A 57,671-nucleotide genomic window follows, 5' to 3' on the forward strand; every position below is an offset into this window, starting at 1 on the left:
GTCGCAGGCCGGCGTGGCCGACCTCACGAACGCCGAGATCCGCGCGCTCGCACCGAGTTACGGCCCGGACCTCGACGGCAGCCCCGACCCCGGCGAGCTCGTCTGGGCGGGGGTGCCGTACGCGGAGAACGACGGGAGGGGGAAGGATCGCCCGGTGCTCATCATCGCCCGCATCGATGCGCGCACCACCGCCGGCTGCGCCCTCAGCACGAAGCACCACCCCGGGTTCGTCTCCGTCGGCTCGGGCGGGTGGGACGCCGAGGGGCGCGAGAGCTTCCTGGCGACGGATCGCGTGCTGCGCGTGCCCGAGGACGCCATGCGCCGCGAGGGGCACGTGCTCCCGCGAGACCGGTTCGTCGACGCCCTCGCCGCGGTGATGCGCGCGCACGGCGTCCGCCGTCAGCCGTAGCCGGGGCGGCCCGCCGCATGGCGGAAGGCCGTTCGGGCGATCGGCGATCCCGCGCTCAGGCGACCGTGCAGAACGGGTGGCCGACGGGATCGAGGTACACGCGGAACGAGTCGTGGGTCTCGAGATGCCGCGCCCCCAGCGCGAGCACGTCGTCGTGCGCCGCAGCGAGGTCGGGGACGCGGATGTCGAGGTGCGCCTGCTGGTCGCCGTCGTCGCTCGGCCAGGTGGGCGCCGCGTAGCCCGGCGATTGCTGGAACGCCAGTTTCGCACCCTGCCCGTCGATCACGAGGTCGACCCACTCCTCGTCGTCCTCCTGGATCTCGCCGCCGAGCAGACCGCGGTAGAACTCGGCGAGCGCCCGCGGGTCCGGGCAATCGAGGACGTAGCTGTGCAGGGTGCCGATGCGTGCCATGTGCGGTTCCCATCTCGACGCTGATGCTTCGGGTTTTCTCCAGTGTGCAGCCCTGCGCCGCTCATCGCAACAGTGCGCCGGCGCGGCGGGCCTCGAGCGTGCACTGCCGTCTGGCCCCGTCGGGGGTGCGCTCGCTCACCCGTAGCACCTCGAGACCGGCGGCCTCCAGGCGCTCTGCGAGCATGCGCGGCGGCCAGCGGTAGGCGGTGACCACCGCGTGCGGGAACTCCTCCAGCGTCGCCCAGGAGAAGGCTGCGAGCAGCAGCCGACCGCCCGGAGCCAGCCAGCGCGCGAACTCGGCGAGCACGGGGTCGAGCTCGCGGGGCGGGGTGTGGATCACGGAGAACCATGAGAGGACGCCGCCGACCGACGCGGTCGGGATCCCGCTGCGCACGAGCTCGGCGACGCGGTACCGGGTGCGCGGGAAGCGTTGCTGCGCGATGGCGATGCTGGCGGGGGAGAGGTCGAAGCCGGAGATATCGAAACCGCGCCTGCGCAGATCGTCCGTCCAGTGGACGGGTCCGCAGCCGGCGTCCACGATCGCGCCGGAGCAGCGCCCCGCCCAGTCGCGGATCTCCGCGACGTCGGCTGGAGGCGCCGCTGCGACGGAGGCGAATCGATCGGCGTACTCCGCCGCTCGAGCGTCGTACGAAGTGCGAATCGCGTGCACCGGCATGCGTCCACCATAGGCGCTCATCGGCAGCGCCCGCTGCGGCCCGGCGGAGCGCGGGGACCTCGGGGCGAACGCATCGCGTTCGCGATCCTCGCGAGGTCACCCGTGCGCCGGTGGCGACAAAAAAAGACCCGGCCGAAGCCGGGTCCATCCGTGCGCGATACTGGGATCGAACCAGTGCGGGGATCTCGGGGCGAACGCCTCGCGTTCGCGATCCTCGCGAGGTCACCCCTGCGCCGGTGGCGACAAAAAAAGACCCGGCCGAAGCCGGGTCCATCCGTGCGCGATACTGGGATCGAACCAGTGACCTCTTCCGTGTCAGGGAAGCGCGCTACCGCTGCGCCAATCGCGCCTGTTCAGGCTATTCAGTTGTGAAGCGAGGTGGCGACGGGATTCGAACCCGTGTATACGGCTTTGCAGGCCGCTGCCTCGCCTCTCGGCCACGCCACCGTAGTTTTGTTACCATAAGTTACCGGGCTGACCCGGTACCAGAGCGGATGACGAGACTCGAACTCGCGACCCTCACCTTGGCAAGGTGATGCGCTACCAACTGCGCTACATCCGCATTCCGCCGCGTTGCCGCGACCTGAATAACTATAGGGAAGCCTCGGCGGGGGTGCAAATCGGGGCGTCACTCCCGGGCGCGCCGCCCGCTGCGGCCGCGTATCGATGCGGATCTTGTAACTTTTCCCCCTGGCGGGGACGGGCGCGGATACTGTTGTCCCATGGCTGAAGGGGCGGCGGCGGTCGCGAAGCGATGGATCGGCTTCACCGTGTTCCTCGCCGTGGTCGCCGTCGCTGTCGCCGCCGTAATGTTCCGGCAGGAGATCAGCGATCATCTCGCGGGAGTGAACTTCGAGATGACGCCTCGGGTGAGCGCGCTGACCGATGATCTCGACCTCACGGACGCGGGCCGGCGCATCTTCCTCGCGACGCACCCCACGGTCGACGGCAGCCAGCACTTCAATGATCAGTGCGCTGAGGTCGACCATTCGGAGCAGGGTCACGTGCTCGGCTGCTACACGGCGGATCGCATCCATCTCTTCGACGTCACGGACGAGCGGGTGAGCGGGGTCGTGCAGATCACCGCCGCGCACGAGCTGCTGCACGCCGCATTCCACCGCCTGGGGGAGGGCGATCGCTCGCTCCTCGGCTCGCGGCTGCGCGCCGTGTACGAGGATCTCGCGCCCTCGCACCCGGACCTCGAAGAGCGGATGAGCGTGTACCAGCATCTTCCGGAGACGGCGTTCGCCAATGAGCTCCACTCCGTGCTGGGCACCGAGGTGCGCGATCTCCCGCCCTGGCTGGAAGAGCACTACTCGCAGTGGTTCACCGACCGAGCAGCCGTCGTCGACGACTTCGAACGGTATGTCACCGTCTTCAACGACCTGCAGAGCCAGGTCGACGCACTGCAGGGCGAGATGGCCGAGCTGCGCGAAGACGTGGAGGAGCGGAAGTCGACGTACGTCGATGCGGTCGAGGCGTTCAACGCGGACGCCAACGCGTACAAGGCCCGCATCGACCGCGACGAGTACCGCGACGCCCCCGAGCGCCTGCAGCGCGACTCGGACAGCCTGCAGAAGCGGCGCGCGGCCATCGACGCGGAGCTCGCGGCGCTGCAGGCGGACATCGATCGGTACAACGAGCTGCGCACCGAGCTCGAAGCACTGGGCGAGTTGAGCGCAGAACTGGACGAGCATCTCGACAGCGATCTCGCGCCGATCACGACACGCCCGGACGAGTGATCGTCGATCGGCGGAAACCCGCCGCTGCTCGCTGGAGATGCGCGAGGTGGCCCGCGATCCGTGTATGATCGTTCAGGTTGGCACGGACGAGGAACTCTCGGGTTCGCGGACGCGCAGACGGGCGATTGGCGCAGTTGGTAGCGCGCTTCCTTCACACGGAAGAGGTCATCAGTTCGAGTCTGGTATCGCCCACGGAAAAGCCCTGCGACTCGAAGAGTCGCGGGGCTTCGTCGTTGCCGGGCGGGCGTCGCGCACTCGCGCTCCAGGGGCCGCGTCTCCGCGTCCCACCACTGCGATAGTCTGGCGCGCATGCACGATCCGGCCGCCATCGCACTCGCCGTCCTGCCGGGCCTTCTCGCCCTCGCCCACGCCGTGCTCGGGCTCTGCGCGATCCTCTCCCTCGCGAAGGTCGGGCCGCAGCTCAGCTGGCCGAAGATGATCGCCTGGATCTTCTTCATCGCGGCGGTTCCCCTCATCGGCTCGACGGTGTGGTTCGCAGCGGGGCGCCGCCGATTCGCCCGCGCCGCCGGCGACGCGCGCCCGGGCGCCGCGAAGCCGCACTCCGCGGGAACGCAGTAGGATCGTACGGTGGTCGGCACCCGCGCCGGCCGAGCGCGTGCGCACCCGCACCCGCCGTTTTCCGACCTCCACAGCGAAGGAGTTCACCCGTGGCCGATGGCTTCTCCCGTTTCACCGACCGTTCGATCGTCGCGATGCGCGTCAACGGAGAACTCCGCGACCTCGCAGCTGAGATCACGGATGCGGACACGGTGGAGCCGGTCGCGATCGACTCGGAGGACGGGCTCGGCATTCTGCGGCACTCCGCCGCCCACGTACTCGCCCAGGCCGTGCAGCGCATCAACCCCGAGGCCCGCCTCGGCATCGGCCCGCCCATCACCGACGGGTTCTACTACGACTTCGATCCGGCCGAGCCCTTCACCCCCGAAGACCTCAAGGCCATCTCCGCGGAGATGCAGAAGATCGTGAAGCAGGGCCAGCGCTTCGTGCGCCGCGTGGTGACCGAGGACGAGGCGCGCGCTGAGCTCGCGGACGAGCCCTACAAGCTCGAGCTCATCGGACTCAAGGGCGGGTCGGCTGGAGACGAGAACGGCGAGAGCGTCGAGGTCGGCGGCTCCGAGCTCACGATCTACGACAACATCGATCCGAAGACCGGCGAGCTCTGCTGGAAGGATCTCTGCCGCGGCCCGCACGTGCCGAGCACGCGCATGCTCGGCAACGGCTGGGCGCTGATGCGCTCGGCTGGCGCGTACTGGCGCGGCAGCGAGAAGAACCCGATGCTGCAGCGCATCTACGGCACCGCCTGGCCGTCGAAGGATGAGCTGCGGGCGTACCAGACGCGCCTCGAGGAGGCCGCGAAGCGCGACCACCGCAAGCTGGGCGTCGAACTCGACCTCTTCAGCTTCCCCGACGAGATCGGATCGGGTCTCGCGGTGTTCCACCCGAAGGGCGGCATCATCCGCCACGAGATCGAGAACTTCATGCGCTCGGAGCTGCTGAAGAACGGCTACGAGGTCGTCAACAGCCCGCACATCACGAAGGGCACGCTGTTCGAGACGAGCCAGCACCTGAACTGGTACAAGGACGGCATGTTCCCGGCCATGCACCTCGACGAGCAGACCGACGGCGACGGCAACGTGGTGAAGCCCGGCCAGGATTACTACCTGAAGCCCATGAACTGCCCCTTCCACAACCTCATCTTCCGCGCGCGGGCCCGCAGCTACCGCGAGCTGCCGCTGCGACTCGCCGAGTTCGGCACCGTCTACCGCTACGAGAAGAGCGGCACCCTCTCCGGTCTGACCCGCGTTCGCGGCCTCACGCAGGACGACGCGCACATCTACGTCACCGACGAGCAGGTGAAGGACGAGATCAAGCGGCAGCTCGAGTTCGTCTTCGCGACGCTGCGCGCGTACGGGCTCGACGACTTCTACCTGGAGCTCTCGACGCGGGATCCCGAGAAGTCAGTGGGCTCCGACGAGCAGTGGGAGATCGCGACCGAGACGCTCCGCGAGGTCGGCGAGGAATCGGGCCTCGAACTCGTCGCGGACCCCGGCGGCGCCGCGTTCTACGGGCCCAAGATCTCGGTGCAGGCCCGCGACGCGATCGGGCGCACCTGGCAGCTCTCCACCGTGCAGCTCGACTTCAACCAGCCGGAGCTCTTCGAGCTCGAGTACGCGGCCGCCGACGGCACGCGCAAGCAGCCGATCATGATCCACCGTGCGCTCCTCGGTTCGGTGGAGCGCTTCTTCGCGATCCTGCTCGAGCACTACGCCGGTGCGTTCCCGGTGTGGCTCTCGCCGATGCAGGTGGTGGGCATCCCGGTCGCCGACCAGTACGGCGAGTACCTCGACGGCGTGATCGCCCGGCTGCGGGAGCACGGCGTTCGCGCCGAGGTCGACCACAGCGACGACCGCATGCCCAAGAAGATCCGCACGCACACCAAGGCGAAGATCCCCTTCCAGCTGATCGCCGGCGAAGAGGACCGAGCCGCGGGCGCGGTGAGCTTCCGCTTCCGCGACGGCACGCAGCTGAACGGCGTTCCCGTGGATGAGGCGGTCGAGCGGATCACCGCGGCGATCCGCTCGCACGAACAGGTCGACACGGCATGGGCGGAGTAGCCGAGGGCGACGGCTCCGCCTCGTCCGCGAGCGCCGGATCCGGCGTCTCGCCGGCCGACGAGCGAGCGGAGTCGCTCGACGAGAGCGGCGCCGTGGGAGTCGCGGACGACCTGCGGCGCCTCTGGGTGCCGCATCGCATGGTCTACGTCTCGGATCATCAGCAGCCCGCGCAGCACGACTGCCCGTTCTGCGCCGCACCCGAGCGGTCGGACTCGGACGCGCTGATCGTCGCCCGCGGCGAGCACGCCTATGTGCTGCTGAACCTGTTCCCGTACAACAGCGGCCACCTGCTCGTGTGCCCCTACCGGCACATCTCCACCTATGACGAGGCCTCGGCAGCCGAGACCGCTGAGATCGCGGCGCTCACGCAGACGGCCATGCGCGTGGCGCGCGCGACGCTCGCCTGCGACGGGTTCAACATCGGTATGAACCAGGGCGAGATCGCGGGGGCGGGCATCGCGGCGCACCTGCACCAGCACGTCGTGCCCCGCTGGGCCTCGGACGCGAACTTCTTCCCGATCATCGCGAAGACGAAGGCGATGCCGCAGCTGCTCGGCGAGGTGCGGGATCTCTTCGCCGACGCCTGGCCGCGCCCGTGAGCGCCCGCCCCGGCCCATAGACTGAATCCAGACCACTCACACCACCTACCGATCGAAGAGGAGCCCCCGTGTCCGGACACTCCAAGTGGGCGACGACCAAGCACAAGAAGGCGATCATCGATTCGCGCCGTGCGAAGGCGTTCGCCAAGTACATCAAGAACATCGAGGTCGCCGCCCGCATCGGCGGAGCCGACCTCTCGGGCAATCCGACGCTCGTCGACGCCGTGCAGAAGGCGAAGAAGAACTCGGTGCCCGGCGACAACATCGATCGCGCGATCAAGCGCGGTGCGGGCCTCGATGGCGATGCGGTCGAGTACATGACGATCGTGTACGAAGGCTACGGCCCGAACGGCGTCGCGCTCATGATCGAGTGCCTGACGGACAATAAGAACCGTGCAGCGGCCGAGGTGCGCACCGCGCTCAGTCGCAACGGGGGCACGCTCGCCGACCCGGGGAGCGTCGCCTACAACTTCGGACGCAAGGGCGTCATCGTGGTGCCCGCGGAGGGCACGACGGAGGACGACGTGCTCACCGCCGTGCTCGAGGCGGGTGCGGAAGAGGTCAACGCGGCTCCCAACGGCGAGACGTTCGACGTCATCACCGACGCGTCGCAGCTCGTCGCCGCGCGCACCGCCCTCGTCGACTCCGGCATCGACTACGACTCGGCCGATGTCGAGTTCGTGCCGAACCTGAAGGTGGAGGTGGACGCCGACACCGCCCGCAAGGTGTTCCGGCTGATCGACGCGCTCGAGGACAGCGACGACGTGCAGAACGTCTTCTCGAATGTGGATCTGACGCCTGAGGTGCAGGCCGAGCTCGCCGACGACGAGTGAGTGGCCGGTCGCGGTGACGCGGATCATCGGGATCGACCCTGCGCTCCGGCGCTCCGAGCAACGCCCCGCGTTGCTCGCCGCGTGCGCCTCGGCCGCCCCCGGCCGAGGCCCCGGGCGGTGGTCGCGGTGACGCGGATCATCGGGATCGACCCCGCGCCCCGGCGCTCCGAGCAACGCCCCGCGTTGCGCGCCGCGTGCGCCTCGGCCGCCCCCGGCCGAGGCCCCGGGCGGTGGTCGCGGTGACGCGCATCATCGGGATCGACCCCGGCCTCACCCGCTGCGGCATCGGCGTGGTGACCGCCGGGGCGGGTCGGCGGGTGACGTTCGAGCACGTCGAGGTGCTGGGATCGCCGGCGACGGCGGAGCTTCCCGCCCGCCTGCATCAGCTGGGTTCGGCGATCGAGCGCCTGCTCGACGGCGAGCAGCCGGCGGCGATCGCGCTCGAGCGCGTGTTCGCGCAGCAGAACCTCCCGAGCGTGATGGGCGTCGCCCAGATCAGCGGGGTCGTCATGTTCCTCGCCGAGCGGCGGGGGATCCCGGTCGCGCTCTACACGCCCAACGAGGTGAAGGCGCAGGTGACGGGGTACGGCAGCGCCGACAAGACGCAGGTGACCACGATGGTGACCCGCCTGCTGCGGCTCGGCGCGCCTCCGAAGCCGGCGGACGCCGCGGACGCCCTCGCGCTCGCCATCACCCACGCGTGGCACCTGTCGCGCGGCGGATCCGCGGACCGCTCCACCCGCGGCCGGGCTCCCACCGGCGAGACGCCGGCGCAGCGGGCGTGGCGCGAGGCCGAGGCGCGCGCTGGTCGACGCCGCAGCGGCCCGCGCGCCTGATGGCGGGCGGATCGGCGCCCGATGTTCAGCGCCCATTGCGGGGCGGCTCGGGATCGGCGCCGCAATCCGGCGCGTCGGGGCCGCGATGCGGCCCGTCCCCGTCCCCGTCCTCGGCACCGGGAATCGTCGTCGGGAGCGTGATCGCGCCCGTGTGCAGCGCCTCCTCGATGGCCTGCTCCACCTGACGCTGGCGCCGCAGTCGGATGCGGCTGAGGGCGCGCTGCTCGGGCAGGCTCCAGCCGAAGCGCACCGCGAGGAGCCGCACCAGGGCGGTGACGACGACGCAGACGATGCTCGCGGGGATCACGGCCATGCCGAGCGCGAGCAGTCCGAGCAGCACGGTCACGCCGACCAGGCTCGCCACCGCGTACAGCGAGCCGACGTGCATCAGCGCGATCGGGATGTTGAGCATGAGGTCGCGGAGCACGCCGCCGCCCACGGCCGAGACGGTGCCGATGAAGAGGGCGGGTACGACCGGCATGCCGAAGGCGAGCGCCTTCGTCGCGCCGATGGCGCCGAACATGCCGATGCTGATGGCGTCGAGCACGGTGATCACCGGGTCGACCTTCTCGAGGAGCCGCTGCAGCAGCATGCCGATGAACGCGGCGCCGGTCGCGACCACCAGGTACCAGTTGTCCGCGAAGGCGGCGGGCGTGGTGCCGAGGAAGACGTCGCGGAGGAAGCCGCCGCCGACGCCCGAGAAGATGCCGATGATCGCGACGCCGAGCAGGTCGAGTCGTTTGAAGCCTGCCGCGAAGAGCGCTCCCTGCAGGCTGCCGACGCCGACCGCGGCGAGGTCGGCGTAGAGCGGGATGCGGAAGGTCTCGTCGAGCACGGGTCCATTGTCGCGCACCTGTCGGCATCGACCCGAGCCCGGCCGGGGGCGTTGCGCCGCGGGCGGAATCCTGGCAGGGCGGCCGCCCGGGTGGAGGATACTGGAGTGGTGCCCCTGTACCGCGAACAAGGCGTCGTGCTCCGCACCCACAAGCTGGGGGAGGCCGACCGCATCGTCACGATGCTCGCTCGCGAGCGCGGGCTGCTGCGGGCGGTCGCGAAGGGGGTGCGCCGCACGTCGTCGAAGTTCGGCGCACGGCTCGAGCCGTTCATGGTGGCCGACGTGCAGTGCTTCGAGGGCCGGTCGCTCGACACGATCACCCAGGCGGAGACGCTCGGCGCGTACGGGCCGTCGATCAGCGCCGACTACGACCGGTATCGGGCGGGCAGCGTGATCGTGGAGACGGCGGAGCGCCTCGCCGAAGGGGATCCCTCGCGCCGGTTGTACGAGCTGCTCGTCGGAGCGCTCCGCACGCTCGCGGCGGCGCGCATCCCACCGGATCTCGTCAGGGACGGCTACCTGCTGCGCGCGCTCTCCATCGCGGGCTGGACGCCCGGGTTCGTCGACTGCGTGCGGTGCGGTGCACCGGGGCCGCACACCGCGGTCGTGGTGCAGCTCGGGGGAGTGGTGTGCGAGGACTGCCGCACACCCGGATCGCCGCGCCTCGATCCGGGCAGCATCGGACTGCTCGGATCGCTGCTCTCGGGAGACTGGGAGGCGGCGCTCGCCGCGTCGGATCGCGAGCGCGGGCAGGCGGCCGGGATCGCCGCCGCGTACACGCAGTGGCACCTGGAGCGCGGACTGCGGTCGTTCAGCGCGCCGCGCCGCTGACCCCGGCTGCAGCCGGGGCGTCGGCGCCGGCTCTACACTGGCAGGCATGCATCGCGCCCCGTCCTCGCTCGTGCCGGTCGACTGGACCGGCGAGCAGCCTCCGGTGTTCGCCGGCCCGCCACCGCAGCACGTCGCGATCGTGATGGACGGCAATGGGCGCTGGGCGAACCGGCGGGGGCTGCCGCGCGTGGAGGGGCACCGCATGGGCGAGCAGGCGCTGCTCGATGTCGTGGCGGGCGCGATCCAGGCCGGCGTCTCGCACCTGAGCGTGTACGCCTTCTCGACCGAGAACTGGCGCCGATCGCCCGACGAGGTGCGGTTCCTCATGGGGTTCAATCGCGACGTGCTGCGCCGCCGCCGCGCGCAGCTCGACGCGTGGAACGTGCGGATGCGCTGGGCGGGCCGGCGGCCGAAGCTCTGGGGGTCGGTGATCACCGAGCTGCAGGCGTCCGAGCGCGCGACCCGGGACAACACGGGGCTCACGCTCACCATGTGCGTGAACTACGGCGGCCGCAACGAGATCACCGACGCGGTGCGCGCCATCGCGTCCGAGGTGCGCACGGGCCGCCTCTCGCCGAACGGCATCACGGAGCGCACGATCGAGCGCCACCTGTACGTTCCCGAGCTGCCGAACGTCGACCTCTTCCTGCGCAGCTCCGGCGAGCAGCGCACGAGCAACTTCATGCTCTGGCAGTCGGCCTACGCGGAGATGGTCTTCCTCGACACGCTGTGGCCCGACTTCGGCCGGCAGCAGCTGTGGGAGGCGATCAGCATCTATCACGATCGGGATCGGCGCTTCGGCGGTGCGGTCGACACGCCCACGCGATCCTGATCTGCGAGAATGGACGCGATATGACTTCCCAGACTCTCGACGACACCCGCCTGCGCATCGGGCCGCTCGCGCTCGACGTGCCGGTCGTGCTCGCCCCCATGGCCGGCATCACGAACACCGCGTTCCGGCGTCTCTGCCGCGAGTACGGCGCAGGGCTCTACGTGAGCGAGATGATCACGAGTCGCGCCCTCGTCGAGCGCACCCCGGCATCGCTGCGCCTCATCAAGCACCACGAGAGCGAGACCCCGCGCTCGATCCAGCTCTACGGCGTCGATCCGAAGACCGTGTCCGAGGCCGTGCGGTTCCTGGTGGATCAAGATCTCGCCGATCACATCGACTTGAACTTCGGCTGCCCCGTGCCGAAGGTCACCCGAAAGGGCGGCGGCTCGGCGCTGCCGTGGAAGAGCGACCTCTTCCGCGCGATCGTCGAGGGCGCGGTGCGCGCGGCCGGCGACATTCCGCTGACGGTGAAGATGCGCAAGGGCATCGATGAGGATCACCTGACGTACCTCGACGCGGCGCGTGCCGCGGAGGGCGCCGGGGTGGCGGCGATCGCGCTGCACGGTCGCACGGCGAACCAGTTCTACTCGGGGCATGCCGACTGGAGCTCGATCGCGACGCTCAAGGAGACGGTCACCAGTGTGCCGGTGCTGGGCAACGGCGACATCTGGTCCGCGGAGGACGCGATCCGCATGGTGCACGAGACGGGCTGCGACGGCGTCGTCGTCGGGCGCGGCTGCCTGGGCCGACCGTGGCTCTTCGGCGATCTCGCCGCCGCGTTCCGCGCGGAGGCCGGCGAGATCTCGGCGGAGGAGGCCGCTGCGGCGATCGCGAAGCCCGCGCTCGGCTTCGTCATGGAGGCGATGCGGCGTCACACCGAGCTGCTGGTCGAGTTCTACGACGACGACGAGGCGCACGCCTGCCGCGACATCAGAAAGCACGTGGCCTGGTACTTCAAGGGCTACGGCGTCGGCGGCGACACGCGTCGCGCGCTGGCGGCGGTCGAGTCGATCGAGCAGATGGACGAGATCTTCGCGACGATGGATGCGTCGCTGCCGTACCCGGGCGAGGGCGCCGAGGGGCAGCGCGGCCGCGCGGGCAGCCCGAAGCGCGTGGTGCTCCCGGATCGGTGGCTCGAGAGCCGCACGAGCGAGAGCATCGACTACGCCGATCTGGCGCAGGCCGAGCGAGACGACTCGGGTGGCTGAGTCCGGGCTCCCCGTCGGGTACGGACCGGAGGACGCCGAGCGCTTTGTCACCGAGTCGCACTCCGGATCGCGGAGCGACTTCGCGCGCGATCGCGCGCGCGTGCTGCACTCGAGCGGCTGGCGACGGCTCGCCGCGAAGACCCAGGTGCTGAGCCCCACGGCGGGCATCGACTTCGCGCGCAATCGTCTGACGCACTCTCTCGAGGTGGCGCAGATCGGCCGCGAGCTCGCGGTCTCGCTGCGGCTCGCGCAGGATGTGGTGGATACGGCGTGCTTGGCGCACGACCTCGGGCACCCGCCGTTCGGGCACAACGGGGAGAAGGCGCTCAACGAGTGGGCGGCTGATGCCGGCGGCTTCGAGGGGAACGCCCAGACCCTGCGGGTGCTCGCCCGGCTCGAGCCCAAGCGCTTCACCCCTGACGGCGCGAGCGTCGGCCTGAACCTTACGCGCGCCACGCTCGACGCCAGCTGCAAGTACCCGTGGAGCCTGTCGGAGGCCGAGCCGGGCAGCATGAAGTTCGGCTACTTCGCCGACGACGCGCCCGTGTTCGCCTGGTTGCGGGCGGGGGCGCCAGAGCGCCGGAAGTGCGCGGAGGCGCAGGTGATGGATCTCTCCGACGACATCGCGTACTCGGTGCACGACTTCGAGGACGCGGTGGTCAGCGGCTTCATCGACCCCGAGATCCTGACGTCGCGCTCGGGGCACGACTCCCTCATCCGCGCGGTGTCGGAGTGGGCGGGGGGCTCGTTCTCGAGCGACGAACTCGGCGCCGCGTACGATCGCATCTCCGAGTCGGAGACCTGGATGACGCGCTGGGACGAGAGCCGCGCGCACCAGGCGCAGCTCAAGAACTTCACGAGCGAGATGATCGGCCGCTTCGCACGCGCGTCGATCGGCGCGACGCTGGAGGCCGCGGATGGCGCGCCGCTGGCTCGGTACGGGGCGTCGATCATCGTGCCGCGCGGTATTCGCGCCGAGATCGCCGTGCTGAAGGGGATCGTGGCCGCGTTCGTCATGGCGAGCGGCCGGCGGCAGCCCACCTACCGGAGGCAGCGCGAGCTGCTCGCCGAACTGCTCGAAGCGCTCTGGGATTCGGGCGAGCGCGAGCTCGAGCCGGCGTTCGCCGCCGACTTCCGGGCAGCGGGCAGCGACGCCGACCGTCGTCGGGCCGTCGTCGATCAGGTTGCCTCGCTCACCGATCAGTCGGCGATCGCGTGGCACAAGCGGCTCTGCGATGTGCCGCTGGTGTAGGCGAAACGCGTCGCGTTTCGCGCCAGCGGCAGCGACGCCACCGCGTCGCCTGGTGTAGGCGAAACGCGTCGCGTTTCGCGCCAGCGGCAGCGACGCCGCCGCGTCGCCTGGTGTAGGCGAAACGCGTCGCGTTTCGCGCCGGCGGCAACGACGCCACCGCGTCGCTCGGCCGGCGCGGGTCGGTAGACTGTGCAGCTATGGCAGGTCGAATTCGTGCGAGCGACATCGAGGAGGTGAAGCGTCGCACGAGCCTCGCCGATCTCGTGGGCGATTACGTCACGCTCAAGAACGCGGGAATCGACTCGATGAAGGGCTTGTGCCCGTTCCACGACGAGCGGAGCCCGAGCTTCCACGTGCGGCCGGCGCTCGGCTACTACCACTGCTTCGGGTGCGGGGAGTCGGGTGACGCGTTCACCTTCCTGCAGCGCATGGATCATCTCACCTTCGCGGAGTCGGTGGAGCGCCTCGCAGCGCGGATCCATTACGCACTCACCTATGAGGAGGGCGGCTTCTCGCGGGAGGAGGGGCCGAACCGGGCGCGCCTGCTCGCGGCGAACACCGCGGCGGCCGAGTTCTTCGTCGCGCAGCTCGCAGGAGCGGAGGCGGCGCCCGCCCGCGAGTTCCTCACGCAGCGCGGCTTCGATGAGGCCGCCTGCGAGCGCTTCGGCGTCGGCTACGCTCCGCGCGGCTGGGACGGGATGACGGGCCACCTGCGCGGCCTGGGGTATACGCCGCAGGAGCTGGTGCAGTCCGGGCTCGCGTCCGAGGGACAGCGGGGCGCTTACGATCGCTTCCGCGGTCGCATCGTCTGGCCCATCCGCGACACGAGCGGGCAGACGCTCGGGTTCGGCGCGCGCAAGCTCTACGACGACGACAACGGCCCGAAGTACCTGAACACTCCGGAGACCCCGGTCTACCACAAGTCGCAGGTGCTCTACGGCCTCGATCTCGCGAAGCGCGCGATCTCGCGCGGCAAGCGCGCCGTGGTGGTCGAGGGGTACACCGATGTGATGGCCTGCCATCTGGCGGGGGTGGAAGCGGCGGTCGCGACGTGCGGCACCGCGTTCGGCAAGGATCACATCGCCGTGCTGCGGCGCGTGATGGGCGACGACTCGGCGGCGGAGGTCGTCTTCACGTTCGATCCCGACGAGGCCGGGCAGAAGGCGGCGCTGCGGGCGTTCAGCGAGGAGAAGCGCTTCACCGCGCAGACGTACGTCGCAATCGCGCCCGAGGGGTTCGACCCCTCCGACCTCCGGCAGCATCGCGGCGATGAGGCGGTGCGCGAGCTCTTCACGCGCAAGGTGCCGCTATTCGAGTTCGCGCTGCGGCAGGCGATCGCCCGATTCGACCTCAACAGCGTGGAGGGCCGGGTCGCGGCGCTGCGCGAGGCGGCGCCGATCATCGCCGAGATCAAGGACCCCTCGCTGCGTCCGGGGTACACGCGCGAGTTGGCGCGCATGCTCGGGTCGGAGCTCGCGGAGGTGCAGCAGGCGGTGCGGGCGGCTGAACGCGCTCCCCGCGGCGAGCAGCGCGGAGCGGGCGGGGCAGCGGGTCGGCCGACCGAGCCGATGCGCGCCCCCGAGGACGGCCGGGGGCGGCAGGGGCATCCGGGCGATCCGGGGCCGGCGCGACGCATCGGCTTGGCGACGCTGCGCAACACGCCGACGACGTGGTTGGAGCGCGACGCACTCATGGCGATGCTGCAGCAGGGAGCGGCGGTCGGCGCGGAGTTGCTGGAGCAGGCCGTCACGGCGCAGGTCATGGATCCCGACCTTCGCGTCGTGCGCGATGCGATCGGCGCGGCGCTGCCGGCGCTCGGCCAGCCGACCTGGTGGGACGCGGTGCTGGGGGCGGCGCCGGAGACGCACCACGGCCTCATCCGCGAACTCGGGATGGCCCCCATGCCGCAGCGCAACCCCGATCACCTCGCCGCATACGCGCGCGATGTGGTGGTCTCGCTGCTGGATCGCGATCTCGTCGAGCTCAAGCGCGAGCTGCTCGCGCGGCATCAGCGCATCGGCGATTCCGCAGACCCCCGAGCGCGTCAGATCCAGCAGCAGCTGGTCGCGCTCGAGTCGGCCCGACGCAGTCTGCGCGCCGAATGAACGGCGTGCCGGGCGCGCTCCGGCGACGGGGTCGCCGATGCCCTAGGCTGCTTCTCAGTCGGAGCGCCCCACGATCCACCGAGGAGTTTTCAGGATGCCCCACCCCGTAGTCGACGCCGATCCCATGATCCGCGTCTCCGATCTCTCGCTCTCGTATCCGGCGCACGCCGGCGGGCGGGAGTTCGAAGCGGTGGAGGGGCTCTCCTTCGAGGTGGCCCGTGGCGACGTGTTCGCGCTGCTGGGCGAGAGCGGTTCGGGCAAGTCGACTCTGGCGAAGTTCCTCGCCGGGCGCGGCCCGGACGCGACGGAGAAGTCGAGCCGGATCCGTCTCACCGGAGGCGAGGCGACGGTGATGGATGTGCCGATGCGACGCCTGTGGCGGCGCAGTCGCGCCCGGCTGACCGCGTACGTCGGGCACCTCGCGCAGGACGCCGGGGCGACGCTCACCCCCGAGCTCAATGTCGGCGACATCCTGTTCGAGCCGATCGTGGAGCGGAGCAAGCACTTCGATCGCGACGAGCTCGGCGAGCGCATCGCCGAGATGATGGACATCGTCGCCCTGCCGCTCGCGAAGCTGCAGGAGTATCCGTACGAGCTGTCGAAGGGACAGCGCCAGCGGGTCGCGGTGATGCGCTCGTTGATGCTCGATCCCCGGCTGCTCATCGCCGATGAGCCCACGCTGGGCGTCGACGCGAACAATCGGCCGAAGATCGTCGAGCTGCTGCGCTGGTACCGGGAGCGCAGCGGCGCGACGATGCTGCTCATCAGCCACGACATCGGCATGCTCGAGGCGCTCGTCGAGGAGGTGCTCGTCATGCAGCAGGGTCGGCTCGTCGGACGGGGCGATATCAACGAGATCTTCCGCAACGCGGACCACGGCTATGTGCAGCGCTTGGCGCAGGCGCTGCGGGCCACTGCGTACGATGAGATCGCGGAGGAATAGTCCCGTGCATGTGGAGAATCACCGGAATCGCGCCGATTTGCACACGCCCTTCGGAGCTTGCTAACCTAAGTGCGTTGCAATCGCAATGATCCCCTGTAGCTCAGTTGGCAGAGCGCTTGACTGTTAATCAGGATGTCGCTGGTTCGAGCCCAGCCGGGGGAGCGACTGAAGCCCTTACCCTTGCGGTAGGGGCTTTTTCGTTTTCCCCGCACACGATCGCAGGAGGCGCCATGACGACGAATGAGGCACCGCACTTCCCGGGAGCGCGCGTGATCGCAGTGCCGCCCTACGGCGACCCGCAGATCGATCCGAGCGCATGGCTCGCACCGGGCGCGGTCGTGGCGGGCGATGTGCGCATCGGGGCGCAGTCGAGCGTCTGGTACAACGCGGTGCTGCGCGGCGACTCCGACGCCGTGCGGGTGGGGGAGCGCACCAACATTCAGGACGGTGCGGTCGTGCACACCCAGCGAGACGATGCGGCGGTGATCGGGGACGACGTCTCGGTGGGCCATCTCGCGATGATCCATGGCGCGACCATCGAGGACGGCTGCCTGATCGGCATGCACGCCACCGTGCTCACCGGCGCGATCGTGGGGGCGGGGAGCCTGGTCGCCGCGGGAGCCGTGGTTCCGCAGGGAATGGTCGTGCCCCCGCATTCGCTCGTCGTCGGCGTACCGGGGCGTGTGGTCCGGGAACTGCGCGACGAGGATCGGGAGGCCGTGCGCATGAACTCGGCGCGCTACCTCGACACCACCGCGCACCACCGCGACGCGACACGCGACGAATGATCGCCGGTTCGTCCCGCTGCGACTGATGCAGTATGATCGGTCAGGTGCTTCGGCACCGCGCGCTGCACGCAGCTCGGGGATGTAGCTCAATGGTAGAGCCTCAGTCTTCCAAACTGATTACGCGGGTTCGATTCCCGTCATCCCCTCCGCACACAGGCCCCGCTTCGGCGGGGCCTGTTTCTGTGTTCGCCTCCGCACCGGCCCCGACATCTCCGTCACGCGCCTCCCTCGAGTCTGCAGCACAGCGGTGCGCACATCGGCTAGACTTGCTCGGGTTGTGCGCGTGCTCGCGCCACCGTGACGGAACTCCCGGTCTTCCGGGGCGTAGCTCAGCTTGGCTAGAGCGCCCGCTTTGGGAGCGGGAGGTCGCAGGTTCGAATCCTGTCGCCCCGACCAGGGTCCGCCGGCCCGAAACCGGCATCCGAACGACATCCAGATGATGAGAGGCCAAATTGCCGAAGACGACAGCTGAGAAGCTCACTCCGACCCGCGCCAAGCTGAGCGTGGAAGTCACGCTCGACGAGCTGGAGCCCTACCTCAAGCGGGCGTACCAGACCATCTCCGAGCAGGTGTCGGTGCCCGGCTTCCGCAAGGGCAAGGTTCCGGCGCCGATCATCGATCAGCGCGTCGGCCGCGAGGCCGTCATCCAGGAAGCGGTCAACAGCTCGCTCGACGACTTCTACCAGGCGGCTCTCGCCGAGGCCGACGAGCGCCCGATGGGCCGGCCCACCGCCGACGTCGAGCAGTGGCCCGAGGCGAAGGATCCGAAGAGCACGCTCGTGCTCGCGTTCGAGGTCGAGGTGCGCCCCGACTTCACGCTGCCGAAGTACGCGGGGCTCAAGCTGACCGTCGACAACGTCGACGTCGACGACGACGCCGTCGAGGCGGAGCTGACGAAGCTGCGCGAGCGCTTCGGCACCCTCGTGACCGTCGACCGACCCGCGAAGACCGGCGACTTCGTCGAGCTCGACCTGACCGCGACCATCGACGGGACCGAGGTCGATCAGGCGAGCGGCGTCTCGTACGAGGTCGGCGCGGGCAACCTGCTCGCGGGCACCGATGAGGCGGTCGAGACCCTCACCGCTGGCGAGACGACGACCTTCACGTCGCAGCTGCTCGGCGGCGAGCACGAGGGCCGGGACGCCGAGGTCGAGCTGACGCTCACCGCGGTCAAGGAGCGCGAGCTGCCCGAGGCGGATGACGAGTTCGCCCAGCTCGCCAGCGAGTTCGACACCATCGCCGAGCTCCGTGAGAGCCTCAAGGATCAGGCGGCGAAGGCCGCGGTCTTCGCTCAGGGCCAGCAGGCGCGCGATCTCTTCACCGCCACGCTCATCGAGCAGGCCGGCATCCCCGTCTCGGAGGAGCTCGTGGAGGAGGAGGTGCACCGTCACCTGGAGAGCGAGGGCCGTCTCGAGGACGACGAGCACCGCGCAGAGGTGCGCAAGTCGTCGGAGGAGCAGATCCAGCTGCAGCTGCTGCTCGACGCGATCGTCGAGGCCGAGGGCGTCACTCCCACGCAGAACGAGCTCTCGCAGTACATCTTCCAGTCGGCGCAGCAGTACGGCATGGAGCCCACTCAGTTCCTCCAGGCGATCAGCCAGGGCAACCAGATGGGCATCATCCTCGGCGAGGTCACGCGCAACAAGGCGCTCGCGGTCGCGCTCTCGCAGGCCGAGGTCGTCGATCAGGACGGGAACGCCGTCGATCTCAGCGAGTTCACCGCCGTCGACTCCGATGAGGATGCCGAGACCGAGGGCGCCGACGAGGCCGCGGGCGAGGACGCGGCGTCTGCGCAGCCCGCCGAGGCCGAGGCACCCGCCGCGAAGAAGGCTGCGGCGAAGAAGTCGTCCGCGAAGCAGACCGAGGCGTCGAGCGACTCGGCCGCAGCCGACGATGCGGACGCCAAGAAGGCCGCGCGCTCGGCAGCGGCGAAGAAGGCTGCCGCGACGCGCGCCGCGAAGAAGGCCGCCGCTGAAGCAGAGGAGGCGGGCAAGTAAGTCCGCTCCTCCCTCTCAGATCCCCCGTCTCGGTTTCGAGGCGGGGGATCTGCGTTTTCGGCGCCCATGCGCCCACGGCGAACACGGCTCCCGACCCGGCGACGACTCGGTACGCTCGAACCAAGCAACAACGAATGGAGCGCCGCATGGCTGAACAGACGCCACCGAACAGCGTGTTCGAACGACTGCTGAAGGACCGTATCATCTGGCTCGGTTCCGAGGTCCGTGACGATAACGCGAATGAGATCTGCGCCAAGATCCTGCTGCTCGCCGCAGAGGATCCCGAGGCCGACATCTACCTGTACATCAACTCGCCCGGCGGTTCGATCACCGCGGGCATGGCGATCTACGACACGATGTCGTTCGTGCCCAACGACATCGTCACGGTGGGCATCGGCATGGCCGCCTCGATGGGTCAGTTCCTCCTCACGGCCGGCACCAAGGGCAAGCGCTACATCACCCCGAACGCGCGCGTGCTGCTCCACCAGCCGCACGGCGGCTTCGGCGGCACGGCGAGCGACATCCAGACCCAGGCGCAGCTGATCACATCGATGAAGAACCGCCTCGCCGAGATCACCGCGGCGCAGACGGGGAAGACGGTGGAGCAGATCAACGAAGACGGCGACCGCGACCGCTGGTTCACCGCAGATGAGGCGCTCGAGTACGGCTTCATCGACTTCATCCGCGATTCGGCCGCCGATGTCGTCGGCGGCGGCGGCACCAGCAACTAATCCCACGAACAGGAAGCAACTGATTCGATGAATACTCCTCTCATGCCTCAGGCCGGCGGGTCGGGCCTCCAGATGCCCGACGCCCGTTACGTGCTGCCCTCGTTCGAGGAGCGCACCGCATACGGCTACAAGCGACAGGACCCCTACGCGAAGCTCTTCGAGGATCGCATCATCTTCCTCGGCGTGCAGGTCGACGACGCCTCGGCTGACGACGTCATGGCGCAGCTGCTCGTGCTCGAGAGCCAGGACCCCGAGCGCGACATCACGATGTACATCAACTCGCCCGGTGGCTCGTTCACGGCGATGACGGCGATCTACGACACGATGCAGTACATCCGCCCGCACGTGCAGACGGTGTGCCTCGGTCAGGCGGCATCCGCCGCCGCCGTGCTGCTCGCGGGCGGTACGCCGGGCAAGCGTCTCGCCCTGCCGAACGCCCGCGTGCTGATCCACCAGCCGTCGAGCGGCCAGGGCGGCCACGGGCAGGCCTCGGACATCGAGATCCAGGCGCGCGAGATCCTCCGCATGCGCGAGTGGCTCGAGGAGACGCTGTCGAAGCATTCGAAGCGCAGCATCGAGGAGGTGAATCGCGACATCGATCGCGATAAGATTCTCAGCGCGCAAGAGGCCTTCGAGTACGGCCTCGTCGACCAGGTGCTGACGAGTCGCAAGAATCCTCAGCCGGTCATCGCGAAGTAGTCGCGAGGGGCCTCGGGGGCGACCCCGGGGCCCCGGCGCGCCGTCCATCGATGTCGGAGGCTCCCGCTAGTCTCGAAGACACGGATCAGACCGAGTTAGGTGAAGGAGCTCCGCATGGCGAAGATCGGCGAAAGCAGCGAGCTGCTCAAGTGCTCCTTCTGCGGGAAGTCGCAGAAGCAGGTGCAGCAGCTCATCGCCGGCCCGCAGATCTACATCTGCGACGAGTGCGTGGCGCTGTGCAACGAGATCATCGAGGAGCGCCTCGCGGAGCATCAGACGGGCGAGTCGTCCGACTTCACGCTGCATAAGCCGCGCGAGATCGCCGACTTCCTGGACCAGTACGTCATCGGGCAGGATCGCGCGAAGCAGTCGCTCGCGGTCGCGGTCTACAACCATTACAAGCGCGTGCGCGCGCTTTCATCGCTCGCGAGCGCGGAGGTGGCCTCGGAGCAGGTCGAGATCGCGAAGTCGAACATCCTGCTCATCGGCCCCACCGGGTGCGGCAAGACGTATCTGGCGCAGTCATTGGCACGACAGCTGGGCGTGCCGTTCGCGGTCGCGGACGCCACGGCCCTGACGGAGGCGGGGTACGTCGGTGAAGACGTCGAGAACATTCTGCTGAAGCTGCTGCAGGCCGCCGACTTCGATGTTCCGCGCGCCGAGACGGGCATCATCTACATCGACGAGATCGACAAGATCTCCCGCAAAGCGGAGAACCCGTCGATCACACGCGACGTCTCGGGCGAGGGCGTGCAGCAGGCACTCCTCAAGATCCTCGAGGGCACCGTCGCATCGATCCCGCCGCAGGGCGGGCGCAAGCATCCGAATCAGGAGTTCATTCAGCTGGACACCACGAATGTGCTCTTCATCGTCGCCGGCGCGTTCGCGGGCCTGGAGGAGATCGTCGGTTCGCGGCTGGGCAAGGGGGGCATCGGATTCGGAGCGCCCGTCTCGAGCAAGCGGAATGACGACCAGCTCTTCGCGCAGGTGCAACCCGAAGACCTGCACAAGTTCGGTCTGATCCCCGAGTTCATCGGTCGACTGCCGATCGTGGCGACGGTCGATCCGCTCGACGTGGAGGCGCTCACCCGCATCCTCACCGAGCCGAAGAACGCACTGGTGAAGCAGTACCAGCGCATGTTCGAGCTCGACGGAGTGAGCCTCGAGTTCGAGGATTCGGCGTTGGAGGCGATCGCCGAGCTCGCCGTGGAGCGCAAGACCGGGGCGCGCGGTCTCCGCGCGATCCTCGAGGGGATCCTCGGCCCGGTGATGTTCGAAGTGCCCTCCGACGGGGACATCACGAAGGTGATCGTCACTCGCGAGTCCGTCCAGGGCGACGCCGCCCCGCGCGTGCTCCAGGCTCGCGGCAGCCGGGAGAGCGCGTAGCGCGTTATTCGGAGTGCGCTCCGAGCGCCGAGTCGCGCGGGCCATCGCGGTCGGGCTGAAATGCCTGGCCCGATATCGTGCGCACGTGCCACCGGTGCGACTCGTCGCGCTCCACCTCCGACACGGAGATGTTCAGCGGACGCGGCACATCATCCGACGGCAGCTCCGTGATCTCAGCGAGCACGTGCCGGATGAACGAGCCGTGCGTCACGGCGATCGCACGGCCGTTCGCGTACCGATCCGCGATTCGATCGAGTGCGTGCACGCCGCGCCGTGCCACCGCCCCGTGCCCCTCCATGCTCGGATACTGCCGCGACGGCCACTTCTCGACGGCCGCTCCGTGCGAGAGCCCCTCCGCCGCGCCGAACGAACGCTCCACCAATCCGTCGCACACCTCGACCGCGAGGCCCAGCCCCTGTGCGAGAATCTCCGCGGTCTCGAGCGCGCGCTCCAGCGGACTCGTGACGACCGCGGTCCAGGGCTCCTGCCGAGCCAGCTCCTCGGCGAGCCCCCGCGCCTGCGCTCGCCCCGCCGCATTCAGCGGAACGTCGGTGCGCCCCTGCATGCGGCCCGAGAGGTTCCAGTCGGTCTGGCCGTGCCGGATCAGTGCGATGCGCGTGGTCATCCGCCCACGGCGGTGATGTCGTAACTCACCAGCATCGATCCGTCGTCCTGCGGAATCTGCAGCGCGAAGACGCTGAGCGCGCCGTTCGTCAACGTCGCCGACACGTCGCCGGCGTCGCCCTCGACGCGGTCGGCCTCTGCGAATCCACTGCCGCTCACCACCGACTGCCAGAGGGCATCGGCTTCGGACTGATCCTCCGCGGCGAGCACGAGATACCACGAACCGGGGGAGCGCTCTCCGGCGTCGTCGATCCGCGCGCCTGCAGGCACGACGAAACCGTCGCTCGGGAACGACTCGGGCAGCGAGGTCGACTTCGCTCCCTCCTGGGGGTCGCCCTGCTGCGGCCAGCCGCCGTCGGAATCGCCCGACGCCTTCTGCTCGCCGGAGTCCGCTCCCGAGTCCGCGCCCCCGCCCGCCGCTGCATCGGCATCGGCCGAGGCCGAGGCGCCGGTTCCGCCGTCGGGAGTCGTCGGCTCGGGCGCGCAGCCGCCCAGCCCGAGCAGGAGCACCGTCGCGACGACCGCACTCGCGCCGAGGCGCACCGCGGCCTTGGAATCACGCACAGCCATCAGAGCCCTCACTTCAGCCAATCGTCATCATCATCGTCGGGGTCCGCAGCCCCATCCGCAGCACCGCCCGCGGCACGATCGTGCGGCGCGTGAAGCGCGGATGCGGCGCCGTCGCCCTCGCGCAGCGGTCCGGTGCGGACCCGGCCCACCACGTCGAGCGTGACGAACGCGACGTCGTCGAGTTCGCACACCGGCCGGCCCTCGAGCCAGGTGAGGGTCCACGCCTCCGCCGACGGGTGCTGCGCCTCCTGCTCCGCGATCGTGCCGTGCAGCGCATCCGGAACGCCGCGGTGCGGGGCGTCGCCCGCCCGCCAGCGCGCTCCGAGCTGCACGATCAGGCCTCCACGGGGGCGAGCTGGATGTCGGCGACGGAGACGCCCGTCGCGCCATCCGCCGCCGCTTCGATGCGCAGCTCCGCGATCCTGCCGACGGCGGCGAGGTCGGCCGAGGCCGACTCGAGCCGTGCGAGGTCGGCCGCCGGGGCCTGCACCACGGCGAGCGAGACCGGAGTCTTCTGCGACGCCTTCGCGGCCGTCTTCGCCCCGCGGATGCCCACGAGCGCCTCGCCGACGAGCCCGAGCAGGGCCGCATCAGCGTCGTCGCCCGCGAGGGTCGTCACCTCGGATGCGACCGGCCAGGCCGCCTGGTGCACCGAGCCCTCGCCGAACCACGACCACACCTCCTCCGTGGCGTAGGGGAGGAACGGTGCGAGGAGCCGCACGAACACCGACAGCGAAGCGCGCAGCGCGGTGACCGCCGACGCCTGAGCCTGCCCGCTCCCGTTGTGGGCGCGCTCCTTGACCAGTTCGAGGTAGTCGTCGCAGAAGGTCCAGAAGTACGACTCGGTGAGCTCGAGCGCGCGGGCGTGGTCGTAGTGCTCGAACGCGCGAGTCGCGTGATCGATCACCTCGGCGAGTCCGCTCAGCACCGCGCGGTCGAGCGCCTCGGTGACGGTGCCGACGCCCGAGTCGTCGAAGCTCAGCGTGAACTTCGCCGCGTTCAGCAGCTTGATGGCGAGGCGGCGGCCGATCTTGATCTGCGTCGGGTTCTGAGGATCGAACGCCGCGTCGGTGCCGAGCTTCGCGGAGGCCGCCCAGTACCGCACGGCGTCCGATCCGTGCTGCTCGAGCATGCCGGCGGGCGTGACCACGTTGCCCTTCGACTTCGACATCTTCTTACGGTCGGGGTCGAGGATCCACCCGGAGATCCCGGCGTGCTGCCAGGGCAGGCGTCCGCCTTCGAGCTCCGAGCGCAGCAGCGTGGAGAACAGCCAGGTGCGGATGATGTCCTGCCCCTGCGGCCGCAGGCTGAACGGGTACACGAGGTCGAAGAGTTCGGAGTCGCGCTCCCAGCCGCCTGCGAGCTGCGGAGTGAGCGACGAGGTGGCCCACGTGTCCATCACGTCGACCTCGCCCTGGAAGCCGCCGGCGACGCCGCGCTGGTCGGCGGAGTACCCGGCGGGCACGTCGCTCGACGGGTCGACCGGAAGCTGATCCTCGGCGGGGAGGATGGGCTTCTCGAACACGGGATTGGCGTCGTCGTCGAGCGGGTACCACACCGGGATCGGCACGCCGAAGAAGCGCTGGCGCGAGATGAGCCAGTCGCCCGAGAGGCCCTCGACCCAGTTCTCGTACCGCACCCGCATGAAGTCGGGGTGCCACTCGAGCTCGCGGCCGTGCGCGAGCAGGCGCTCGCGCAGCGCCTCGTCGCGAGCGCCGTTCACGATGTACCACTGGCGCGTCGACACGATCTCGAGCGGCTTGTCGCCCTTCTCGAAGAACTTGACGGGGTGCGTGATCTTGCGGATGTCGCCGACGAGCTCGCCCGAGGCCCGCAGAGCGTCGACCACGATCTGCTTCGCGCTGAACACGGTCTTGCCGGCGATCTCCGCGTACGCGGCGCGGCCGTCGTCGCTGGTGATGGCGTCGGGCGCCTCGGAGATCACGCGACCGTCGAATCCGAGGATCGCGCGGTTCGGCAGGTCGAGCTCGCGCCACCAGACGACATCGGTGACGTCGCCGAAGGTGCAGATCATCGCGATGCCGGTGCCCTTGTCCTGCTGCGCCAGGTGGTGCGCGAGGATCGGCACCTCGACGTCGAAGAGCGGGGTGCGCACCGTCGTGCCGAAGAGCGGCTGGTAGCGCTCGTCATCCGGGTGGGCGACCAGGGCGACGCACGCGGCGAGCAGCTCGGGGCGCGTCGTGTCGATCAGGATGTCGCCCGACCCGTCCGACTTGTGGAAGGCCAGCGTGTGGTAGGCGCTCGGCTGATCGCGATCCTCGAGCTCCGCCTGGGCGACGGCGGTGCGGAAGGTCACGTCCCACAGCGTCGGCGCCTGCGCCTGATACGCCTCGCCCCGCTCGACATTCCGGAGGAAGGCGAGCTGGGAGGCGCGCAGCGACTCGGCGCCGATGGTGCGGTAGCTCTGCTTCCAGTCGACCGAGAGGCCGAGGGTGCGCCAGAGCGCCTCGAACTGCTGCTCGTCCTCCTCGGTGAGGCGCTCGCACAGCTCGATGAAGTTGCGTCGCGAGATGGGCTGCTGATCAGCCGCCTTGACGCTCTTGCCGTCACCGCCCTCGTGCGGGGGCACGAAGCCCTCGACGTACGGCAGCGACGGATCGCAGCGCACCCCGTAGTAGTTCTGCACACGGCGCTCGGTCGGCAGTCCGTTGTCGTCCCAGCCCATCGGGTAGAACACCGCTCGACCCTGCATGCGCTGGTACCGGGCGACGGTGTCGGTGTGCGTGTACGAGAACACGTGGCCGACGTGGAGCGATCCCGAAGCGGTGGGGGGCGGGGTGTCGATGCTGAAGACGTTCTCCCGCGTGGCCCGCTCCCGCGGGAAGGCGTAGGTGCCCGCCTCCTCCCAGCGCGGCCCCCACTTGGCTTCGAGGCCTTCGAGTACGGGCTTGTCGGGGATCGCGCTCATGCGTGGGGCTCCGCTTCTCGACGCCGCACGCCGGTGCGCCGTCGGGGTTCGATGTGGGCGGCACCGCGTGATCGTGCGGCGGCGACGCGTCGCACTGGTGCCTGATGGTCTGGCTCCAGCTTACCGGCGATCACTCGCCGTCGAGCTGCACGCCGATCAGTGTCTCGTTCGACGCCGGGTCGCCTCCGGGCTGCGGTTCGGTGAGGTACTGCTCCCACGCGAGGCCGGCCGCCCGCTCGCCCTGCGCCTCGATCCAGGCGTACAGGCGCTCGTAAGCTGCAGCGAGTCCGCTGAAGTCGCCGCGCAGCAGGAGCACGGCGGTGCGCGCGGCGGGCAGCGTCTCGCCGGTGACATCGCCGCGGGGCTCCGCGAGCGGATGCGGGATCGGCACGGCCACCGAGAGGTCGAGGCCTGCGGCGGTGGGGGAGCCGTGCATCACGCCGAGGGGCGCCGCCGCCGGCGCGATGCCCGCGGCGTCGAGCGCGGCGAAGATCTGCGGGTAGGCGCGATCGTAGAGCTCGGGGATGCGCTCGAAGGGGACGGTCTCGCGCACGACCGCGAGATGGACCTCGGGTCGCGTCTCGATCTCGGGTGCGGCGTCAGCGGCGCTCATGGGATCTCCTCGGGGTCTTCGGGGCCGGGGGCGTCGGCGGCCCGGACAGCGCCGGGTTCGACCGGCCCTGCCGATCCTACGTGGGGCCGACGCACCTCGGTAGCCCCGGGGAGCCGACGGGGCCTCGTGTCAGGAGGCCGCGCGGCACCGCCCCGCCGACGACGAGACGCCCCTCCCGCGCGCGCTGCGCGGAAGGGGCGTCTCGATGCCGGAGCGCCCGGCGGGCGCGGCGGTCAGCTCGCGAGCAGACCGGGGTAGGCGTCGCCGTACTCCTCGAGCCAGGCGTCGACGGCGCCCTCGGGGTCGTTCTGGTACTCGTCGCCGGTGACCATGCCCTCGAGCGCGCCGTACGCGGCGTCGTCGAGCTTGATGTCGGCGATGTAGTCGGCGACCTCGGGGTACTCCTCCGCGAGGCCCTGCTTGCCGAGGAAGTGCAGGGTCTCGGGTTCGCCCATGGCGCCCTTCGGATCCTCGAGATCCTTCAGCGGGAAGGCGTCGTTCGCCCAGAACGGGCGCCACAGCGTCACGACGACGTCCTCCTCGTTATCGATCTTGTCCTGGAGCGTCGCGAGCATGGTCGCGGTCGAAGAGGTCACGAGCTCGTAGTCGCCGTCGAGCCCGTACTCGGGCATCGCGACGTCCTGCGTCTGGGCGGTGAGGCCGGCGCCCGGCTCGATGCCGATGATCTCGCCGCCGAAGCGATCCGCCTGGCCCGCGAGATCCTCGATGGAGTCGATGTCGACGTACTCGGGCACGGCGAGGGTGAGCACGGCCCCGTCGTAGTACCCGCCCAGATCCTCGATCTGGTCGCCGAACTCCTTCATGTACTTGGCGTGGGTCACCTCGGGCCATGCGGAGGGGTAGATGTCGAAGTCGCCGCCCGCGAGGCCGGCGTAGAGCACGCCGGCGTCGGTGAGCTCCTCCATCTCGACGGTGTAGCCCATCTTGCCGAGCTGATCCTCGAGCAGGTACGCGGTGCTGAGCCCGTCGGTCCAGCCGGGGAGGTAGCCGAGGGTGATGGTGCCGTTCTCTCCGCCCGAGTCGGAGCCGCCTTCGGCCCCGGAGCCCGTGCAGCCCGTCAGAGCGAGGGCGGCGGCGGCTCCGAGAGCCGCCATGCCGGTGAGGGTGCGCTTCTGCATGCGTCGTCCTTTCGTTGCGTGCGCTGAGCGCACGGTGTGGGTGTACGTCTGGTGCGGGGTGGAGCGGGGCGTCACGCGGCCTTCGCGAGGGTGCCCGTGCGTCGCGCGTCGCGGCGTCGCCGCAGCGCGCCGAGCAGCGAGTGCTTGAACTCGCCGGGGTTGCCGAGCGCGGCGGTGACGCGATCGAGGAAGACGGCGAGGATCACGACGCTCAGACCGGCCTCCACGCCCTGCGCGATGTTCAGCGTCGAGATGGCGGCGACGACCTCCTTGCCGAGTCCGTTCGCACCGGCCATGCCGGCGACGACGGCCATGGAGAGCGCGAGCATGATCACCTGGTTGATGCCGGCCATGATGGTCGGCATCGCGAGGGGCAGCTGGATGCCGCGGAGGATCTTGCCGGGGGCGGCGCCGAAGGCGTACCCGGCCTCGACGGTCTCGGCATCGACGCCGCGGATGCCGAGCTCGGTGAAGCGCACGCCCGGTGCGACGGAGAAGAGCACGGTCGCGAAGACGCCCGGCACGAAGCCGATGCTGAAGAAGATCACCGCGGGGATCAGGTAGACGAATGCGGGCATCGTCTGCATGAAGTCGAGCACGGGCTTCAGGACGGCGCTGAACGCGTCGCTCCGAGCCGCAGCGATGCCGAGCGGCACCGCGACGACGACGGCGATGAGCGCCGCGATGAGCACGAGCGCGAGCGTGAGCATCGCGTTCTCCCATTGACCCATGCCGACGATGAGCAGCATGGTGATAGCGGTGCCCACGGCGAGCTGCCACGAGCGCAGCAGCCATCCGATGAGCGCGAACACGACGATGAGCACCGCGAACGGCACCGAGGTGAGCCCGTCGGCGAGCCCCTCGACGAGGAACTTGATGACCATGGTGACCGCGTCGAGGAATCCGTCGAACGTGGCCTTGAACCAGTTGAGCCCTTCGGCGACCCAGTCGCCGAGCGGAATGCGGAAGTCATCCATCAGCGCACCTCCTCATTCTCGGGCGACAGCCCGGGTTCGGCGTCGCCTCCGGGGGCGTCGCCCAGCGTTTCCGAGATCGTCGCCGCGGAGACGGTCGGCGTCGGCTCGATGATGGGGATCTCCGTCGTCATCGTCGGCAGATCGGTCAGCGCGGCGAGCAGCGTCACCCGCGGCACGACGCCGATCAGGCGATCCTGCTCGTCGGTGACGGCCACCGGGAGCGGGCTCTCGACGGCGAGCTCGAAGAGCTCGGAGATGTACTGATCGCGCTTCACGATCGACGGTGTGGGGCGCAGGAGCGCGGTGATGTCGGTGCCGCCCTCGCGCACCTGCCGCAGCACGTCCCTGTCGCGGACGACGCCGAGCAGCTTGCGCGACGCGGAGGTGACGAAGCAGGCCGAGGTCTGCAGGTCGCGCATGGTCCGCAGCGCGGTTCGGGGGCCGGCGCTCGCGGGCACGACCGCGCGAGGCGGCTCCATCACATCGCCGGCGGTGAGCACGCGGGCCCGATCGACATCCTGCACGAACTGCGCGACGTAGTCGTTGGCGGGGTCGGTGAGGATGTCGTTCGGCGTGCCGACCTGCACGATCCGGCCGTCGCGCATGACCGCGATGCGATCGCCGAGGAACATGGCCTCGTTGAGATCGTGGGTGATGAACACGATCGTCTTGTTGAGCTCCTGCTGCAGCTCGATCAGCTGCTCCTGCATTTCGCGTCGGATCAGCGGATCGAGCGCTGAGAACGCCTCGTCCATGAGCAGGATGTCGGTATCCGCCGCGAAGGCGCGCGCGATGCCGACGCGCTGCTGCATGCCGCCGGAAAGCTCGCCGGGAAGGTGCTGCTCCCATCCCTGCAGACCGACGCGCTGCAGCCAGTGCTGCGCGCGTTCGCGCCGCTCTGCGGGCCCGACACCTTGGAGCTCGAGCCCGTAGGCGACGTTGTCGAGCACGGTGCGGTGGGGGAGGAGCGCGAAGTGCTGGAAGACCATGGACATCCGGTCGCGGCGCAGCGCGCGCAGTTCGGGCCCGCTCAGACCGACGACCTCGGTGCCGAACACCGAGATCGAGCCGTCAGTCGTGTCGTTCAGACCGTTGAGCATGCGGATCAGGGTGGACTTCCCGGACCCCGAGAGGCCCATCACGACGAAGATCTCGCCGGGGTTCACGCTGAAGCTCGCGTCGATCACGGCCGCGGTGCCCTGCCCGCGCACCTCCTCGCGCGTGGCGCCCTTGCGCAGGCGCTTGACGACCTCTCGGGGCCGTCGTCCGAATACTTTATAGGCGTGGGACACGGCGATCGCGGGGACCGCCGCTCCGTCCGCCTCCGCCGCGGGCGAATCCGCCGCTCGCGCTGCGTCCGCCGCTGCGGACTGTTCCGTGGTACTGGTCACTGTAAACTCCTCGTTCTCGGCACGATGAAATCGGAGGCGCTCGGATGACGGGCGGGATCGATGCGATCGCGGCGCCGACGTCGGCCGACTTCCTCGCCATTGGCCAGCTGCTCGTGCGGAGGATCTGGCCGCGCGTGCTTCATTCGAACTCCAGGGCGCCGGATCTCGGCGCACGATCTTCCGGAGCGGATCGGAAAGCACGGCACGCGGCCGCCCTCAACGCTTCCTCGACGCTAACAACGTCGTGCACGGATGTGCAAGGCGCGCCCGGCGCCCCGAAGAGTGGTCTCCACCATGTAACACGCCGTGATCTGGGGTTCTTATCCCCAGTCATCGTTACCCGTTCGTTACGAACCGAGCCCCGCGATCCGCCCGTTCGCAACTTCGCGCACGCAGCCGGGCGGCCCGGCGCTGCGCTACACTGGTCCCATCGACTGCGAACCGACCATCATCGGGGAGTCTTCGGAAGAACAGCGGCGCATCCGCCCCACGCACGGGGAGTCGAGCCGCCCAGTAGAACCGAACGGGCCGGGCCCGTCACAGCCCAATGAAGAGGTCGCGCACCCTCCACCGAGGGCGCGAGCGGCAAGCGGGGTGGTACCGCGGGAGACGGATGCGATCCGGATCTCGTCCCGGCGCAGGCACATACCCATACGCCGGAACCGAGAAGGAACCCATGCCGTACCCTCAGCAGTCCACGGGAACCCCGTCCACCCCCGCCGCCTCGCAGGCGGGCGCCGCTTTCGGCGTCGCCGCATCGCCCCGGCTCCCCGAGATCGAGCGGGGCGTGCTCGACTTCTGGGCGTTCGACGACACCTTCCGCGAATCGATCCGACGCCGGACGGATGCGCCGGAGTGGGTGTTCAACGACGGCCCCCCGTTCGCCAACGGCCTGCCCCATTACGGGCACCTGCTGACCGGGTACGCGAAGGACGTCTTCCCGCGCTTCCAGACCATGCGCGGGAAGAAGGTGGAGCGCCGCTTCGGATGGGACACCCACGGTCTCCCCGCCGAGCTCGAGGCCATGAAGCAGCTCGGCATCACGGAGAAGTCGCAGATCGAGGAGATGGGCGTCGCCGCGTTCAACGGCAAGGCCCGCGCCTCGGTGCTGCAGTACACCCGCGAGTGGGAGGAGTACGTGACCCGCCAGGCCCGCTGGGTCGATTTCGAGCACGGGTACAAGACGCTCGACCTCGGGTACATGGAGAGCGTGATCTGGGCGTTCAAGCAGCTCTACGAACGCGGCCTCGCCTACGAGGGATCCCGCATCCTCCCGTACTGCTGGCGCGACGAGACGCCGCTGTCGAACCACGAGCTGCGCATGGACGACGACGTCTACCAGATGCGCCAGGACCCCTCGGTGACGGTCGCGTTCCCGCTGAGCGGCGACCGCGCCGACGCGCTCGGCCTCGACGGCGTGCGCGCCCTCGCCTGGACCACCACGCCGTGGACGCTGCCCACGAACGCCGCCCTCGCGGTGGGCCCCGACATCGACTACGCCGTCATCCCGGCAGGCCCGGCGGGCGCGGGCGACGGCGCCGTCGCAGGCGAGGCCCGCTACCTGCTCGCGAGCGAGCTCGTCGGCGCGCACGCGAAGGATCTCGGCTACGCCACCGCCGAGGAGGCCGTCGCGGCCGTCGCGCAGCACGTGCGCGGCGCCGATCTCAACGGCGTGCGCTACGCCCCCCTCTTCGACTACTTCACGGACGTCGAGGTCTGGGGCACCGAGCACTGCTGGCAGATCCTCGTCGACGACTACGTCTCGACCACCGACGGCACGGGCATCGTGCACCAGTCGCCCGCCTACGGCGAGGACGACTACCGCATCGCCACCGCAGCGGGCATGCCGACCATCGTGAGCGTCGACGAAGGCGGCCGTTTCATCGCTGCGGTCTCCGATGTCGCGGGCGAGCTGTGGATGGACGCGAACCGACCGCTGATCCGCCTCGTGCGGGAGCGCGGTCGCCTGCTGCGCGAGCAGAGCTACGAGCACTCGTACCCGCACTGCTGGCGGTGCCGCAACCCGCTCATCTACAAGGCCGTCTCGAGCTGGTTCGTGCGCGTCACCGACATCAAGCAGCGCATGCTCGAGACCAACGAGCAGATCACCTGGGTGCCCGAGAACGTGAAGCACGGGCAGTTCGGGAAGTGGCTCGAGGGCGCGCGCGACTGGTCGATCAGCCGCAACCGGTACTGGGGCAGCCCGATTCCGGTCTGGAAGAGCGACGACCCCGAGCACCCGCGCATCGACGTGTACGGCTCCGTCGCGGAGCTGGAAGCCGATTTCGGCGAGCTGCCCCGCAACGAGGCCGGCGAGGTCGATCTGCACCGTCCCTACATCGACCAGCTCACCCGCCCCAACCCCGACGACCCGAGCGGCAGATCCACGATGCGCCGCATCGAGGACGTGCTCGACGTCTGGTTCGATTCGGGCTCCATGCCGTTCGCGCAGGCCCACTACCCGTTCGAGAACCAGGAGTGGTTCGAGACGCATCAGCCCGCCGACTTCATCGTCGAGTACATCGGGCAGACCCGCGGATGGTTCTACGTGCAGCACGTGCTCGCCACCGCGCTGTTCGACCGGCCTGCCTTCACCAACGTGGTCAGCCACGGCATCGTGCTGGGCTCCGACGGCAACAAGATGTCGAAGTCGCTGCGCAACTACCCCGACGTGAACGAGGTGTTCGATCGCGACGGCTCCGACGCGATGCGCTGGTTCCTCATGGCGTCGCCGGTGGTGCGCGGCGGCAACCTCGTCGTGACGGAGGAGGGCATCAGAGAGGGCGTGCGCCAGTTCATCCTGCCGCTCTGGAGCACGTGGTACTTCTTCTCGCTGTACGCCAACGCCGACGGCATCGCCGCGGAGCGGCGCACCGACTCGACCGACCCGCTCGACCGGTACATCCTCGCGAAGACCGGGCGGCTCATCCGCGACGTCGAATCGCACCTCGAGGCGCTGGACACGACCTCGGCGGCCGAGGCGCTGCGCGCGTACGCCGAGGTGCTCACGAACTGGTACGTGCGCCGCTCCCGCGACCGCTTCTGGGCGGGGCTCGGCGGCGAGCACGGCGCCCCCGAGAACCGCCAGGCCTTCGACACCCTCTACACCGTGCTCGAGACCGTCGCTCGCGTCGCCGCACCGCTCGCGCCCCTCGTCACGGAGGAGCTCTGGCGCGGCCTCACCGGCGGACGGTCGGTGCATCTCACGGACTGGCCGGACGCTGCGGAGTTCCCCGACGACCCCGCGCTCGTGCGCGCCATGGACGAGGTGCGGCAGATCACGTCGCAGATGCTCGCGCTCCGCAAGAGCCGCGGCCTGCGCGTGCGCCTGCCGCTCGCATCGCTGACCGTCGTCGCAGAGCATCCCGCGGAGCTCGCGCCCTTCGCCGACATCCTGCGGGAGGAGCTGAACGTCAAGGCGGTCGAGCTCGTGCAGCAGACGGAGACCAGCGCCGAGGAGCACGGCATCGTGCAGACGCTCTCCGTCAATGCGCGGGCGGCTGGGCCGCGGCTCGGCAAGCAGGTGCAGCAGGCCATCAAGGCGGCGAAGTCGGGCGACTGGAGCGAGCAGAACGGCGCCGTGGTCGCCGGCGGCATCGCGCTCGAACCCCACGAGTACGAGCTCACCCTGCGGGCCGGCGACGACGCGGACGCCGGCCCGGCGCTGACGCTGCTGCCCGGCGGCGGCTTCGCGATGCTCGATACGACCCTCACGCCGGAGCTGGAGGCGGAGGGAATCGCGCGAGACGCGATCCGCGCGGTGCAGGAGGCCCGCAAGAACGCCGGGCTCGAGGTCAGCGACCGCATCGTGCTGGCGCTGAACGCCGAGCCGGCGCACGCCGCCGCCTTGGAGGCGCACGCGGCGCTCATCGCGAGCGAGACGCTGGCCGAGGGCTTCGCCGTGCAGGAGGCGGTCGGAATCGACGCGATCATCGACGACATCCCGTCTCCCGGCAACGGCGTCTTCGTCACGGCAGCCCGCGGCATCGGTTCCGAGAAGGCCGCGATCGTCATCACGATCGATGCGACCGAAGCGGCGTCCCTCCGCGCGGGAGGCGCGGCGTGAGCGGCGCGGAGGCGGTGTACGCCGCCCTCCTCGAGCGCGTCGGCGAGGCGCACCCGCGCCCGCGCATCGACCCGGTGCGTCGACTCGCCGAGCTCGCCGGATCGCCGCAGCTCTCCTTCCCCGTCATCCAGGTGGCCGGCACGAACGGGAAGACCTCGACCAGTCGCGCGATCGCGTCGCTCATGAGCGCCCACGGGCTCCGCACCGGGCTCTTCACCAGCCCGCACCTCGTCGACTTCACCGAGCGCTTCCAGCTCGACGGAGCGCCGATCGACGGCGCCGTGCTCGCCGCCGCCTGGGAGGAGCTGCACCTGCCGCTCGAGGTCGTGGACGCCGAACTCACCGCTGCGGGCCACGGCCCGATCACCTTCTTCGAAGCGCTCGCCGTGCTCGCATTCGTCGCATTCGCCGATGCTCCGGTCGATGTCGCCGTGATCGAGGTCGGCATGGGCGGCGAGTGGGATGCGACGAACATCGTCGATGCCCGCGTCGCGGTCTTCACGCCGATCGACCTCGATCACACCGCGGTGCTCGGCCCGGACGTCGCGACCATCTCGCGCACCAAGGCGGGCATCATCAAGCCGGGGTCGGTCGTGGTGTCTGCGCTGCAGGACCCCGATGCGCTCGCCGAGATCACCGACGCCGCGACGCGCCACGACGCCGCCCTCGCCGTGCAGGGCCGCGACTTCTCGCTGGTGGACGACCGGGTCGCCGTCGGCGGGCGTCAGATCGACGTCGTCGGGATCGGCGGCCACGCCTACGACCCCATCTTCCTGCCGCTGTTCGGGCACCATCAGGCCGAGAACGCGACCCTCGCGATCGCCGCAGTCGAGGCGTTCTTCGGGGCGGATCGCCCGCTGCCCGAGGAGGTGCTCGACGCGGGCTTCGGCGCGCTCACCTCGCCGGGCAGGCTGCAGCTGATCGGCACCGATCCCGTGATCTACGTGGACGCCGCGCACAACCCGCACGGTGCGGCAGCGCTCGTCGCGGCGGTTGCCGAGTCGTTCGACTTCTCCGAGCTCGCGCTCGTGGTCGGCGTGCTCGAGGAGAAGGACACCTCGGGTCTCCTGGCGGCGCTCGCGCCGATCGCGCACCGCGTGACCGTCACCCCGGTCGATTCGCCCCGCAGCACCACGTCGGAGGAGCTGAAGCGCATCGCGGAGGACGAGATCCCCGGCACGCCGATCGAACTCGCCGACTCGCTCCCGGAGGCGCTCGCAGAAGCCCGCGGCTGGGCGATGCGCGCCGAGGGGCGCGCGGTGCTGGTGGTGGGGTCGGTGCTGCTGGCGGGCGAGGCGATCGCCTTCGCTCGCTCCGAGGGCTGGAGCGTCGCGTGACCCGCGCAGCCGACGGCCGAGGCGCCGAGCGGCGACCCGGCCCGGGCGAGGGCTCGGAGGAACCCGAGCTCGTGCTCTCGCCGTCCGAGAACGCCGCCCACAATTCGGCGATGCGCATCGCGGGCGCGCGACGCGGACCGACCTCCACGCAGAAGGCCCTCGCCTCCATCGTGCTGGGCTTCGAGCTCTGCATCGTCGCCCTCTTCGGCCTGACGATCTTCGGAATGGCGGTGCTCGAGCCCCGCGAGCTGGGGCTCTTCACCGGGGGCGGACTCGCACTGCTGATCCTCGTCGCGCTCGCGGGCATGCGGCGCGGTCGGTTCGGCATCATCGTCGGCTGGGTCGTCCACGCCCTCATGCTGCTCACCGCTTTCATCCTGCCCATGTCGCTGATCGTCAGCGTGCTGTTCTCGGCGCTGTGGGTCTACTGCATGATCCGCGGGGCGCGGATCGACCGCGACCGTGCGGCGTGGCTGGCCGCGCAGGGCGACGCAGCCTGATTCGATACACTCTCTGATCGGGCCCGGCCCGCGCGGCCGTCCGAATGTCCGTCACGATTTTCGTCCTGAGTAGAAGGAGTCCGCATGTCGGCTGAAGAAACGTTGATCCTGGTGAAGCCCGACGGTGTCGCCCGCGGCCTGACCGGCGAGGTCATCCGCCGCATCGAGGCCAAGGGGTACCGGCTGACGGATCTCCGCTTCGTCGCCCCCGACCGCGAGCTCCTCGCGGCGCACTACGCCGAGCACGAGGGCAAGCCGTTCTACGAGCCGCTGCTCGACTTCATGTCTTCGGGACCGTCGGTCGCGATTCGCGCCCAGGGGGAGCGCGTCATCGAGGGCTTCCGCTCGCTCGCCGGCACGACCGATCCGACCACCGCCGCACCCGGAACGATCCGCGGCGATCTCGGCCGCGACTGGGGCGAGCGGGTGCAGCAGAACCTGGTGCACGGCTCCGACTCGCCCGAGTCGGCCGCGCGCGAGCTCGCGCTCTGGTTCGCCTGAGCCGACTCGCCGCGCCGGTGCGAGTCGGGCCGATGCGGATCGCGCCGGTGCGGATCGCGCCGGTGCGGATCGCGCGGCGCGAGTCGCGATAGCGTACGGGCATGGTGCTCTCACTCTCTCCCGCCGAGGCGCGTCGCGTCGCGCTCGCAGCGCAGGGCTTCGCGAACGTCGCGCGCATCCGCGCACGCCGCCCCTTCGACGCCGCTCTGTCGGCGTTGCACGTGCTGCAGATCGACTCGGTGAACGTCTTCGCGCGCAGCCACCACCTCCCCGTCTTCTCGCGGCACGGCGTCTACGATGCGGCGGCGCTCGATCGGCACCTCTGGGGCAGCGGAGAGTTCACCGAGTACTGGGCGCACGAGGCCGCATTCATCCCGGTGCGGGATCGCCCCTGGTTCGGGTGGCGCATGGCCGAGCGCAGGGCCCGTGACGAGTCGAACGGCCGAGCCGCTCAGCTCGCGCCCGTCTTGGACCGGGTGCGCGCGCAGCTGGCCGCCGAGGGGCCGTCGTTCGTGCGCGAACTCGAGCAGGGGCGGCGGGCGAACCGGGGCCCCTGGTGGGACTGGAGCGAGACGAAGCGCGCCGTGGAGACCCTCTTCGCCTGGGGCGAGGTCGTGTCGGCGGGGCGCGAGGGGTTTCAGCGCCGGTACGCGCTCGCGGAGCAGATTCTGCCCCCGTCGGCGCTCGGCGCCGTACCGACCGCGGAGGCTCAGCGCGCGCTCGTCGCCCGTGCTGCTCGGTCGCTGGGCGTGGCGACGCTCGCCGACCTGGCCGACTACCACCGCCTGCGAGCCGGGGCGGCCCGGGCCGCGGTGACGGAGCTCGAGGAGGCGGGGGAGCTCGTGCCGGTCGAGGTGGCGGGGTGGCGCACCGGTGCCGGCAAGCCGGAGCGCGCCTGGATGCATCGTGATGCGCGGGTGCCATCGCGCCTCGCCCCCGATGCTCTGCTGACCCCGTTCGACCCGGTGGTCTGGTTCCGCCCGCGGGCGGAGCGCATGTTCGGATTCCACTACCGCATCGAGATCTACACGCCGAAGGAGCAGCGGCGGTTCGGGTACTACTGCCTGCCGCTCATGGTCGGCGGCGCCATGGTGGGCCGCATCGATCTGAAATCCGATCGCGCCGGGCGCGCGCTGCTGGTGCAGGCGGCGTGGCGCGAGCCGAGCGCACCGCGCCGCACGGGGGAGGCGGCGCGCGACCTGCTCGCCCGTGCCGCCGCGTGGCAGGGACTCGACGAGGTGCGTTGGTCGGGTGCAGGAGATCTGGAGCTGCCGGATCGCTTCGCAGCGGCGTCTTGACGCCCGGAGCGTACGCCCGCCGCGGAACGCTCCCATGAATGTCGGTGGTGCCGAGTACTCTCGGAGACATGGAACCCACCCGCAGCGTCCGCCCATTCGAAGTGGTGAGCGAGTTCGAGCCGAGCGGCGATCAGCCGGCCGCCATCGAAGAGCTCACCCGCCGGATCAACGCCGGTGAGACCGACGTGGTGCTGCTCGGCGCTACGGGAACCGGCAAATCGGCGACCACCGCGTGGCTCATCGAGGCCGTGCAGCGCCCCACCCTCGTGCTCGCCCACAACAAGACGCTCGCCGCGCAGCTCGCGAGCGAGCTGCGCGAGCTGTTCCCGAACAACGCGGTCGAGTACTTCGTGAGCTACTACGACTACTACCAGCCCGAGGCGTACGTGCCGCAGACGGACACCTTCATCGAGAAGGACTCCTCGGTGAACGCGGAGGTCGAGCGGCTGCGGCACTCGACGACCAACGCACTGCTGAGCCGACGCGACACGATCGTGGTGTCGACCGTCTCCTGCATCTACGGTCTGGGAAAGCCCGAGGAGTACTACGAGGCGATGGTGCCGCTCGCCGTCGGCGACCGGCTCGATCGCGACGTGCTGCTGCGGCGGTTCGTCGACATGCAGTACCAGCGCAATGACATCGAGTTCGTGCGCGGCAACTTCCGCGTGCGCGGCGACACCGTCGAGATCATCCCCATGTACGAGGAACTCGCCGTGCGGATCGAGTTCTTCGGCGATGAGATCGAAGCGCTCTACTACCTCCATCCGCTCACCGGCGAGGTGATCAAGCAAGTCGACACGGTCTCGGTATTCCCCGGCTCCCACTACGTCGCGAGCCGAGACGTCATGCACCGCGCGATGGGTCAGATCACGAACGAGCTCGAGAGCCGCACCCGCGAACTGAAGCAGCAGAACAAACTGGTCGAGGAGCAGCGGCTGCGCATGCGCACCACCTTCGACCTCGAGATGATGGAGCAGATCGGGTTCTGCTCCGGCATCGAGAACTACTCGATGCACATGGACGGCCGACGGCCGGGCGAGGCGCCGCACTGCCTGCTCGACTACTTCCCCGACGACTTCCTCGTGGTCATCGACGAGTCGCACGTCACGGTGCCGCAGATCGGCGCCATGTTCGAGGGCGATGCCTCGCGCAAGCGCACGCTCGTCGACCACGGCTTCCGTTTGCCGAGCGCGCTCGACAACCGCCCGCTGAAGTTCAGCGAGTTCAAGGAGCGCGTCGGCCAGACGGTCTACCTCTCGGCGACCCCCGGCAAGTACGAGCTCGAGCTGGCCGACGGCGTGGTCGAGCAGATCATCCGCCCCACCGGGCTCGTCGACCCCGAGATCGTGATCAAGCCGAGCGAGGGTCAGATCGACGACCTGCTCGAGGAGGTGCGGGCGCGCGCCGAGCGAGACGAGCGCGTGCTCGTCACCACGCTCACGAAGAAGATGGCCGAGCAGCTCACCACGTTCATGGAGGAGGCGGGCGTGCGCGTGCGGTACCTCCACTCCGACGTCGATACGCTGCGACGCGTCGAGCTGCTCACCGAGCTGCGCGCGGGTGTGTACGACGTGCTCATCGGCATCAACCTGCTCCGCGAGGGCCTCGATCTTCCCGAGGTCTCGCTCGTGTCGATTCTCGATGCCGACAAGGAGGGCTTCCTGCGCTCGAGCACGTCGCTCATCCAGACCATCGGCCGCGCGGCGCGCAACGTCTCGGGCCAGGTGCACATGTACGCCGACACGGTCACCCGGTCGATGCGGGAAGCCATCGATGAGACGGCCCGACGACGCGAGATCCAGATCGCCTACAACACGGAGCGCGGCATCGACCCGCAACCGCTCCGCAAGAAAATCGGCGACATCACTGCGATGCTGAATCGGGAGGCCGCCGATTCGGAGGACATCCTGTCGCGCTCCGGCGCCCACGCGCAGCGCAAGAGCCCGGCGCCGCAACGAGCCAAGGGCAAGGCCGCCGCGCGCGCCGGAGCGATCGCCGGAGAGGGCGCGGCGAAGCTCGAGGAGCTCATCAGCGACCTCACCGACCAGATGCTCGCCGCAGCGGAAGAGCTGAAGTTCGAGCTGGCGGCGCGACTGCGCGACGAGCTGTCCGAGATCAAACGCGAGCTGCGCAGCATGGACCAGGCAGGCCACCTGTAGGACCCATGTACACGGAGCGTGCAGTCGCGGGGCTCGGCGTGATCTGGCGCGTGGAGCAGCCCGAGGCGCCCGCGCCGGTCGGCGTCAGCTCCACCATCGTCCCCGCGGACGGCTGCGCCGACTTCGTGCTGCGCGGAGACGAATTGCACATCGCCGGCCCGTCGACGACGTGGATGCGCACGCAGCTCGACGCCCACGGGCCGACCATCGGCATCCGATTCCTCCCCGGGACGGCCGCCGCCGCACTGCGGCGACCCGTCGCGGAGCTGCGCGACCTGCTCGTCCCGGCAACGGACGCGGTCGGCGCCGCCGTCGCGGAACGCGTCGCCGGAGCGCTCCGCACGATGGCCTCCCCATCGGGTTCCCGAGCGACCGGCCAGATCACGGGCAGGCGGAGCACGCCGGCCGCCGCGGGCGCGCGGCTCGCTGACGACGACCGCGTGCACGCGCTCGCGCATGCGATCGGTGCCATCGGACCGATCGAGCGCTCGCTGGAGGGCTGGGCGCGAGCGGCCCTGCGGGGCGCCGATCGTGGGGAGTCGCTCGGCGCGATCGCGCTTCGGCTCGGCTGGTCGGAACGGCACCTGCACCGCAAGATGCTCGCCGAATTCGGGTACGGGTACGCGGCGCTCCGCCGCCTCCGTCGCGGTCTGCGCGCTCGGGCCGCAATGCACTCCGGCGCGGCGCTCGCGATCGTCGCAGAACAGTCGGGGTACAGCGACCAATCGCACTTCACGCGGGAGTTCGCGCGCCTGAACGGCGAGTCGCCGGCCGCGTACCTGCGCTCCCGTCAGACCGGCGGGAGCTCCGAGTCGGGCGATGCGGGGAGCGGGGCGTAGATGTCGACCGTGTTGCCGTCGGGATCCCGCACCGTCGCGTACCGCTGGTCCCAGGGGGCGTCCCAGGGGGCCGTGTGCGCCGCAGCGGGATCGCGTTCGACGAGGGCGGAGTACGCCGCATCGACATCGGCCGGCGACTCCGCGCTGCACGCGAACCCGATACGGCTCTCGCCCGAGGGGAGCGAGAACCCGGGGGAGAAGGTCTCGATCGTGGAGACCGGATCCCACGCCAGCTTCAGGCCGCCCGGCAGCACGACCTCGACGTGGGGGGCGTCATCCAGGCCCTCCGGAATGGCGATGCCGAGGGATCGGTAGAAGGCGAGGGACCGAGCGAGATCGGCGGTGACGATGCCGATGAAGTCGAATGTCAGGTGCAGATTCAGATTCATGGGGACAGGCTACGTCGCCCGCGGCTCCCCGGTCTTGCACGAATCGGACAGAGGCGCGCCGCCGCGCTCCGCACTCGTCGCCTCCCGGCTCGGAGCGTCGCGCTAGGGGAGCACCACGTAGCCGTAGCGCTCCGCGATGCGGTTGATCGCGCCGGTGAGCTCGTCGCGATCGAGGCGGAGCTGCGCCAGCGGGTGCCGCGGCAGCGCGTCCAACGCCGGGCTCCACAGCGCGACCACCCGCGCCGAGGGCACGACCGAGGATGCGGAGATCACGCCGTCGAGGCCCGGGTATCTCGTGCGGATCGCGCGCGCCCAGGCGCGCGACGCCATGCGATCGCCCGACGAGATCGCCCCGTTGCCTCCGGCGACCGCCACCCAGTCGCTGTCGCTGAGGTCGAGCAGCCGCAGGGCGCGGGTGCTCTCGAATACGGCGAGCGTCGGGTCGCCGCTCGAGCGGCGCACGATGCGCGTCGCCTGGAATACTTCGAGCAGGCAGGCGGCGAACGCTGACGCCGTGTCCTGCTCCGCGTCCGCCTGCTCGAGCACCGCGTAGAGCACGCCCTCGTCCGGAGATTCGGCGGGCGGTTCCGGGTGCGGATCGAATCGCGCATCGAGTGGTCCGTAGGTGCGGAAGGAGTGCCACGCCGCCGGGTGCGGGCCTCCCGCACGGAAGACGCGCGCCAGAGCGGTGCCGCTCCGCACCTCGCGCACCCAGCCCGCATCGTTGCCGAGATCGGGGAACGCGGCCGCGTCCGGTGGCGGCAGGAATTCGCTCACGGGAGCCGGTGCAGCGCGTCGTCGACGGCCGCTGCCGCCGCCGACGGGTCGCCGCCCTGCGCCAGCCACTCGAACGGGGCGAGCTCCTCGCCTTCGGTCACCAGCGCGGGCGACGGCGACGTCAGCACGCGCTCCGCGAACAGCAGCGGGGTGCCGTGCGGAATCGCAGTCGCAACGGCGGCCCATCCCGGAACCTCCCGGTCCTCCGGGAACTGGAAGCGGGGAAGGTGCCAGCCGTCGCTCCGGCGTTGCGCGAGCAGCGTGCCCGCCGCGCAGCGCTGACGCACCCGTGCAGGCGTCACCCCGAGCATCTCCGCCGCTTCGGCGACCGACGCGCTGCGGTCGGCGAGAGCCCGGTCGGCGAGCAGGCCCTGCGCGGTGGCCCGCAGCGCATCGGGTGCGCGCAGCCCGCCCTCGGACATGCCGAAGCGCCCGAGTGCCGACACCTCGGTCTCCGTCAACGTGCGCGTGTCGGCGTGCTGATGCGCGAGCAGCGTCGAGAGCAGGGTCTCCGCCGAGTCCATCCGCTCGGCGTCGAGGTGCGTCACCAGGTCGAGCAGCCGCGCCCGGGCGGCACCGGTCCGCTGCGGGGCGGGAGCCGCAGCGGCGGGGGTGAGGTGCGCGATCGACATGACGATCCTTTCGTTTCCTTTCATCAATAGTACCCGATAATCCGCCGGAGGCGGGGTGCGCTCCTGGCGAAAGTCTCGTAGGTATGTTCGAATTCGCGGCGCGCACCGCGTAGAATGAGCCGGTGACTTCGAAGCACTCCACCCCCATCCGGTCCTCCGCAGCGCACGCCCAGATCAGCGTCCAGGGCGCCCGCGTGCACAACCTGCAGAACGTCGACCTCGCGATTCCCCGCGACTCGATGGTCGTGTTCACCGGACTCTCGGGCAGCGGCAAGTCGAGCCTCGCGTTCGACACGATCTTCGCCGAGGGGCAGCGCCGATACGTCGAGTCGCTCAGCGCGTACGCCCGCCAGTTCCTCGGGCAGGTCGACCGGCCCGACGTCGACTTCATCGAAGGGCTCAGCCCGGCGGTCTCCATCGATCAGAAGTCGACGAACCGCAACCCGCGATCCACCGTGGGCACGATCACCGAGATCTACGACTACATGCGCCTCCTCTGGGCGCGCGTCGGGGTGCCGCACTGCGCCGTCTGCGGTGAGCGTATCGAGGCGCAGACGGTGCAGCAGATCGCCGATCGACTCATGGGTCTCGAGGAGCGGACGCGCTACCAGGTGCTCGCCCCCGTCGTCAGCAAGAAGAAGGGGGAGTTCGTCGACCTTTTCCAGGATCTCGCCGCCAGCGGCTACTCGCGCGCGATCGTCGACGGCGACATGATCCAGCTCTCCGACCCGCCGAAGCTCAAGAAGCAGGTGAAGCACGACATCTCGGTCGTGATCGACCGACTCGTCGCGGGCCCCGAGATCCTCGGCAGGCTCACCGATTCGCTCGAGACGGCGCTGCGCCTCGCCGGCGGCATCGTCTCCGTCGACTTCGTCGACCGCGACGCGAAGGCCGAGGACCGCGTGCAGCAGTTCTCGGAGCAGCTCTCCTGCCCGAACCAGCACCCCGTGCAGCTCACCGAGATCGAGCCGCGCACCTTCTCCTTCAACGCGCCGTTCGGCGCGTGCCCCGTGTGCTCGGGGCTCGGCACCAGCATGTCGGTGGACGAGGACCTCGTGCTCGGCGACCCGGAGCTCTCGATCGCCGAGGGCGTCATCGTGCCGTGGACCAGTCAGGGCAAGAGCCTCTACCAGTACTACGAGAAGCTGCTGGTGGGCCTCTCCGACGACCTCGGGTTCTCGCTGAAGACCGCGTGGTCGGACCTGCCCGAGGCCGTGCAGCAGGCCGTGCTCCACGGCAACGACTTCAAGGTCAACGTGCGCTGGCGCAATCGCTTCGGCCGCGAGGTGAAGTACTCATCGGGGTTCGAGGGTGTGATCCCGTTCATCGAGCGCCAGTACGCGGAGGCGGAGTCCGACGCGAAGCGGGATCGCTGGTCCGAGTTCCTCCGCGAGGTGCCCTGCAGCGCCTGCAACGGCCAGCGGCTCAAGCCGGAGGTGCTCGCGGTGACCGTGAACGGCCGCTCGATCGCCGCGGTCGGCGAGTTCAGCCTGCTCGACGCGAAGGGCTTCTTCGACGACGTCGAGCTCACCGAGCGGGAGGCGAAGATCGCGGCGCAGGTGCTGCGCGAGATCCGGCTGCGGTTCGACTTCCTCATCGAGGTGGGCCTCGGGTACCTCACACTGGCACGCGCAGCCGGCACGCTGTCCGGCGGCGAGGCGCAGCGCATCCGTCTCGCGACGCAGATCGGCTCCGGCCTCACCGGGGTGCTCTACGTGCTCGACGAGCCGAGCATCGGGCTGCATCAACGCGACAATCGCCGGCTCATCGAGACGCTCATCAAGCTGCGCGACCTCGGCAACACCCTCATCGTCGTGGAGCACGACGAGGAGACGATCGAGGCCGCCGACTGGATCGTCGACATCGGCCCCGGCGCGGGCGTGCAGGGCGGCACCGTCGTCCACTCGGGCCACTACGAGGACCTGCTGCGCAACCGCGAATCGCTGACCGGCGACTACCTCGCCGGTCGTCGCAGCATCGAGACGCCGAAGCGCCGCCGCAAGCGGGATCGCAAGCGGGAGCTGAAGGTCGTGGGCGCGCGCTCGAACAACCTGCGCAACGTCGACGCGACGTTCCCGCTCGGGGTCATGACCGCCGTGACGGGCGTCTCCGGCTCGGGCAAGTCGACGCTCGTCAACGACATCCTGTACCGCGTGCTCGCCAATCAGCTCAACGGGGCGCGCCTCGTGCCGGGCAAGCACACCCGCGTCACCGGACTCGAGCACCTCGACAAGGTGGTGCACGTCGATCAGGCTCCGATCGGTCGCACGCCCCGCTCGAACCCGGCCACGTACACGGGCGTGTTCGACAAGATCCGCAATCTGTTCGCAGAGACCCAGGAGGCGAAGACGCGCGGCTACCTCCCCGGCCGCTTCAGCTTCAACGTGAAGGGCGGCCGCTGCGAGGCGTGCTCGGGTGACGGCACGCTGAAGATCGAGATGAACTTCCTCCCCGACGTGTATGTCGCCTGCGAGGTCTGCGGCGGTTCGCGGTACAACCGCGAGACGCTGCAGGTGCGGTACAAGGGCAAGAACATCTCGGAGGTGCTCGAGATGCCCATCGCCGAGGCGGAGCAGTTCTTCGAACCGATCTCGTCGATCCACCGCTACATGAAGACGCTGGTGGATGTGGGCCTCGGCTACGTGCGCCTCGGGCAGAGCGCGACGACCCTCTCAGGGGGCGAGGCGCAGCGGGTGAAGCTCGCGACCGAACTCCAGAAGCGCTCGAACGGACGCAGCATCTACGTGCTCGACGAGCCCACCACCGGTCTCCACTTTGAGGACGTGCGCAAGCTGCTCCTCGTGCTCAACGGACTCGTCGACAAGGGCAACACGGTCATCACGATCGAGCACAATCTCGATGTGATCCGCAGCGCGGACTGGGTCATCGACCTCGGCCCGGAAGGCGGCTCCGGCGGCGGGATGATCGTCGCCGAGGGCACCCCCGAGCAGCTGGTCGACGCGGAGGGCAGTCACACGGGCCAGTTCCTCAACGAGGTGCTGAACGGCCGGGCGAAAGCGTCCGCTTGAACGCCTCGGATCATCGCGCGTCATTCCGCCCGGCGCAGGGGGAGATTCCCACCTCGCCGGGCGTGTACCGCTTCAGCGACCGGCACGGGCGCGTGCTGTACATAGGCAAGGCGAAGAATCTGCGGGCCCGCCTCGCGAACTACTTCCAGCCGATGCACTCGCTCATGCCGCGCACCCGCACAATGCTGTCGATCGCGGCGAAGCTCGATTGGACGGTCGTCGCGACCGACACCGAATCGCTCGTGCTCGAGCACACCTGGATCACCGAGTACAAGCCGCCCTTCAACGTGCAGTTCAAGGACGACAAGACGTACCCCTATCTCGCGGTGACCCTGCGCGAGGAGGCGCCCCGACTGGTGATCACGCGCAACGAGCGCATCCGCGGTGCACGCTACTTCGGCCCCTACCCGAAGGTGTGGGCCCTGCGCGAGACGACGGCCCTGCTGCAGCAGGCCTTTCCCATCCGCACCTGCAACGACGCGGACTACCAGCGCGCGATGAGTTCGGGCAAACCCTGCCTCGCCGGTCAGATCGGCCGGTGCAGCGGCCCGTGCTCGCAGAAGCTCACCATCGAGGAGCATCGCGCACGCGTCGGCGAACTGGTCTCGTTCCTCGGCGGGAGCGACACCAGCCACCTCAAAGCACTGCAGCGCGCCATGCGCGAAGCCGCGGCCGACCAGCGATACGAGGACGCGGCCCGCCTGCGCGATCAGGCGCAGGCGGTGGAGCACGTCATGGAGAAGAACGCAGTCGTGCTCGGCCTCGACGTGAACCTCGACGTGTTCGGGCTCCGGTCGGACGAGCTCGCGGCCGCCGCCCACCAGTTCATCATCCGGGGCGGGCGGATCCGCGGCGAACGCAGCTGGATCGTCGACGTCGAGCTCGACGACTCCCCGGAGACGCTGCTCGAGCAGGTGCTGCAGTCGGCCTACGAGGGCGAGCGGGAGCCGCCGCCGCAGATCCTCGTCCCGCAGCTCCCCGCCAATGCGCCGGCGCTCGAGGAGGCGCTCGGCGCACGGCGGCCGCGACGCGGGCGCGTGCGCGTGCGCATTCCCGAGCGCGGCGACAAGGTGCAGCTGATGGACCGGGCGATGCGGAACGCGGGGGAGCACCTGATCCGCCACAAGTTGAAGCGGGCGGCGGACCTCACGGCCCGGACGGACGCGCTGGCGGAGCTGCAGCGCGCGCTCGGCATGGACGAGGCCCCGCTGCGGATCGAGTGCATCGACGTGTCGCATCTGCAGGGCACGGGCGTGGTGGCTTCGCTGGTGGTGTTCGAGGACGGACTCCCCGCGAAGGGCGCCTACCGCAAGTACCGCATCGAGCAGACCACCGACGACACCGACTCCATCCATCAGGTCGTCTCACGCCGCGCCGCGCAGCTCAACGCAGCTCGAGAGGCGGGCGAGCAGCCGACGGGCGTCTACCGCGATCGCCCGCAGCTCCTCATCGTGGACGGCGGCGAGCCGCAGGTGAAGGCGGCCGCGCGCGCCCTGAGCGAGGCCGGCATCACCGACATCGCGCTCTGCGGCATCGCGAAGCGTCTCGAGGAGATCTGGCTGCCCGGCGATCCCTTCCCGGTGATCCTGCCCCGCACGAGCGAAGCGCTCTTCCTCGTGCAGCGCGTGCGCGACGAAGCGCACCGGTTCGCGATCACCTTCCAACGCCAACGGCGAAGCACGTCGATCTCGAGCCGACTCTCGGAGATTCCCGGGCTCGGCCCCAAACGCGTGCAGGCGCTGCTCAAGTACTTCGGCTCCGTCGCGCGTCTGCGCGCCGCCTCACTCGCGGAGCTCGCCGCGGCGCCCGGAGTGGGTCCGAAACTGGGGGAGCAGATCCTCGCCCATCTGCAATCCGACTCGGGGGCGGGCGCTAAGCTAGGAGCTCAGGTGGAAGCGGAGCAGGGAGAGGAACTCGGCGCATGAACGACGCGGCATCCCAGCAGGAGATTCTCATCGTCACGGGAATGTCCGGAGCGGGCCGCAGTACCGTCGCGAATACGCTCGAGGATCTGGGCTGGTACGTCGTCGACAACCTCCCGCTGCCCATGTTGAAGACGCTCGCCGACATGGCGGACCGATCGGGCGGTGCACTGCCGCGCATCGTGGCGGTCGTCGACGTGCGGGGCCGCGATCTGTTCGCCGACATCCAGGCCACCGTCGACGAGCTGCGCGACAACGCGACCGTCCGCGTCGTGTTCCTCGACGCCACCGATGAGATCCTCGTGCGGCGCTACGAATCCGTGCGCCGCCCGCACCCGCTGCAGGGCGACGACCGCAGCCTGCTCGACGGCATCCGCCTCGAGCGCGAGCGGCTGCAGGAGCTGCGGGCATCGTGCGACGTCGTCATCGACACCTCCCGGTACAACGTGCACGACCTGTCGACGGCGACGCGAGAGCTGTTCTCCGACGACAACACTCCCGGGCTGCAGCTCTCGGTGTCGAGTTTCGGCTTCAAGTACGGCGCACCGACCGACGTCGATCTCATGGTCGACATGCGCTTCCTCCCGAACCCGTTCTGGGAACCCGAGCTCCGCGCACTGACGGGCGTCGACCCGGAGGTCAAGGAGTACGTGCTCGGCCGCGAGGGCGCCGCCGAGTTCCTCGACCACTACGTCGCCGCGCTCACCCCGGTGCTCGCCGGGTTCCAGCGCGAGAACAAACGGCACGCGTCGCTCGCGGTAGGATGCACCGGCGGCAAGCACCGCTCGGTGGCCACCGCCCGAGAGCTCGCCGATCGTCTCGCCGGGCTTCCCGGCGTCAGCGTGAGCCTGCGTCACCGCGACCTCGGTCGCGAGTAGTCGACGCTTCGCGCGTCGACCGATTCACTGAAACACCCTCTCCGAAAGGACCCATTCGTGCTGTCTACCCCCGAGGTCAAGAGCGAACTCGTGCGATTCCCGGTGCAGAGCACCGGCGAACGCATCGCCGAGGTCGCGACGATCCTCCGTCTTGCAGGCGGGCTGCACACCATCTCCGGCCGTATCGCCCTGGAAGCCGAGCTCCACACCCCGCAGATCGTGCAGCGGGTGCGCAAGGATCTCGCCGAGCTGTACGGCATCCGCTCGGATGCGAAGCAGCTGCCCCCGTCGAGCACCCGCCCCGGCGCTCCCCAGTTCCTCGTCCGCGTGCTCGACGGCGAAACGCTCGCTCGTCAGCTCGGGCTCCTCGACCAGCGCCGTCGGCAGATCCGCGGATTGCCGAACCGGCTCACGACCGGCGCCCCGGCGGAGCTCGCGGCCATCTGGCGGGGGGCGTTCCTCGCCCGCGGCGGTCTCACCGCGCCCGGGCGGTCCGCGAACCTCGAGATCGTCTGCCCGAGCAACGAGGTCGCGATGGCGCTCGTCGGAGCGGCCAGCCGCATCGGCGTCGACGCGAAGAGCCGCGAGATCCGCGGACAGCACAAGGTGCTCATCCGCGACAGCGAGGCGATCAGCGAGATGCTCGGCCTCATGGGCGCGCAGCAGGCCCGCACGAGCTGGGACGAGCTGCGCCGCGCGCGGGAGACCCGAGCCACCGCGAACCGCCTCGTCAACTTCGACGACGCGAATCTGCGCCGCTCGGCACAGGCGTCGGTGGCGGCGTGCGCTCGCGTGGAACGCGCCATGGAGATCCTGGGCGACAGTATTCCCGAGCACCTGCGGTACGCGGGCGAGCTCCGGCTGACGCACCGCGAGGCGAGCCTCGACGACCTCGGCGCCCGCGCCGAACCGCCGCTCACCAAGGATGCGGTCGCGGGCCGGATCCGGCGACTGCTGGCGATGGCCGACAAGGAGGCGGAGCTGCGCGGCGTGCCCGGCACCGAGGCCAGCCTCCCCGAGGAGCTCGACCGGATTTAGCGGGTGGCGAACAGGGCGGCGGCGTCGGGCGACGTGCGCCGCCTTTTCCCACCGCGGGCAGGAGTCGCGCCATAGACTGAAGCCGACAACTGTTCACCGAGAGATTGGATCGCCACATGGCCGCCTACTCACTTCCCGAGCTTCCTTATGATTACGCTGCTCTCGAGCCGCACATCAGCGGCAAGATCATGCAGTTGCACCACGACAAGCATCACCAGGCGTACGTGACCGGGGCCAACACCGCGCTCGAGCAGCTGGCCGAGGCTCGCGAGTCGGGTAACCTCGCCTCCGTGAACAAGCTGGAGAAGGACCTCGCGTTCAACCTCGGCGGTCACGTCAACCACACGATCTTCTGGAACAACCTCTCGCCCGAGGGCGGCGGACGCCCGGAGGGCGAGCTCGCTGCAGCGATCGACGAGTTCTTCGGCGGCTTCGAGAAGTTCCAGGAGCACTTCACGGCGACGGCACTCGGCGTGCAGGGGTCGGGTTGGGCCGTGCTCGCATGGGATGCGCTCGGTCAGCGCCCGAACATCGTCCAGCTCTTCGACCAGCAGGGCAACCTCCCCGCAGGGACGATTCCGCTCCTGCAGCTCGACGTCTGGGAGCACGCCTACTACCTCGACTACCTCAACGTGCGCGCCGACTACGTCAAGGCGTTCTGGAATATCGCGAACTGGCAGGACGTGGCGCGCCGCTTCGAGGCCGCTCGCTCGCAGACGCCCGGCCTGATCTGATTCCGCACCTCGAGGAGCCCACCTTTCCATGCGCACCATAGAATCACTCGGGTCGCTGCAGTCGAAGACGGTCATCGTCCGCTGCGATCTGAACGTTCCCCTGAGCGACGGCGTCATCTCCGATGACGGCCGGATCCGAGCCTCGCTGACCACGATCCGCGAATTGCGGGACGCGGGCGCGAAGCTCGTGCTCATCAGCCACCTCGGACGCCCGAAGGGCGAGCCGGACGCGCAGTACTCGCTGCGGCCGGTCGCCGAGCGCATGAGTGAACTCCTCGGGGCGCCGGTGGGCTTCGTCGACGAGACGCTGGGCGATGCGGCTTCGGCCGCGGTCGCCCAGCTCTCCGACGGGGAGGTGGTGCTGCTCGAGAACCTGCGGTTCAACGCCGCGGAGACGAGCAAGGATCCGAGCGAGCGCCGAGCATTCGCCGGCGATCTCGCGGAGCTCGGTGACGCCCTCGTGTCGGACGGCTTCGGCGTCGTCCACCGCCAGCAGGCGAGCGTGTACGAGCTCGCGCAGCTGCTGCCGAGCGCCGCCGGCCGCCTCGTCGCAGCCGAGCTCGACGTGCTGCAGCGTCTGACCGCCGACGCGGCGCGTCCGTACACCGTCGTGCTCGGCGGGTCGAAGGTCTCCGACAAGCTCGGCGTGATCTCGCATCTGATCGAGCGCGTCGACACGCTCCTGATCGGTGGGGGAATGGTGTTCACCTTCCTCGCCGCGCAGGGGCACGCGGTGGCGTCGAGCCTGCTGGAGTCGGATCAGATCGACACGGTGCGCGGATACCTGGACGATGCGGAGCGCCGCGGCGTGCGCATCGTGCTGCCGAGCGATATCGTCGTCGCCGAGAAGTTCGCGGCCGATGCCCGGCACGAGGTGGTCGCGGCGGACGCCATCGAGTCGTCGCAGTTCGGCTCAGCCGGCCTCGGCCTCGACATCGGCCCCCGATCGGCCGAGACGTTCGCCTCCGCGATCGCCGAGTCGGAGACGGTGTTCTGGAACGGGCCCATGGGCGTGTTCGAGCTCGACGCGTTCGCCGGGGGAACCCGCACCGTCGCGCGCGCGCTCACGGAGACCCACGCCTTCACCGTGGTGGGAGGCGGGGATTCGGCAGCCGCCGTGCGCGCCCTCGGCTTCTCCGACGACCAGTTCGGCCACATCTCGACCGGCGGCGGTGCGAGTCTCGAATATCTGGAGGGCAAGTCGCTGCCCGGACTGGAGGTACTGTCATGACCGATCAGCACGCTGCGCCCGCCGAGGCGCGTCAGCCGCTCCCGCTGACGGAGCGCACTCCGCTCATCGCGGGCAACTGGAAGATGAACCTCGATCATCTGCAGGCCATCGCGCTCGTGCAGAAGCTCGCCTGGGGACTCGCCGACGTGCGCCACGACTTCTCTGCGGCGGAGGTCGCCGTGTTCCCGCCGTTCACCGATCTGCGCTCCGTGCAGACCCTGCTCGCCGCAGACAAGCTGTCGCTCACGCTCGGTGCGCAGGATGTCTCGCCGCACGAATCGGGGGCGTACACCGGCGACATCTCAGCGGCGATGCTCGCGAAGCTCGACGTGACCTATGCGCTCGTCGGCCACTCGGAGCGGCGTCACGGCCACGGCGAGAGCGACGAGACGGTGGGGCGGAAAGCTCGCGCGGCGCAGGCCGCCGGCATGGTCCCCATGATCTGCGTCGGCGAGACCGCCGAGGACCTCGAGCAGCACGGCGCTGCCGCGATCCCCGTGGCTCAGCTGACCGCGGCACTCGCCCACCTGCCGGAGGGCGCCGAGTTCGTCGTCGCGTACGAGCCGGTCTGGGCGATCGGCAGCGGACAGGCGGCGACGCCGGAGCAGGCGCAGGAGGTCGCCCGCGCGCTGCGGGAGCATCTGCGCGATCTCGTCGGCGACGAGCGCGCCGCGCGCACGCGCATTCTCTACGGCGGATCGGTCGCGAGTCAGAACATCGCGGGCTTCATGCGACAGCCCGATGTCGACGGTGCGCTGGTGGGCGGAGCGAGTCTCAAGGTCGACGAGTTCACCCGCATCATCCAGTTCCAGAAGCACGTGACGGCTGGCTGATCCGGCTCCACGCTATACTGGTCGTTGGCCTCACGCGCCCGCGACCTCGAAAGGTGCACTTCGTGCTCATTCTGAAGATCATTCTGCTCGTCATCCTGGTGATCACGAGTCTGCTGCTCACGCTGTTCATCCTGCTCCACAAGGGGCGCGGCGGAGGGCTCTCCGACATGTTCGGCGGAGGCGTCACCTCCAGCCTCGGGTCTTCCGGAGTCGCGGAGCGCAACCTGAACCGCATCACGATCGTCGTCTCCCTGATCTGGGCTGCTTCGATCGTCGCGCTCGGGCTCATCGCGCGCTTCTCGGTCGTCTGAACGCGCACCCGATTCAGCAGTAGAAAGGCATTTCGTGGCAGGCAGTAACGCCATTCGTGGCGCCCGCGTCGGTTCCGGCCCCATGGGGGAGAAGGATCACGGCTCGCGGGCCGAACGCACGCAGATCTCCTATTGGGATGCTCTCGGCAACGAGACGATCCGCTATTTCGCGGCGGATGTTCCCGAGGAGGAGATCCCGGAGCAGATCGATTCCCCGACGACGGGCCTCCCCGCGGGGCGCGATCGCGAGAACCCGCCGATGCTCCCGAAGAACGAGCCCTTCAAGACGCACCTCGCGTACGTTAAGGAGCGCCGCACGCCCGAGGAGGCGGAGGAGCTGCTCGAGGCGGCGCTGCAGAAGCTGCGCACCCGCCGCGGCACCGCGCGCAAGTCGGCGTAGCGGATCAGTACACGCAGAACGGCCCCGGGCGATCGCGCCCGGGGCCGTTCTGCGTATGCGCGGCTCTCAGGAGCCGAGAGCCGCCAGCGCCGCGTCGAGCTCGCGCACCGTCGCGGCAGGGTCGGGGCAGGCGAGCGCGAAGACGGGGCGCCCGCGCTCCGCGAGCACCGTCCGATCGCCGCGCGCCTGCGCCTCGATCAGGGCGTCGAAGCCGCGATCCGCGCCCGGAATGGGGAGCGACTCAGGGCCGGTCGCCGTGAGCTGCAGGAAGACCGCAGCGGCGGGTCCGCCCTTGTGCAGCTGGCCCGTCGAATGCAGGTAGCTCGGGCCCCAGCCGAGAGCGACGGGGAGACCGAGCACCTGCGCGAGACGGTCGCGGAACCGATCGAGCGGCTCCGCCTCCTCGCCGTGCGGATCGAGGTATGCCTGCAGCGACAGATACCCGGCACCGGCGGCCGCATCCCGGAGACGAGCGACAAGTGCGCCGGCATCCGCCACCTCGACGTCGTCGGGAACCGCGAGCAGTCGAGCGCCGGCGGCGGCGCGCAGCTCCGCGTCGTCGGCGTCCTCCGACGACGCGTCGCCGTCGAGCGCAGTGCGGGCCGCCACCTTCGCAGACTCCACATCCGGCTGGTTGAACGGGTCGATCTCCATCAGGCGTCCGAGCACCGCGGTGGCGACCTCCCACGTGAGCAGCTGCGCCCCGAGACCGCCGGCGACGGCGATGGCCGCGCCGGTCGGCCCCGAAACGTCATCCGTCGCGTCGCCCGCGCCGGCATCCGCATTCGCGGGCGCATCGGAGAGTTCCACGGTCACGACGCTCTCCGGCACACGCTCGAACTCGGGGGCATCCGCGTCGAGCGCGATCGGGAGCACGCCCCGACCGTCCTTGCCGGTCGATTCGGCCACCAGCTGCTCGATCCAGCGCCCGAGACCCCACGACGCCGAACGGTCCTCGCGCACCGCGAGCACGAATCGGCGCGGCAACCCGGCACCGAGCGCAGACGCCAGGCGCAGGGCCGGGTTCGCCGCATCATCGGCGGCGACCGCCGAGCGCACACCCTCGGCATCCGCGAGCAACCGGCGCAGATCCGCGCCCGCCAAGCCGGCGGGCACGAGCCCGAACGCGGTGAGCGCCGAGAAGCGCCCGCCGACGTTCGGGTCGGCCGTGAAGACGCGCCGGCCCGCCGCGCGAGACTCCTCGTCGAGTGGGGATCCGGGATCCGTCACGATCACGATGCGCTGCGACGGCTCGATCCCGGCAACGCGGAAGGCGTCCGAAAAGGCGGCCAGATGGCTGCGCGTCTCGATCGTTCCGCCCGACTTCGAGCTCACGACGACCGCGGTACGCGAGAGATCGCCCGACAGCGCGCGCCGCACCACATCGGGGTGCGTCGAGTCGATCATCGTGAGATCGACACCGCTCCACCGCGTGATGACGGCCGGCGCCAGACTCGATCCGCCCATCCCGCAGAGCACGATCCGATCGACGCCGGTCTCGCGCAGCTCGGCCCGCAGGCTCTCGATCTCCGGGATCAATCGCTCCGCGTCCGCGGCGACATCGGTCCAGCCGAGACGGATCGCGGCCTCGTCGGCGGCGTCGGCGCCCCACAGCGACGCATCATGCGCGAAGATGCGGCTGGCGACGCGATCCTCGACCAATCCGGCGACGGCCGCCTCCGCGTCGCGCAGGCCCCCGTCCACCGCGACCTGCAGCGCCATGATCAGCGCGCCTCTCGGAGCGCATGCTCGACGGTGCCGAGCAGCTCGGACCAAGAGGCGTCGAACTTCTGGAGCCCCTCCTGCTCGAGCAGCTCCGTGACCTCCGCGTAATCGACGCCGAGCGCGTCGATCGCGTTGAGCACCTGGTTCGACTCGAGGTACGCACCCGTGACCGTGTCGCCGGGAACGTGGCCGTGGTCGGCGAACGCCTGGAGCGTCGCCTCCGGCATCGTGTTCACGGTGTTCGGAGCGATGAGGCCCGTCACGTACGCCGTGTCGACGAGCGCCGGATCCTTCACCCCGGTCGACGCCCACAGCGGTCGCTGCGGGTTGGCGCCCAGCCCGATGAGGAAGCGCGCGCGCTCCGTGTCGAACGATTGCTCGAACACCTCGTAGGCGAGACGCGCGTTCGCGATCCCCGCCTGCCCGGTCAGTGCGAGCGCTTCGGGGGTCCCGATCTCGCGCAGGCGACGATCGACCTCCGAGTCGACGCGCGAGACGAAGAAGGAGGCGACCGAGTGGATCGTCGACAGATCGATGCCCGCAGCACGAGCGCGCTCGAGGCCCGCGAGGTACGCGTTGATCACCTGGCGGTACCGCTCGAGACTGAAGATGAGCGTGACGTTCACGCTGATGCCCGCCGCAATGGTCTCGGTGATCGCGTCGAGCCCCTCGACGGTCGCCGGGATCTTGATCATGGCATTCGGGCGGTCGACGCGCGCCCACAGCTGACGCGCCTGCTCGGCCGTTCCAGCGGTGTCGCGGGCGAGGCCGGGCTCGACCTCGATCGACACCCGACCGTCGCGGCCCTCGGTCGCGGCGTACACGCCGGCGAGCAGATCGCACGCGTCCGCGACGTCCGCCGTCGTGAGCTCCACGATCGCCGCATCGACGTCGAGGCCGCGCGATGCGGCGTCGGCGAGGCGTTCTCCGTAACCGTCACCGCCGCCGATCGCGTTCGCGAAGATGGTCGGGTTCGTGGTGACTCCGACGACGTTGAGCGTCTCGACCAGCTCGGCGAGCTCGCCGCTCTCGAGTCGACGGCGCGACAGGTCGTCGAGCCAGATGCTGACGCCGGCCTCGCTGAGAGCGGAGGTGTGGGGATTTGTCATCGTGCGATGATCCTTTCAGAGAGGCGAGTTCAGGCCGCGAGCGACTCGTGCGCGGCCGCGACGACCGCGTCGGTCGTGATCCCGAACTCGCGGAAGAGCGTCTGGTAGTCGGCGGAGGCGCCGAAGTGCTCGATGGAGACGGAGCGGCCGCGATCGCCCACGATACGGTCCCAGCCGAGCGACAGGCCGGCTTCGACGCTCACACGAGCGGTGACCGACCGGGGGAGCACGCTCTCGCGGTACTCGTCGGTCTGCTCCGCGAACCACTCGAGGCTCGGCGCCGAGACGACGCGCGCGCCCACGCCCTCCGCGGCGAGCCGCTCGCGCGCCTCGACGGCGAGCTGCACCTCCGACCCGGTCGCGATCAGCAGCACATCCGTCGTGCCGGTCGGGGAGTCGGCGAGCACGTACGCCCCGCGGCGCACGCCCTCCGCTGCCTGTTCGGCCGTCGCGAAGTCGCCTCCGCGCGGCAGCACCGGCACGTTCTGCCGTGTCAGCGCGAGCCCCGCCGGGCCCGCGGTGCGGGTGAGGATCTCATGCCAGGCGATCGCGGTCTCGTTCGCGTCGGCCGGGCGCACCACCGCCAGGTTCGGGATCGCGCGGAGCGTGGCGAGCTGCTCGATCGGCTGATGCGTCGGGCCGTCCTCGCCGAGGGCGACCGAGTCATGGGTCCAGACGAAGATGGACGGGACGTTCATGAGCGCCGCGAGGCGCACCGCCGGCCGCATGTAGTCGCTGAAGATGAGGAACGTGCCGCCGTAGCTGCGCGTCTTGCCATGCAGCTGGATGCCGTTGAGAATCGCGCCCATCGCGTGCTCGCGGATGCCGAAGTGCAGCACGCGGCCGTAGGGGTCGCCCTGCCAGGTGCTCGTCGACCGCTCGGCGGGAACGAAGGACGGCACGTTCGGGATCGTCGTGTTGTTCGATCCGGCGAGATCCGCCGATCCGCCCCACAGCTCCGGCATCACCGGCCCGAGCGCGGCGAGCACCTTGCCGCTCGCCGAACGCGTCGCCACGCTGTCGCCCGGTGCGAACTCCGGCAGCACGTCGAGCGCCTCGGGCGGCAGCTGCCGCGACTCGACGCGATCGAAGAGCGCCTTGCGATCCGGATTCGACGCAGCCCAGGCGTCGAACCGGGCCTGCCACGCGGCGCGCTTCTCCGCTCCGCGCTGCACGGCGGCGCGGGTGTGCGCGATCACCTCGGGGGCGACCGCGAAGTGCTCCTCGGGATCGAAGCCGAGCGCCGTCTTCAGGCCTGCGAGCTCCTCGGCTCCCAGCTTCGCGCCGTGAATGCCGCCCGTGTTCTGCTTGCCGGGGGAGGGCCAGCCGATGATCGTCTTCACGATGATGAGCGACGGCTTCGCCGTCTCCGCCTGCGCGGCCTCGATCGCGGCGTGCAGCTCGGCGACGTCCTCGACGTACTCGCCGGACTTCTTCCAGTCGACCTCGATGACCTGCCAGCCGTACGCCTCGTAGCGCTTCTTGACGTCCTCCGAGTACGAGATGTCCGTGTCGTCCTCGATGGAGATCTGATTGGAATCGTAGATCGCGATGAGGTTGCCCAGCTCCTGGTGGCCCGCGAGCGAGGAGGCCTCGCTCGTCACGCCCTCCTGCAGGTCGCCGTCGCCCGCCACCACGTACACGAAGTGGTCGAACGGGCTCGTGCCCGGCGCGGCCTCGGGATCGAAGAGCCCGCGCTCGTAGCGCGCCGCGTACGCGAAGCCCACTGCGGAGGCGAGGCCCTGCCCGAGGGGGCCGGTGGTGATCTCCACGCCGTCGGTGTGGCCGTACTCCGGGTGACCGGGCGTCTTCGAACCCCACGTGCGCAGCGCCTGCAGATCCTCGAGCTCCAAGCCGTAGCCACCGAGGTAGAGCTGCACGTACTGCGTCAGCGAGGAGTGGCCGACCGAGAGGATGAAACGGTCGCGCCCGACCCAGTGCGGATCGGCCGGATCATGGCGCATCACCTT

At 69.9% G+C, this 57,671-nt stretch carries 51 protein-coding genes and 7 tRNA genes (1 of these 58 running past the window's edge); 38 read left to right on the forward strand and 20 right to left on the reverse strand.

The features are described 5' to 3' along the window. On the forward strand, window positions 1–409 hold a 409-nt coding region (locus NS354_RS07475; RefSeq protein ID WP_058593944.1), incomplete at its 5' end, for a type II toxin-antitoxin system PemK/MazF family toxin. A 55-nt stretch (window positions 410–464) separates the two neighbouring features. On the opposite strand, the gene NS354_RS07480 is transcribed toward NS354_RS07475, so the two are convergent. The 5 genes from NS354_RS07480 to NS354_RS07500 form a co-directional block, all read right to left on the reverse strand. Next, window positions 465–821 carry a VOC family protein gene (locus NS354_RS07480; RefSeq protein WP_058593945.1) on the reverse strand — a complete coding sequence of 119 codons (357 nt, stop codon included), beginning with the start codon at window positions 819–821 and terminating at the stop codon, window positions 465–467. A gap of 61 nt (window positions 822–882) precedes the next feature. Next, on the reverse strand, window positions 883–1,497 hold the full coding sequence (locus tag NS354_RS07485) for a class I SAM-dependent DNA methyltransferase (protein WP_058593946.1): 615 nt from the start codon (window positions 1,495–1,497) through the stop codon (window positions 883–885). A gap of 277 nt (window positions 1,498–1,774) precedes the next feature. Beyond that, window positions 1,775–1,846, reverse strand: a tRNA-Val gene (locus tag NS354_RS07490). A gap of 27 nt (window positions 1,847–1,873) precedes the next feature. Then, window positions 1,874–1,944 (reverse strand) — tRNA-Cys (locus tag NS354_RS07495). Between the two features lie 42 nt (window positions 1,945–1,986). Then, window positions 1,987–2,059, reverse strand: a tRNA-Gly gene (locus NS354_RS07500). A 160-nt stretch (window positions 2,060–2,219) separates the two neighbouring features. Here NS354_RS07500 and NS354_RS07505 point away from each other — a divergent pair. The 7 genes from NS354_RS07505 to ruvC all read left to right on the forward strand — a co-directional run bounded on the left by NS354_RS07505 (window position 2,220) and on the right by ruvC (window position 8,143). Then, entirely contained in the window at window positions 2,220–3,239 is a 1,020-nt protein-coding gene (locus tag NS354_RS07505; RefSeq protein ID WP_058593947.1) for a hypothetical protein, read from the forward strand. Between the two features lie 119 nt (window positions 3,240–3,358). Further along, window positions 3,359–3,431, forward strand: a tRNA-Val gene (locus NS354_RS07510). A gap of 117 nt (window positions 3,432–3,548) precedes the next feature. Next, window positions 3,549–3,818, forward strand: coding sequence for a hypothetical protein (locus tag NS354_RS07515; RefSeq protein WP_058593948.1), 270 nt, complete (start codon window positions 3,549–3,551; stop codon window positions 3,816–3,818). Window positions 3,819–3,907: 89 nt separating this feature from the next. Then, window positions 3,908–5,875: a threonine--tRNA ligase gene (gene thrS / locus NS354_RS07520; protein WP_058593949.1), complete on the forward strand. Its 1,968-nt coding sequence runs from the start codon at window positions 3,908–3,910 to the stop codon at window positions 5,873–5,875. Next, on the forward strand, window positions 5,863–6,474 hold the full coding sequence (locus NS354_RS07525) for an HIT family protein (protein ID WP_058593950.1): 612 nt from the start codon (window positions 5,863–5,865) through the stop codon (window positions 6,472–6,474). Before thrS ends, NS354_RS07525 begins: the two co-directional genes overlap by 13 nt. 68 nt (window positions 6,475–6,542) lie before the next feature. After that, window positions 6,543–7,307: a YebC/PmpR family DNA-binding transcriptional regulator gene (locus NS354_RS07530; RefSeq protein ID WP_058593951.1), complete on the forward strand. Its 765-nt coding sequence runs from the start codon at window positions 6,543–6,545 to the stop codon at window positions 7,305–7,307. A gap of 239 nt (window positions 7,308–7,546) precedes the next feature. Continuing rightward, entirely contained in the window at window positions 7,547–8,143 is a 597-nt protein-coding gene (ruvC, locus tag NS354_RS07535) for a crossover junction endodeoxyribonuclease RuvC (protein WP_058593987.1), read from the forward strand. Window positions 8,144–8,168: 25 nt separating this feature from the next. Here ruvC and NS354_RS07540 read toward each other — a convergent pair whose 3' ends face one another. After that, complete coding sequence (locus NS354_RS07540) at window positions 8,169–8,978, reverse strand: trimeric intracellular cation channel family protein (protein WP_058593988.1); 810 nt, start codon at window positions 8,976–8,978, stop codon at window positions 8,169–8,171. A 108-nt stretch (window positions 8,979–9,086) separates the two neighbouring features. Here NS354_RS07540 and recO point away from each other — a divergent pair, with 108 nt between their 5' ends. From recO to clpX, 14 genes are all read left to right on the forward strand, one after another. Next, a complete protein-coding gene (recO, locus tag NS354_RS07545) occupies window positions 9,087–9,809 on the forward strand; it encodes a DNA repair protein RecO (protein ID WP_058593989.1) in 723 nt (240 codons plus the stop codon). Window positions 9,810–9,855: 46 nt separating this feature from the next. Next, window positions 9,856–10,641: an isoprenyl transferase gene (locus NS354_RS07550; RefSeq protein WP_058593952.1), complete on the forward strand. Its 786-nt coding sequence runs from the start codon at window positions 9,856–9,858 to the stop codon at window positions 10,639–10,641. Between the two features lie 20 nt (window positions 10,642–10,661). Beyond that, complete coding sequence (gene dusB / locus NS354_RS07555; RefSeq protein WP_058593953.1) at window positions 10,662–11,849, forward strand: tRNA dihydrouridine synthase DusB; 1,188 nt, start codon at window positions 10,662–10,664, stop codon at window positions 11,847–11,849. Further along, complete coding sequence (locus tag NS354_RS07560; protein WP_082677969.1) at window positions 11,842–13,101, forward strand: deoxyguanosinetriphosphate triphosphohydrolase; 1,260 nt, start codon at window positions 11,842–11,844, stop codon at window positions 13,099–13,101. The genes dusB and NS354_RS07560 overlap by 8 nt, the downstream gene beginning before the upstream one ends. A 197-nt stretch (window positions 13,102–13,298) precedes the next feature. Beyond that, complete coding sequence (gene dnaG, locus NS354_RS07565) at window positions 13,299–15,206, forward strand: DNA primase (RefSeq protein WP_058593954.1); 1,908 nt, start codon at window positions 13,299–13,301, stop codon at window positions 15,204–15,206. Window positions 15,207–15,300: 94 nt separating this feature from the next. Beyond that, the gene (locus tag NS354_RS07570; protein ID WP_010157176.1) at window positions 15,301–16,149 is read left to right on the forward strand and encodes an ABC transporter ATP-binding protein; all 849 of its coding nucleotides are present in this window, start codon (window positions 15,301–15,303) and stop codon (window positions 16,147–16,149) included. An 89-nt stretch (window positions 16,150–16,238) separates the two neighbouring features. Continuing rightward, a tRNA-Asn gene (locus NS354_RS07575) sits at window positions 16,239–16,311 on the forward strand. A gap of 68 nt (window positions 16,312–16,379) precedes the next feature. Then, window positions 16,380–16,937, forward strand: coding sequence for a gamma carbonic anhydrase family protein (locus tag NS354_RS07580; protein ID WP_058593955.1), 558 nt, complete (start codon window positions 16,380–16,382; stop codon window positions 16,935–16,937). Window positions 16,938–17,012: 75 nt separating this feature from the next. Beyond that, window positions 17,013–17,083: transfer RNA gene (locus NS354_RS07585), tRNA-Gly, on the forward strand. 172 nt (window positions 17,084–17,255) lie between these two features. Continuing rightward, window positions 17,256–17,333 (forward strand) — tRNA-Pro (locus NS354_RS07590). 56 nt (window positions 17,334–17,389) lie between these two features. Further along, a complete protein-coding gene (gene tig, locus NS354_RS07595) occupies window positions 17,390–18,934 on the forward strand; it encodes a trigger factor (RefSeq protein ID WP_058593956.1) in 1,545 nt (514 codons plus the stop codon). Between the two features lie 47 nt (window positions 18,935–18,981). Further along, on the forward strand, window positions 18,982–19,665 hold the full coding sequence (locus NS354_RS07600) for an ATP-dependent Clp protease proteolytic subunit (protein WP_275934818.1): 684 nt from the start codon (window positions 18,982–18,984) through the stop codon (window positions 19,663–19,665). Window positions 19,666–19,692: 27 nt separating this feature from the next. After that, window positions 19,693–20,364, forward strand: coding sequence for an ATP-dependent Clp protease proteolytic subunit (locus tag NS354_RS07605; RefSeq protein ID WP_058593957.1), 672 nt, complete (start codon window positions 19,693–19,695; stop codon window positions 20,362–20,364). A 114-nt stretch (window positions 20,365–20,478) separates the two neighbouring features. Further along, the gene (clpX, locus tag NS354_RS07610) at window positions 20,479–21,750 is read left to right on the forward strand and encodes an ATP-dependent Clp protease ATP-binding subunit ClpX (RefSeq protein WP_058593958.1); all 1,272 of its coding nucleotides are present in this window, start codon (window positions 20,479–20,481) and stop codon (window positions 21,748–21,750) included. Window positions 21,751–21,754: 4 nt separating this feature from the next. Here the strand turns inward: clpX and NS354_RS07615 are convergent, their stop codons facing one another. The 8 genes from NS354_RS07615 to NS354_RS07650 form a co-directional block, all read right to left on the reverse strand. Continuing rightward, window positions 21,755–22,375 carry a histidine phosphatase family protein gene (locus NS354_RS07615; RefSeq protein ID WP_058593959.1) on the reverse strand — a complete coding sequence of 207 codons (621 nt, stop codon included), beginning with the start codon at window positions 22,373–22,375 and terminating at the stop codon, window positions 21,755–21,757. Next, window positions 22,372–22,944, reverse strand: coding sequence for a hypothetical protein (locus tag NS354_RS07620; RefSeq protein ID WP_058593960.1), 573 nt, complete (start codon window positions 22,942–22,944; stop codon window positions 22,372–22,374). The genes NS354_RS07615 and NS354_RS07620 overlap by 4 nt, the downstream gene beginning before the upstream one ends. An 8-nt stretch (window positions 22,945–22,952) precedes the next feature. After that, window positions 22,953–23,276 (reverse strand): hypothetical protein, encoded by a 324-nt coding sequence (locus NS354_RS07625; protein WP_058593961.1) that lies wholly within the window; start codon window positions 23,274–23,276, stop codon window positions 22,953–22,955. 2 nt (window positions 23,277–23,278) lie between these two features. After that, window positions 23,279–25,873, reverse strand: a complete 2,595-nt coding sequence (valS, locus tag NS354_RS07630) for a valine--tRNA ligase (protein WP_058593962.1) — start codon at window positions 25,871–25,873, stop codon at window positions 23,279–23,281. Between the two features lie 130 nt (window positions 25,874–26,003). Then, the gene (locus NS354_RS07635; protein WP_058593963.1) at window positions 26,004–26,486 is read right to left on the reverse strand and encodes a GyrI-like domain-containing protein; all 483 of its coding nucleotides are present in this window, start codon (window positions 26,484–26,486) and stop codon (window positions 26,004–26,006) included. A gap of 233 nt (window positions 26,487–26,719) precedes the next feature. Next, window positions 26,720–27,625 carry a glycine betaine ABC transporter substrate-binding protein gene (locus NS354_RS07640; RefSeq protein WP_058593964.1) on the reverse strand — a complete coding sequence of 302 codons (906 nt, stop codon included), beginning with the start codon at window positions 27,623–27,625 and terminating at the stop codon, window positions 26,720–26,722. Between the two features lie 71 nt (window positions 27,626–27,696). Continuing rightward, entirely contained in the window at window positions 27,697–28,602 is a 906-nt protein-coding gene (locus NS354_RS07645; protein ID WP_058593965.1) for an ABC transporter permease, read from the reverse strand. Continuing rightward, on the reverse strand, window positions 28,602–29,993 hold the full coding sequence (locus NS354_RS07650) for a quaternary amine ABC transporter ATP-binding protein (protein WP_153002147.1): 1,392 nt from the start codon (window positions 29,991–29,993) through the stop codon (window positions 28,602–28,604). Before NS354_RS07650 ends, NS354_RS07645 begins: the two co-directional genes overlap by 1 nt. A 676-nt stretch (window positions 29,994–30,669) precedes the next feature. Between NS354_RS07650 and ileS the strand changes: the two genes are divergently transcribed. The 7 genes from ileS (at window position 30,670) to NS354_RS07685 (ending at window position 40,693) form a co-directional block, all read left to right on the forward strand. After that, window positions 30,670–34,059, forward strand: a complete 3,390-nt coding sequence (gene ileS / locus NS354_RS07655) for an isoleucine--tRNA ligase (RefSeq protein WP_058593966.1) — start codon at window positions 30,670–30,672, stop codon at window positions 34,057–34,059. Then, window positions 34,056–35,396: a bifunctional folylpolyglutamate synthase/dihydrofolate synthase gene (locus NS354_RS07660; RefSeq protein ID WP_058593967.1), complete on the forward strand. Its 1,341-nt coding sequence runs from the start codon at window positions 34,056–34,058 to the stop codon at window positions 35,394–35,396. Before ileS ends, NS354_RS07660 begins: the two co-directional genes overlap by 4 nt. Then, complete coding sequence (locus NS354_RS07665) at window positions 35,393–35,896, forward strand: DUF4233 domain-containing protein (protein ID WP_241490417.1); 504 nt, start codon at window positions 35,393–35,395, stop codon at window positions 35,894–35,896. The genes NS354_RS07660 and NS354_RS07665 overlap by 4 nt, the downstream gene beginning before the upstream one ends. A gap of 84 nt (window positions 35,897–35,980) precedes the next feature. Beyond that, the gene (gene ndk, locus NS354_RS07670; protein ID WP_058593968.1) at window positions 35,981–36,397 is read left to right on the forward strand and encodes a nucleoside-diphosphate kinase; all 417 of its coding nucleotides are present in this window, start codon (window positions 35,981–35,983) and stop codon (window positions 36,395–36,397) included. Between the two features lie 101 nt (window positions 36,398–36,498). Further along, window positions 36,499–37,695 carry a winged helix-turn-helix domain-containing protein gene (locus NS354_RS07675; RefSeq protein WP_058593969.1) on the forward strand — a complete coding sequence of 399 codons (1,197 nt, stop codon included), beginning with the start codon at window positions 36,499–36,501 and terminating at the stop codon, window positions 37,693–37,695. 68 nt (window positions 37,696–37,763) lie between these two features. Further along, window positions 37,764–39,854 carry an excinuclease ABC subunit UvrB gene (gene uvrB, locus NS354_RS07680; RefSeq protein ID WP_058593970.1) on the forward strand — a complete coding sequence of 697 codons (2,091 nt, stop codon included), beginning with the start codon at window positions 37,764–37,766 and terminating at the stop codon, window positions 39,852–39,854. A 5-nt stretch (window positions 39,855–39,859) separates the two neighbouring features. Beyond that, entirely contained in the window at window positions 39,860–40,693 is an 834-nt protein-coding gene (locus tag NS354_RS07685; protein WP_058593971.1) for a helix-turn-helix domain-containing protein, read from the forward strand. Here NS354_RS07685 and NS354_RS07690 read toward each other — a convergent pair. From NS354_RS07690 to NS354_RS07700, 3 genes are all read right to left on the reverse strand, one after another. After that, complete coding sequence (locus tag NS354_RS07690; protein WP_058593972.1) at window positions 40,645–41,082, reverse strand: VOC family protein; 438 nt, start codon at window positions 41,080–41,082, stop codon at window positions 40,645–40,647. The two genes, NS354_RS07685 and NS354_RS07690, sit on opposite strands and share 49 nt — an antisense overlap. A 102-nt stretch (window positions 41,083–41,184) precedes the next feature. Beyond that, window positions 41,185–41,859 carry an RES family NAD+ phosphorylase gene (locus tag NS354_RS07695; protein ID WP_058593973.1) on the reverse strand — a complete coding sequence of 225 codons (675 nt, stop codon included), beginning with the start codon at window positions 41,857–41,859 and terminating at the stop codon, window positions 41,185–41,187. After that, window positions 41,856–42,491 carry a hypothetical protein gene (locus NS354_RS07700; protein ID WP_058593974.1) on the reverse strand — a complete coding sequence of 212 codons (636 nt, stop codon included), beginning with the start codon at window positions 42,489–42,491 and terminating at the stop codon, window positions 41,856–41,858. Before NS354_RS07700 ends, NS354_RS07695 begins: the two co-directional genes overlap by 4 nt. Before the next feature lie 122 nt (window positions 42,492–42,613). Here NS354_RS07700 and uvrA point away from each other — a divergent pair, with 122 nt between their 5' ends. The 9 genes from uvrA to NS354_RS07745 all read left to right on the forward strand — a co-directional run bounded on the left by uvrA (window position 42,614) and on the right by NS354_RS07745 (window position 52,867). Beyond that, window positions 42,614–45,520 (forward strand): excinuclease ABC subunit UvrA, encoded by a 2,907-nt coding sequence (gene uvrA, locus NS354_RS07705; RefSeq protein ID WP_058593975.1) that lies wholly within the window; start codon window positions 42,614–42,616, stop codon window positions 45,518–45,520. Then, entirely contained in the window at window positions 45,517–47,445 is a 1,929-nt protein-coding gene (gene uvrC, locus NS354_RS07710) for an excinuclease ABC subunit UvrC (protein WP_058593976.1), read from the forward strand. The genes uvrA and uvrC overlap by 4 nt, the downstream gene beginning before the upstream one ends. Beyond that, window positions 47,442–48,320 (forward strand): RNase adapter RapZ, encoded by an 879-nt coding sequence (rapZ, locus tag NS354_RS07715; protein WP_058593977.1) that lies wholly within the window; start codon window positions 47,442–47,444, stop codon window positions 48,318–48,320. Before uvrC ends, rapZ begins: the two co-directional genes overlap by 4 nt. 57 nt (window positions 48,321–48,377) lie before the next feature. Beyond that, window positions 48,378–49,358 (forward strand): DNA-binding protein WhiA, encoded by a 981-nt coding sequence (gene whiA, locus NS354_RS07720; protein WP_058593978.1) that lies wholly within the window; start codon window positions 48,378–48,380, stop codon window positions 49,356–49,358. A gap of 116 nt (window positions 49,359–49,474) precedes the next feature. Next, on the forward strand, window positions 49,475–50,092 hold the full coding sequence (locus NS354_RS07725; protein WP_058593979.1) for a superoxide dismutase: 618 nt from the start codon (window positions 49,475–49,477) through the stop codon (window positions 50,090–50,092). Window positions 50,093–50,120: 28 nt separating this feature from the next. Continuing rightward, on the forward strand, window positions 50,121–51,323 hold the full coding sequence (locus NS354_RS07730) for a phosphoglycerate kinase (RefSeq protein WP_058593980.1): 1,203 nt from the start codon (window positions 50,121–50,123) through the stop codon (window positions 51,321–51,323). Then, window positions 51,320–52,156 carry a triose-phosphate isomerase gene (gene tpiA / locus NS354_RS07735; protein WP_058593981.1) on the forward strand — a complete coding sequence of 279 codons (837 nt, stop codon included), beginning with the start codon at window positions 51,320–51,322 and terminating at the stop codon, window positions 52,154–52,156. The genes NS354_RS07730 and tpiA overlap by 4 nt, the downstream gene beginning before the upstream one ends. 62 nt (window positions 52,157–52,218) lie before the next feature. Then, window positions 52,219–52,467 (forward strand): preprotein translocase subunit SecG, encoded by a 249-nt coding sequence (gene secG, locus NS354_RS07740; protein WP_058593993.1) that lies wholly within the window; start codon window positions 52,219–52,221, stop codon window positions 52,465–52,467. Window positions 52,468–52,501: 34 nt separating this feature from the next. Continuing rightward, on the forward strand, window positions 52,502–52,867 hold the full coding sequence (locus tag NS354_RS07745; protein ID WP_082677970.1) for an RNA polymerase-binding protein RbpA: 366 nt from the start codon (window positions 52,502–52,504) through the stop codon (window positions 52,865–52,867). Between the two features lie 66 nt (window positions 52,868–52,933). Here NS354_RS07745 and NS354_RS07750 read toward each other — a convergent pair whose 3' ends face one another. The 3 genes in view from NS354_RS07750 to tkt are tightly spaced (at most 29 nt apart) and all read right to left on the reverse strand, a layout consistent with a single transcriptional unit that may run on beyond the window. Next, entirely contained in the window at window positions 52,934–54,589 is a 1,656-nt protein-coding gene (locus NS354_RS07750) for a glucose-6-phosphate isomerase (RefSeq protein WP_058593983.1), read from the reverse strand. A 2-nt stretch (window positions 54,590–54,591) separates the two neighbouring features. Beyond that, complete coding sequence (tal, locus tag NS354_RS07755; RefSeq protein ID WP_058593984.1) at window positions 54,592–55,701, reverse strand: transaldolase; 1,110 nt, start codon at window positions 55,699–55,701, stop codon at window positions 54,592–54,594. A gap of 29 nt (window positions 55,702–55,730) precedes the next feature. Beyond that, a protein-coding gene (gene tkt, locus NS354_RS07760) for a transketolase (protein WP_058593985.1) crosses the window boundary here: on the reverse strand, window positions 55,731–57,671 show its 3' portion. 147 nt of this gene lie beyond the right edge of the window; the window shows 1,941 of its 2,088 coding nt (coding positions 148–2,088); its start codon lies off the right edge, out of view; the stop codon is at window positions 55,731–55,733.

Source organism: Leucobacter chromiiresistens, from assembly GCF_001477055.1.
GTDB lineage: Bacteria > Actinomycetota > Actinomycetes > Actinomycetales > Microbacteriaceae > Leucobacter > Leucobacter chromiiresistens_A.

Bases quoted from the DNA above. Each gene is read 5' to 3' on its own strand.
- NS354_RS07480 (WP_058593945.1), bottom strand. From the start codon at position 821: ATGGCACGCATCGGCACCCTGCACAGCTACGTCCTCGATTGCCCGGAC.
- NS354_RS07485 (WP_058593946.1), bottom strand. From the start codon at position 1,497: ATGCCGGTGCACGCGATTCGCACTTCGTACGACGCTCGAGCGGCGGAG.
- NS354_RS07505 (WP_058593947.1), top strand. From the start codon at position 2,220: ATGGCTGAAGGGGCGGCGGCGGTCGCGAAGCGATGGATCGGCTTCACC.
- NS354_RS07515 (WP_058593948.1), top strand. From the start codon at position 3,549: ATGCACGATCCGGCCGCCATCGCACTCGCCGTCCTGCCGGGCCTTCTC.
- NS354_RS07525 (WP_058593950.1), top strand. From the start codon at position 5,863: ATGGGCGGAGTAGCCGAGGGCGACGGCTCCGCCTCGTCCGCGAGCGCC.
- NS354_RS07550 (WP_058593952.1), top strand. From the start codon at position 9,856: ATGCATCGCGCCCCGTCCTCGCTCGTGCCGGTCGACTGGACCGGCGAG.
- dusB (WP_058593953.1), top strand. From the start codon at position 10,662: ATGACTTCCCAGACTCTCGACGACACCCGCCTGCGCATCGGGCCGCTC.
- dnaG (WP_058593954.1), top strand. From the start codon at position 13,299: ATGGCAGGTCGAATTCGTGCGAGCGACATCGAGGAGGTGAAGCGTCGC.
- NS354_RS07570 (WP_010157176.1), top strand. From the start codon at position 15,301: ATGCCCCACCCCGTAGTCGACGCCGATCCCATGATCCGCGTCTCCGAT.
- NS354_RS07580 (WP_058593955.1), top strand. From the start codon at position 16,380: ATGACGACGAATGAGGCACCGCACTTCCCGGGAGCGCGCGTGATCGCA.
- NS354_RS07605 (WP_058593957.1), top strand. From the start codon at position 19,693: ATGAATACTCCTCTCATGCCTCAGGCCGGCGGGTCGGGCCTCCAGATG.
- clpX (WP_058593958.1), top strand. From the start codon at position 20,479: ATGGCGAAGATCGGCGAAAGCAGCGAGCTGCTCAAGTGCTCCTTCTGC.
- NS354_RS07615 (WP_058593959.1), bottom strand. From the start codon at position 22,375: ATGACCACGCGCATCGCACTGATCCGGCACGGCCAGACCGACTGGAAC.
- NS354_RS07620 (WP_058593960.1), bottom strand. From the start codon at position 22,944: ATGGCTGTGCGTGATTCCAAGGCCGCGGTGCGCCTCGGCGCGAGTGCG.
- valS (WP_058593962.1), bottom strand. From the start codon at position 25,873: ATGAGCGCGATCCCCGACAAGCCCGTACTCGAAGGCCTCGAAGCCAAG.
- NS354_RS07635 (WP_058593963.1), bottom strand. From the start codon at position 26,486: ATGAGCGCCGCTGACGCCGCACCCGAGATCGAGACGCGACCCGAGGTC.
- NS354_RS07640 (WP_058593964.1), bottom strand. From the start codon at position 27,625: ATGCAGAAGCGCACCCTCACCGGCATGGCGGCTCTCGGAGCCGCCGCC.
- NS354_RS07645 (WP_058593965.1), bottom strand. From the start codon at position 28,602: ATGGATGACTTCCGCATTCCGCTCGGCGACTGGGTCGCCGAAGGGCTC.
- ileS (WP_058593966.1), top strand. From the start codon at position 30,670: ATGCCGTACCCTCAGCAGTCCACGGGAACCCCGTCCACCCCCGCCGCC.
- ndk (WP_058593968.1), top strand. From the start codon at position 35,981: ATGTCGGCTGAAGAAACGTTGATCCTGGTGAAGCCCGACGGTGTCGCC.
- NS354_RS07675 (WP_058593969.1), top strand. From the start codon at position 36,499: ATGGTGCTCTCACTCTCTCCCGCCGAGGCGCGTCGCGTCGCGCTCGCA.
- uvrB (WP_058593970.1), top strand. From the start codon at position 37,764: ATGGAACCCACCCGCAGCGTCCGCCCATTCGAAGTGGTGAGCGAGTTC.
- NS354_RS07685 (WP_058593971.1), top strand. From the start codon at position 39,860: ATGTACACGGAGCGTGCAGTCGCGGGGCTCGGCGTGATCTGGCGCGTG.
- NS354_RS07690 (WP_058593972.1), bottom strand. From the start codon at position 41,082: ATGAATCTGAATCTGCACCTGACATTCGACTTCATCGGCATCGTCACC.
- NS354_RS07700 (WP_058593974.1), bottom strand. From the start codon at position 42,491: ATGTCGATCGCGCACCTCACCCCCGCCGCTGCGGCTCCCGCCCCGCAG.
- rapZ (WP_058593977.1), top strand. From the start codon at position 47,442: ATGAACGACGCGGCATCCCAGCAGGAGATTCTCATCGTCACGGGAATG.
- NS354_RS07725 (WP_058593979.1), top strand. From the start codon at position 49,475: ATGGCCGCCTACTCACTTCCCGAGCTTCCTTATGATTACGCTGCTCTC.
- NS354_RS07730 (WP_058593980.1), top strand. From the start codon at position 50,121: ATGCGCACCATAGAATCACTCGGGTCGCTGCAGTCGAAGACGGTCATC.
- tpiA (WP_058593981.1), top strand. From the start codon at position 51,320: ATGACCGATCAGCACGCTGCGCCCGCCGAGGCGCGTCAGCCGCTCCCG.
- NS354_RS07750 (WP_058593983.1), bottom strand. From the start codon at position 54,589: ATGGCGCTGCAGGTCGCGGTGGACGGGGGCCTGCGCGACGCGGAGGCG.
- tal (WP_058593984.1), bottom strand. From the start codon at position 55,701: ATGACAAATCCCCACACCTCCGCTCTCAGCGAGGCCGGCGTCAGCATC.